The following is a 54,369-nucleotide window of genomic DNA, read 5'->3' as shown; positions in this document are numbered from 1 at the left end:
GTTGCGAAACGATTCTCTCGATGCCTTGCTGGGTCATGCGTTCCACCGCCTGCTGCGACTCCTTTTGCGCCCAACCGACCAGCTCCGCGGTCGCCGCCACGGAATCCCGGATGGCGTCAAACAACCGAGCCGTATTTTTTTGATACTGTTCCAGATAAAATTCTGTCAGTTTTTCCAAATTGCCGTTCATAAAAATTCCCTCCCTATAAAACTTTCCCGTTTTGACATTCCTGGCGGCAACACCGTTAAACAGCATTGTAAAAATTAAATGCATATTCGTACCATAAATACACACCAGGAGTTGCTATCTGTCAAGTCAATATTTTTTAAATTTTAATGAAATATTCAACTCACTTTCTTTCGCTTCGTGGAAAACTCCAGATTCGCGCGGTGCTGAAGGAGTTGTCAAAGCAGATATCCCAAGCGTTTCGCTGCAAACCGCAGCTCCTCCCGAAACGCCGGATGGGCGATGGCAATCAGCGCTTCCGTCCGCTGCTTGATACTTTTGCCCCGCAATTCCGCCACCCCGTATTCCGTCACCACATGATCCACATCATTTTTGGAAGTGGTCACCGCCGATCCCGGGCTCAATTGCGGACGAATCCGGGAAATGGTTCCCTGTTTGGTGGTGGAGTGCAAACAGATAAACCCTTTTCCGTATTTGGCAAAACGGGCGCCCCGGGCAAAATCGGCCTGGCCGCCGCTGGAACTGTAATACCGGCCGGCAACCGTTTCCGAAGCGCACTGTCCCAAAAAATCCACTTCCGTCGTCGCATTGATGGAAATCATCCACTCCTCTTTTGCGATTTCCCGCGGGTCGTTGACCAGCTCCACCGGCAACATCTCCACCCCGGCATTTTCGTGGATAAAATCGTACAAGCGCTTCGTACCCAGCGCAAACGTCGCAATCATTTTTCCGCGGTGCGTCGTTTTCGCCACGCCGGTAATGACGCCGGCTTCCACCAGGTCCACCATTCCATCCGTCAACAACTCGGAATGAATGCCCAAATCGCGTTTTTCGGTCAATCGGGCAAGAATGGCATTGGGGATCGATCCGATCCCGACTTGCAATGTGCTGCCGTCGGTAATCCGTTCGGCGACGAATTCGGCAATTTTAACGTCCGCCTCGGTAACCGTCGACGGTTTGACCTCATGCAACGGGTAATCCACCTCAATATATCCCGCGACCTGGCTGATGTGAACCTGATTTTCGCCATACGTTCTGGGCATTTGGGCGTTCACTTCCAAAAATATCGGAACTTCCCCGATAAAAGACGCCGTGTAATCCGCGTTGGTACCCAGCGAAAAATATCCGTGCCGGTCAATCGGCGAAGCTGCCGCCAGCACCAGGGACGGTTTCACCGTTTCCCGCAACAGCCGGGGCATCTCGTGAAAGTGGTTGGGCACCAGATCGCATTTCCCTTCCCAAAACGCCTGCCGGGTCGCCCCGCTTAAGAAATAAGCGACATAGCGCAAATGACCGGGATAAGCGCCCTGGATGTACGCCCTTGGCTTCAGCGCATGCATCTGGTGAATCCGGACACCCGAAAAACGCGTCGCATTTGCTTCCAGCGCGTCAAGCAAAGTCTGTGGCTCCCCGTTGGCAAGCGGTACGATCAAGTCGTCGCCATCGGAAATCATCTCCAAAAACTGGCTGATCGTTTTCTTTTTGGATTCAATCCCAGACAGCAAGGAGGATCACCCTTTCTTCATGACCAGCGCTTCCCCGTCCACAACCGTTTTCCCGTGTTGGTTGGTAACGGTGGTGCGGAGGCGGATCTGTTTTTTCGCGTCGATTTTTTCAATGACCTCCGCCCTGGCGCGAATCGTGTCGCCGATTTTTACGGGTGCGAGAAAACGAACCGTTTGTTCCAGATAAATTGTATTCGGGCCCGGCAATTTCATTCCCAAAACCGTGGAGATGAAACTGGCCGTTAACATTCCGTGCGCAATCCGCTCCTTGAAAAAGGTGGTGCCGGCGTACTCCTTATCCATATGCATCGGGTTAAAATCGCCCGTGATTCCGGCAAACTGGTAGATGTCAATCTCCCCTATCGTCTTGGAAAAAACGGCGGCATCCCCAATCTCAATCTCCTCGTAAGTCAATTCTCGAATCATAATCTCTCCGTCTCCTTTCTCCAACACCAACGCTTCGTGGCATTGGTGCCAACAAGATCACTCACAGGTTTCGCACTGATTTGAGAACGAAACCCCTTGCATCATCTGGCAACCCTTAAATTTAAAAAGCAAAACACCCCCAATTTCAGTTTAGTATTTCCGGAGGCAGGGTGGATTCGAAGAGATCCAGTTGAGCATGATGGGTACGAATGTACGAATCATAAAAAATAGCCTCCTTGGAAGGAAGGCACGGGTTTATGTCGGATCTTTTAAGAAGCAAGAATTCCGTTGCCCTCGAGTTTGATTTGGTTTGTTCGTCATTTACCAATTCTCGATTGGAAAACGGAATTCCTTTTTTTGGCCAAGGAACCCTTTATACAGGATTTTTTCAAGGGAAACTAGTTCTTCCTTGTTCACGCTCAATACAACAACCACCTTATGCAGCATTGCAGCATGTTTTTAATTATTTATACCATGTTTGATCCTGTTCGGATGGAAGAACCTTAATTCCTTCTCAGTAGTCCCTGTCGCAGCCAACGCTGCCCCGCAAACTTAAGTTAAGGTCCGTACATTTCTTCCACGCGGGGGCTGCCGTATTTGGAGAAGCGCAATCTTTGCTTTCGGATCCTTTCCCCACGACTGTAGACCGTAACAGAGGGTTTCAACTCCATGGACTCGGCAAACTCCCTTAGCGCAAGCAAGATGGTATTGTATTCATTTTGGCCAATCCGGCTCATGCTATCCCTCAGTGGAAAAATCCAAAATAAACCGGTCAATATCGAAGTTTTTCAGCTTCTTCGCGCAGCAAAACTTATACTTCGCACCGCTGCCGCACGGACATGGACAAGGTCGGCTTTTCCTTGATGGATGCCGAATCTTCACCGGTAAAAATACTGATCAATCTTGGATTGATGGCAGCGTGCGGATTCGGCACGCACTTTTCTCCTTCCTAATCAGACTTGGATTGTCACCGCTTGTTCACTGTAGCCCATCGCATGGTATCCTCTCAACCTTTTGTTGTACATGCGCATAAAGACGGGAACCTGAATATCCACGTAATCGTAGATTTGCACCTCGCGTTTTCCTTCGTAAAGCCGATGAAGTCTGCCTGCATATTGCTGCAGCGTTCCCTTCCAGGAAATCGGCATGACCAAAAACAGCGTATCCAGACGGGGGTCATCAAACCCTTCTCCCACAAATCGGCCGGTGGCAAGAAGAACTCGCTCCTGATCGCCAGGAATGGAATGGATCTGTTCCTGTATCTCCTTCCGCTTCTTTTTCCCTATCCCGCCACGCAGCACGATCACATTTTTGGCAAAACCCCGCAGTCTGTTCGCGAAATATTCCAGATGAGACGTGCGGTCCGTCAGCAAAATCGGCGATCTTCCTTGATCCAGCGCTTTCAGAAGGTCATCGAAAATAAGTTCGTTTCGCGATTCATCAGCGATCAATTTATCGTAAAGCTCGTGGATCGGGACATTGGATCCCGCTTCCGGCAGTTTAAAGTCCGTATACCTTGGAATGACCACATGCTGAAAAGGCCTGGTTTTTGCTTGGCTTTTTGCATCGGCCTTATAACGAACGGGGCCGCACTGCATGAGCACAATCGGATGGTGACCGTCTTTACGGGTGAGAGTTGCCGTCAACCCCAGGATATATTTGGCCTTGGCCCTCTTAAGTACCTGCTCAAAGCTGAAAGCGGAAATGTGATGACATTCATCGACGAGGATATGTCCGTAATCGGCGATGAAGTCTTTGATTTCCCCTTTTGCGTAAATCGTCTGCAGCATGGCCACATCGATTCGCCCCGTTCTTTTGTTTTTGCCTCCGCCAATCAGTCCGATTTCTTTCACCGGAATCTTGAGAAACAGGGACAGTTGTTCCTTCCACTGCTCCATTAGCTGCGTGCGATGCACCAAAATTAACGTATTTACTGCCCTAGCCGCAATCATCCGTGCGGCGACCACCGTTTTCCCAAACGCGGTAGTTGCAGACAAAATCCCGATATCATGCTTAAGTAGCTCATGAACGGCTTGTTTTTGTCCATCCCTTAGTTCTCCTTGAAAGGCCACATCAATTGGCGTTCCCGGATTCCGTTCATCCACAATGTCCACCGTAACCTCTTGGCTCCGAAGCAGTTGAACAACTGCATCATAGCATCCGCGCGGCAAAGCCAGATATCGTGCCAAGTCTTCCGAACAATTGATAATGCGCGGCTTGCCGAATGTAGGCAACCGCATGGATTGAGCTTTATAAAACTCGGGGTTTTGGAAAGCAGCCATGCGAATAAAATGATTGATTTGTGAAGATGACAACCCCTGTTTGTCCATATACAGCATGTTGCTCAGCACCAGCTTTATATGAGTTGGAAGAGGTTTTTTCAGAACAGATGGTTTCTCCTTACCCAACGGCAAATTCCAGGGCTCGATCTCCTCCTCTTCCGTTTCCGATTTTGCAATACGGATGACATCGCCTCTCCGTTCGGCTTCGCGGACAATGGCTTCCACCTCGGACAACGCCATTTTTCTGAGTGAGGACAAGAATATCCACTGATCTTTATGAGGTTCAAAATGATCGTTGATAAACAAGCTGTTTCCTTCCTTGCCGGGCAGCCTTTGCAGCGGCAAAGCAATCAAATTGCCGAGTTTCTTCTCTTTCGGCAGCGTATCCTGATTGGGAAACATTCGGTCGTACGAGTCCAACCCTATTTGATGCCGTTTCTCCAAAGTGAGGGTCAATAGAGTACTGCCCAACATTCGTGCTGTTCGTGCAGGAACAGGCTCGTTAAAAAAGATCCAAACATGACCTCCGTTCCCCGAGCGCGAACGTTCCAATGCTGCAGGAACATTCAATTTGCGACAAGTTTCCAGAAAAGCGGCCGTATCTTCCTTCCAGCTTGCTTTATCAAAATCAATCGCCAGAAACCAGCAAGTTTCATCAAGCAAAACCGGATAGATCCCGATTGTGACCGGTCTATTCTCTTCCTGCAAATGGGCTTTGAGGACTTCGTCCGTCAAAGGCAGGTAATCACCCCACACGATTTTTCCGTTTTCTTTTCCGAGCCGCTTCTTCTGCGGAAAATACGCCGGTTTTCCTGTTTTATCGATTCCGCGTACGGCGTACACATCTTCCCTGCCTTTAAAGTAATTGCGAAACAATGCGAGTTTTTCTTCAATGGGAGATTGTTTTGTCACCATAACCGAACTTGCTGCATTTTCCGAACACGGCGATTCCCCGGTCATCGTCTCTGGTGATATCTTGTTATCAGAACGACGCTTTAAATCTGTTTCAGAATGGACCAATTGTTTCAAGCGTTTAATTTCGGCCAATAACTTCACATTCTGTTCATGTAACCGATTGTTTTCTGCCCGCAAACGTTCCATCTCATTGGGGTCGCACATATCCAATTTCAATTGTGCCGGTACATCACGTCTTTTTGCCATAGTACCTCCATATGTATTCGGACAATATCTCTATGGCTTTTATTATAACACTAGCAACTTGTTTCTGATTGAACGAAATGACCCATTGCAACTCGGAACAGAGTTTTCTGGACGCCCTTCGAGTCGCGGACCGATTTCATGTAACGCGTTACGTGATCGATGCCCTTCAAGCCGTTCGAAAAGACGTCCAGACCTCGCTAGCAGCCAGAGCCCGGGCCAACCTCAAAGCCAAACACCGGCTCCTGAACCCCCAGGCGGCATCGCTGCCTTCCGAAAAGCAGCCGGAGTTACAAGAAATCTTGAGCTATTCGCCACTTTTACAGCAGGTCCACGCCTGGAAAGAAGCGCTTGCGGAATGGTACGACTGTGCACCCGATGCCAAAGTAGCTGCTATCTGGTTCGATCGCTGGCTGGAACAGGGCGAACGTTTGCAGCATCCGGCGATCGCCGCCTGCATCAAAACGATGCGAAACTGGCGAACGGAGATCCTCAATTACCATTCTTGTCGTTGGACCAATGCGGCGGTTGAAGGGAGAAACAACCGAATCAAAGCTTATCAACGCCGACATTACTTCACTCGGAACCGGGAGCGTTACGTCCAAGGGCTTCTGGTCGAATGTAACCGCAGGCGGTTTGGTACATAGAGTCAAGCACTAACTTTGGTGTTGAGCCAAAAATACGAAAAGCTATTGTATTGCGACGCGGTTTGGCATATACTAACGGCCAAAAGATATCCGCTCCAAGCTTCGCCTTTCCACCGGAGACCGTGTCACCCTCATTTGCGAGGAAGACCGAGTTATCCTTATGAATTCCGCTGTCTACGCCATGAAAATGCTGCAGAAGGAAATGGAGGGCAAAGCGGAAAAAGCCGAGATCCGCAGCGATGACGACGTGATGGATCTGGTAAAGGATGTACGCGCGGAGATTGAAGGGCTATGAGAGTATTGATCGACACCAACATCCTGATCTCCGCCTCCTTGAGCAGTGAAGGAACGCCTTATCAGGCGTACGTCAAAGCCGTTACACACCCCAACCACGGCATGGTTTGCGATTAAAACATCGATGAGCTTCGCCGGGTATACAACCGGAAATTTCCTCACAAAATACAGGCGCTCGAACGCTTTTTGGCGCTTGCGCTTACCGTTCTTGAAGTTGTTCCGACTCCTGCCGTTGATGTATCCGATGAGTCGCTTGTAAGGGACGCTTCCGACAGGCCGATACTCAGGGCGGCCATTGCGGCAAAAATCGTGAACAACGGATCCGGGAATGGGTTTCCCGCATTGAAGAGTACCGAACCAGCGGACTGACGATGGCCGCGTGGTGCGAGGCGCAAGGCATTTCCATCCATCAATTGAAGTATTGGCTGAAACGTTTGAAACGGCTATCCGATTCGAACCGGACAACGACTTCCCTCACGGGTTGGACGCCGGTGACCGTGACATCCTCACCTGAAAACCGTAAACCGGAACCAGGGGTTGTCATTCGGATCGGCCACAAGGAATCCGGCGATCGGTGTGAAAATGTCACCCCTACCCTTACAATGGAAGAATATGAGGCTCAGGTTGCCAGGCTGGAACAGCAGGTTGCCGAACTGTCGGCCAAACTCAAATGGTACGAAGAACAGTTCCGCCTGGCGCAAAAAAAGCGTTTCGGCGCCTCAAGCGAAAAGACGGATCCGAACCAGCTGGAGTTGGATCTGTTCAACGAAGCGGAAGTACTTGCCACGCCAAAAGGCGAAGAGCCGCCCATGAAGAAAATCACGTACGAGCGCCGGAAATCAGCCGATCCACGCACAACCCAACTGGACCATCTGCCGGTGGAGACGGTGACGTATGATCGGACCGGGCGAACGGGCCCGCCGATCGTCCTGTACAACTACCGGCCGACGCGAAACGGGGAGCATCCGCGAAACTTTCTTTCGGGATTTCGCGGCTACCTGCACGTTGACGGGTATTCCGGCTACCATAAGGTGCAGGGCGTGACCCTCGTTGGATGCTGGGCGCATGCACGCCGCAAGTTCGACGAGGCGCTGGAGACGATGCCTGCCGGACAACCGAAAACCGAAACGGCGGCCCAACAGGGACTGGAGTTTTGCAACCAGCTCTTTGCGATTGAGCGGGAGCTGAAGGAAGCAACGCCAGAAGAACGCTATGCCGTCCGAATGGAGCGAAGCAAGCCCATTTTGGAGGCTTATTTGGCATGGCTTCAAAAGCAGCGGCCCCGAACATTGCCAAAAAGTCTGCTCGGACAAGCGATTGCGTACAGCTTGAACCAATGGGACAAACTGACGGCTTTCCTGCAGGATGGCCGTCTGGAGATCGACAACAACCGCAGCGAAAGGTCGATCAAGCCATTTGTGATTGGACGAAAGAACTGGCTGTTTGCCAACACGCCTCGCGGGGCAAAGGCCAGCGCGACGATCTACAGCGTGATGGAAACCGCGAAAGAGAACGGACTGAATCCGTTCCAATACTTGAAGTATCTGTTTGAGCAGCTTCCGCAGCTTGCGGATCCGAAAGATCCGGAGGCACTGGACCCATTACTGCCTTGGTCGTCCTCGTTGCCTTTGACTTGCCGGGCGCCACAATCTTACAACCAGTTTACCTAAGCCCACATCGGATAGACAGGTGTGGGCTATTTGACGCTTACGATTCTACAACCTTGATCGGTTCAGGCAAAACAGGCCGACCTTTATATTCATTTTTTTCTTTGCTTCCTATCTTCATGTACCTGGTCACTTCCAGCCAGCCCCTTTTTTTCGTATTTTCCCAGTCCATCATGATCTTCAAGTTTTTTAACCGATCAGTATCCCACAATTTTTTTGCCTCGGCTTCCCGGCTTCCCAATTCCTTGAGTTTTGCCAAGACATACTGTTCAAATTTATCTATATACGTCTCAAGCGGCTCATCGGTATTCGCTACTGCCCAGGTTGTTCCGTCAAAAAGAGTGGTGTAACGCTTTTCCCTGTTGGAAAGCACTAGTCTAGGCGTTATTTTAACCGACCCCAGGCCCAGCGGTTTGCCCATGCCCAGTTTATGATAATGGTTTTTCGGTAGATTCAATACGAACAGCAATGCCCCCAGTTCTACAGGAGACAAATTGGTGAATCTGATCTTCCCTTCAAATTTTACTCCTGATCTGACAGGCTGAATTTTGGTATGCTGTGTTGCGCTAATTTTCCCCTTTTCAACCCAGTAATGTTCCTGGTCCTTATCATCCCGGGTATCCCGGTGCCAATAGTATTTATAGCCTCGCAAGATGGTTTTGCTACTGTCGGAACTCCAGTGGGAAAGGGCTTTAATCGGAGTCTCTAGCCCTTTGGGCTGGGTTAAATAGTGTTGAAAAGTAGTCGGTTTTGGAGAAGCCAGAATTTTAGGATGTTCCGGGTGCTGCAGCAAATTATTCTGGCCTTCCCGCGGCAGGGCATCTTGAAAGCTAACTCTTGAGGCAAATTTGGTCTCCACACCAAAAATAGCTTCAGCCAAATCGATAACCCCTATTTTATCCTTTAAACTGCTGGGCCTAAAATAGCCAATACTGTGCTTATGAGGCAATCTAAATAGTCCTGTATGACCAAAAGCAATAACTTTTTCCTGATCATTTATCTGTTCGCTCAGGTAAAAACAGGGGACTCCTGCCGGGTCTTTTTTCAGCATTTCCATCAAATTAACTTGCTCCGTCCTGTTTTTATCATTGGTATAACTTTGCACCACCTCATCCGGTATTGTTAGGCTATCTTTAGCGTCAGGCAAAGTGATTATCCAGTGCATATGTTTTTTTGTTCCCAGATTGCCTGAAGAAATCAGGTACCCTTCACAAAAACCATTTTTCTGAACAAGACTTATATCTTGCACTTTTGCATATTTTAATTTAAAAGGAACCTTTCTACCGTCCCTTATTCTCCGGTTGTGCGTATGTAATTCTTCTCTAACCGGTTTAAAAAATATTTTCTTATATTCAAACTCCCTCAATTCGATATCTGTTCCCGCTACCTTTCTGGTCTTCGGATCGTAGTGAATTCTGTAAATTGTAGGAAATCCGTGATAGGAAACCGGTGGGCTTGACGGCAGGATAACATAATTGTTTGGACCAACTTTTTTAAGCAATCCTGCTTTCACCTTGACAGAATAATAATCATTTTGATTCAGCATGATATCTCTGTATCTTTCTCCCAATTCTGAACGGTCCTCAACCATTCGATAATATAATTTCTTGTCCTCAAAATTCTCAAATTTTCCCCAACTTACTATTTCCACCAAGTTTCTAACCATGCCCCGGATACTGCTGCCGGGAATTTTCACTTTTCCTCCCGGGGCAAAAAAATCCGGCTTATTGTTCTTCCCATCGTTTTTTTGCGGGGCCACTCCCCTGATGTACAGAGGTGTAATTGTTTCCAGTTCATAAACTATTTCTCCAGTCAAATATCCCTCGTTTTGCTCCCGGTCGTAGTTGTAATATTTGTCAAAGCCCGGTAATTGGTCCGGTTGCCGAAATTGAGCCTCCACCACGACATCATTTAACTGGATAAAGTTATAAGGCGCCGAGGCGGGGAATCTTTTACCGGCAGCTTTATTAACTTTTTCACGGTTTAAAGATTTCTTTATATTCTTTTCCTTTCTCAAAGCATTTCTCCTCCCCAGTTAAATTTTACAAACCTACAGTCAACATAGCCTGCCTGCCCTAAATCGTTGTATCCAATGTAATTCCGCGTGACCAGTTTTACCCTGTTATGTATGTCCACTTTTAGATTTTCCCCGGGCAAGATAATCTCCGTACCCCTATCCTCGTAGATCCTGATCCAACCTTCACCATTACTTTTAGCCATGGTACCCCACAAAATCTGTTCCGCTTCCACCACATCTATTTCTTCACCCTCTTGAGGATCTCCAACGTCACCGTCAATCCGCAACCGCCATTGAAAGCCATCATACCCTCGCCAAATGAATAATTCCCTCTCTTGGTTAAAAATCCGGATCCTTTGCAGAAAGCGGGGTTCTATCTGCTGATTGCAGTAAAATAACATTTTGCCGCCTGTTTCCTTTTTTTCATCCTGTTTTACATACCTGCCGACAAGCACCTGGTAGTCTAGGTAAGCCACACAGAAACCGGATCCGGTAAAATTACTGCTGATAAGCTTTACCAGTTCATCAGCCGTCCGCAGGGAATACACTTGGTCAGGCCCGTCTACTTTCGATTTAACTTTTATTAACCGGTACTGCTTACCCGTTTCCATGAGCCGCCTCCTCTCCCCTGATTTTAGCGACAAAAGCAGCCACAAGCTTTTCTAGTTTTTCCTTGTCCCCGGCTATCTGCAGTTGATTGTCAATCAAACTGTTGATAATAACCCGCTCTCCGCCAAAAGAGATCATAGCCCTTCTTCCTTCCAACCTACCCCTGCCGATATTTTTTTCACCACCGACAGGTAAATCTCCGGTCCACAGGTCTTTTAAGAGCAATAACAGGAGTCCTGCTTCCCAATCCTGATAATTTTTTATCGAAACCTTAAGTTCCACCATCTCCTGTTTACCGTCTAAAGCCCACAAAGGCATGGTGTTAAACAGGGCGCCGTTAATTACTCCTCCGGTAAAACGGTCAACTTTTATCCGGGACTGGATGGCCGCGGTAACATTTTCAATTATGGTCTCCTCCACCACCACCCGGCTTTTATACTTCTCCCCCGATTTTGCTTCCTCGTCGGCCCAGCCGAAAAGCTGCTTGGTCATTTCCTCTCCCTGTCCGCCCAGGGTATTGATAATGCTTTCAGCTCTGCTCCTAAGCGCTCCTTTAACCGAAGTTCCCGGCAAAACGTCCTTGCCGTTACTGGTCAGGTGAACCGCATCGGGAGCTTGCGGGTCGCCTGAATAAGAACGGACAATCAGCGAACTTTGCAGGGCAAAGACCGCGTCAAGATTAAAGTCTTTAGATTCCTGTTCCGCCAGTACGTTATTCAAATCAATTTCTTTTTGCAGAAAGTCCTGTTTGAAATCTCCCTTCAACCAGGCAATTACCGCTTCTTTTTGAGTAAAATCATAATCATATAGGTAGGGGTCCCGGAGCCGGCACCGGCCAAACCCTTTTGTAGTCATTGCCCCTAGGACGACTTTTCTTTCTTCAAGGGCTTTAACCAAAAAACCGACAACCTGCAAAAAAAATTCTTTATCATAAGCTTTCCGCAAAGTTATTTCAGCCTCAAAACCAAATACCGCTCCCGGCTCCACTATCTCGTAGTCAAACTTTTTCCCGGGCGCAGCTATTCCAAACCCGTTGTCAATCTTCAGTCCATCCCGTATTTTTACCCGAACTTCACTCTCCGGTTGCAAGTCCTTGAGAACAAATGCGCTCTGATAAATGTGTTCTTTTTCCTTTTTTAAGTCAGCTCCCCAAAAATATTGCAGTTGTTCTAGCGGAACTCTATCAAACTTGGCCCGGCAGAAAAAATGATGGCGCAACGCTCCTGTTAGCGAGGTTGCCGGAATATAAGGACTGCCGTTTTCATCCTTAAGAACGACTACGTCCACGTCATCACTTTTTTCTCCAGTACCGATAATTAATGGGGTTTCAAGAACCAGCTTTCCGGTTAATATCAGTTTGCCGGTAACACTACTTGGCACAAGAGTACTTTTCAATCCTGATCCCCCTTCTGCTTGTTTAACTTCCTGGTATTTCTGAAAAATACCAGCCAATATTTTCTGAACAGCCTGTTTTTAAGTTCCTGATCGTCTTTTAATTTCAAGCCGGCCAGTTGTGCCAGACTATTAATGTCATCGCCGACATTGAGGTAAAATTTTTCCCAATCCGGTAAACTGCAGTCTTTCAACACATTATATAAACTGTCATTTTTTGTCCGATATCCCTCCAGTTTGTCCCTGGCCGTGTCCCGCAAGTCATTAATTTTTTGGGAAAACTCTTCCCAGTTCTTGCTTTCCTTCAGCATCAACTCCAATCTGCCCAACAGACTGTTTGGCAATGGTTTTTTCTTTCCAGTAAAGAATTCTTCCGACTTTTCAATGGCCATTTTTTCTATTTTATTTTCCAGATTATTGAAGGTGATTTTTTTAAAGATTTCCTTCGCTTCTTCCGGTAATGAACCCTCTGGTTTTTCCGGCTTTTCCAGTTTCAATTTATCTTTTTTATAGCTTTCTCTGGCAGCCGGGTTGACAATCAGCCTGCCGAATCCTTCATTTCTCCTTTCTCCCAACCCTTCCCGGCAAACAGCTTTAATTTTTTCCTTCAGTTCGGAGTCCGGTTCCCGGTTAAAGGTCAGTTTGAAGGTGCTACCGGCCGCCAAGGCTTTCTCTGCCGGTCTCTTTAATTTCCAGACAGAGACAAAGTTTTCCACCAGTTCCGCCCTGGCGTAACATTCCTCAATGGTAAAACCGTCCGTTCCCAGTGCTCTGGCCAGGTGCTCCTGCAAGACCCTGAACGACACTTCTGGAAAGCCATACCGGTTTCTCAAGATAACCGGCGACAGAAAAGTCAAAACCAGAGTATTGTCGTCATTGATTAATTCAGTTACATTCTCTTCAATCTCTTCAATTTCCGCCAGTTCAATTTCCACCTGACCGTACTGGGCATTTTTCGAACGTCCCACCCAGGCCAAAAAACCACAACCAAACCAAGTTTTAAACTCCTTCAGATCTTCCTCTTCACCCAATATCCGGCCCACAAAAAGCTGTTCTTCATTCAATGCTTCGTAGTGAAAAATCTCTCCCGCTTCGCTCCGCCCTTTCAACCGGTCTTTCCTGGCATGGTGAAAATAAAGGTGTTTCGCCGGCACTTCAATGATCAGACGGTCGCTTTCCAGCCTGGAAAATCCGCCAAGCGCCTTGGTTTCCTCATCAGGTTTTTCGGTCATTGCCGTTAAATTATAAACAGTTGTCTCCTCCTTATCCTGTTGCAGGGACAGGGGAGTAGGATAGAAGAGATATGTATTTTCTTCCTCTTGGACAGCCAGATAGGCATTGCCGAAAGACAGATCCCCTCGTAAAAACCAGCGGTAAAACCTATCATCTTGGTGCAAGCCGACAGGGCTACAGGTAGCCTTACCTTTCCCGGCAGTCAAGTACTGGGAGGCAAAAACACCTAAGATGCTGCTGCCGGCCAGGTAATCCAAGGTCCCGGTCAAATTGGCCTCGCCGCTGGTAGCGCTGATTACCACCGGGGCCAAGGTCTTAACCTTGTACTGCAAGGCTTTCATTTGCTGTCCCCTCCTCTAATACAGCTATGGCCTCCGGCAGCAAATTGCAGTCGTTTTCCAAAAGCCGGCATTCCACTTCACCCAACCCGCGGGTTCTTCCGGAACCTACTCTGCGCAGGTTAGCACAGGCCAGGGCCAACAAAAATTTGACTCTTTTCTCCGTAGATTTACAGATAATCTTTCCGGCAAATACCCGGCCCGGTTTCAAAACCCTAAGCGTCCGCAGGCTGTCCTCTTCGGCTGTCCCGTCTTCAGCTATTGATGTCTGGCGGCGGATTTCCGTAAAAGTATCAATAATACTTTCAGCGCTAATGGTTCCCGCATATTTTTTCAGCGCCCAGGCAAGCCACTTACTCAATTCCTGGTAATTTTCCAGCTTTAAATTGGTAAAAACGGTTGCAGCCCCGGTTTTGGAACCTCCTTTGCCGAAAATATGATCAACATCTTCTTGGCTAAAGATTTGGCTACCGCAACACTCCAACATTTCCACCACTTCAATAGCACTCTCCCTTAGCAGCCCCTTTAACCTCCTGGCCGGGAAATAAGGCACTCCCAAGTGGTCAAAGACGACATCGCTATCTATCCATGAGCCCTGTCCTTCGCCGGTGCCGGGCAAAACCGGGGACTTAAGCTTAAGTTTGATTTGCAATTCAGCCATCTCTTCCCACCTCCTATTCATCAAGTAATAGCTTGGGATAAAATTCCATCAGCTCCACCATGTCAAAATAGGGAGTAGTGGCGTTTTCCCAGCCGTTCACCGCGTATCCACCCAGGCCAGACGGCAATTTCAAATGCCTAGCCTCCATTTCATCGATAAATTTTCTGGTTGCCTCTTTACCCAGGGGCAAAGTTGTCCGCAGTTGCTTCAACTTGGAGCGAGGCCACTTATCCAGCATTTCTTTAATCCCGTTTTTAAAATAGCTAATACCTTTTTCATCATAATCATCGCCATCGTCTAACAGGTAAGGGCCAAAATAAAGCTTGCCATCCTTTACCTGGTAATGTCTTTCCCTTATTTCTGCCAAACTGCCGGACTTGCCTCCGTAAGCAACATAAAAATCAATCCATGAAGAATCATTATCCCGCTGTCTTTTTCTTGTTCTGGCCGCCTTTTTAGCAGAGGCGCAGAGTTCTTCCGCCAGTTGGTAACCCCGGAAAAAAGGAAATTTTGTCTTAATTATGGCTACCCCGGCGCAAAAACAAAGAGGTTTCTCGTCGATCAATTTACCCTTTGTCCCGTGCCGGATAAACCGTTCCGCCAGGTAAATCCCCAACCGTCCGTCGGTCACAAAGGTAATATCATCGCCATTTAAAACTATGGGCCGGATGGGCATGATTGTTTTCTTTTTTTCTTCCTGGATATTTATTCCTGCGGCTTTAATATTGTTCATATTCCCGATGATGTCTTTCAGTAATTCTCTGAAAGCATTCCGGGTTAATTCATCAACTTGCAGAGAAAGCTCCCTGGACATGGCAAGGTCCGTGCAGGCTTTAAACCTTTTTCCCATGTTGTTTCCGTCAATATGGACAATGGCCAAATGATTTTTCCCTTCGCTCTGACCCAGTTTGTCTATCTCAGCGGTAAAAATATATTTATCTCCCAATATGTCTTTGTACTCTTCGTTTATTTCCCGTTGGGATTCATCGCAGGCTTCAATTTTGGCCCAGGAAGCGGCAGAAATATAGCGCACCGTATCTTCCGCCTCATTCTTCCAGGCAATTTCCCCCGCCAGGCCGGACAGGGGACAGTCAGTCGTTATACCATGTTTTGCCGGGACCGTATTGGGGAAATACTTGTTCTTGTTGCGGGCAAGCTGTTGGTACAGTTTTTCCCTTTCCTCCGCATAATTGTCAAGATCAAAATCGTCTATTGCTACGGCCGTAGTCAAGCCAGGGGCATTTAATAGAAGCTGCCTGGTCCAGTTTTTAACAAGTTCTTTGGCTTCATCTCTCGACCGGAAAAACAATAACGCGTTTCCACCGCCAATATAGCCCGTTTCAAACCTGACGTTTTCGTCTTTTATAAGCACCTGATCCGGATTTTTCTTCCATGAATCAAGATCAGGTTCGAATCCCAAAGTTATTTTGAGAGCTTCTGCCAGCTCTTTTTGGTAAATATTGGATACTAGGTAAGATGCCCCCAAGTTTTCCTTGAGTTTATTGCCTGTGAAAATATACTTTTGAATAGAAGTGGTGTCCAACAGAACTGCTTGCACTTGTCCCATTATCTCACCTCCTCCCAGATGTGCCGGCTGACTTTCTTCCACAATTTTTCTACCGGCAAATCCTCCATGCCCACTACTTCCAGTTTATCTTCGGCTGAACCGGAGATAAGTCGCAATTCTTCGGCCACCCTATCTCTTTTTGATTTATCCAGGCAAGTAACCAGGATTGCTTTCCCCTCTTCCCCACCTATCTGATTCACCCGGTGCAGCACCTCGAAACCTTTTTCTTTACAAGATTTCTCATTTTCAGAAGTAGTAACTGAGATACCCGTGACCTGGTAACCGTTGAGCACAATTACGTCCAATTCAAAAGTTTTTTCCTGACGATTCTTTTTGATGTGCCAGTTGCTCGCCACCGGTATATCTCTTTTTTCTTCCTGTTTTATCCTCTCCACATTGTCTGCAACTATTTTGTGAACATAAACTTCCAGACACTTGCCATATAGGGAGTTTTGGTCAAGCTTTATGTTATAATTCTTGGCATTTTTTACAAAAGCATCTACATAATCTTTAAATTTTTTTCCCAGATCCAGGCAATTTCCCGATTTATTTTGAGCAATAAATTCCATGAATTCATTTAACAATTCCGGCGGCCAGTTGGAGTTGTCTTTTTCCTTATCCTTATCCTTCTCATAACCGTGCAATTCCATCAAGGTGTCCAAACCAATATTTATTTCTTTCCTCAAATCACCGGTGACATCACCAACTTGGTCATCCTTCAACTTGAAATCCCGCCCGCTTAAATAAGAAAATGTACAGTTAAATGTACAGTTAGAAAACTCTCGTTCCAGTTTCCGATATGCATGAACGGCCATGGACTTGGTACCGCCGGTATAATTGAGGTGACAACCGCTGAAGCCGTCTTCCCCTTGAATCCTGCCGATTAGCTTCTTCTTGATGTCTTCCTCTATTTGCTTGGCTGAACTAATGTCACTGAGAGGTATCAGCTTAATCCTGTCATTCCAGGATAAATCTTTTTGCTCTCTTTCTATGATGAATTTCAGGTTTTCCGCAAGTTCTTTCGTTTCTGCCTGGTTGATATTTGCTTTTTTTTCAGAATGGATAATCCATATTCGCTGCAAAGATTTATTTGCAGAGATGAAATATTTGGCTACAACATAATTAGGTAGCGGGTTTGTCCCCATTAACAATATTAAATCGCTAAATGACCAAGTCATAGCTTAGAACCTCCTTTTCTTTGGAAATTGCCCACGCCCAGCCTAACCGAACCGCTCCCGTCACTCGTCTCCTGCTCACATGGAAACCGGATCCTGCACTGGGATATTCCCCAGTTTTCTTGCTTTTGCCGTAATATATTCCATTCCTTATACCTCGCAGAAATATTTTCCATATAATATTGTATACAAAGAAACGAATGAAAACAATAAATTCCGCAAATTATTTCTATAGAGGAACTATTCGGGCAAATAATATACACGAATAAAACAACCGCCATTCTGCTTTTCACAGTTTGACGGTTGATTTTAGTAACTATTTCTTCTTTTTTGTGCTATATGCATCCATTTAGCCCGATATCTTTATTTATGCACTCAAGGGTTACCCAAAATCAACAAATTTTCAAATGGCCCCTAACCCTCTATCCATCAACCTTCCACCCTCTCAATCCTCGCGACGACCTCACAATGCTTCGTCTGCGGGAACATATCCACCGGCTGCACCTCTTGCGTCCTGTAGCCGCGATCCTCCAAAAAACGCAAATCCCGCGCCAGCATGCTCGGGTTGCAACTCACATAGACGACCCGGGCCGGCCGCATATCCACAATTGTCTGCAACAAAACCTCGTCACACCCTTTGCGCGGCGGGTCGACGACGACCACATCGGCCCTTAGTCCCCGCTTTGCATACAGTTCGGGGATCACTTTCTCCGCTTCCCCGACCCGGAACTCCACATTCGCAATCCCGTTCAACGCCGCGTTGCGCTTCGCGTCTTCAATCGCTTCCCCAACCGCTTCCACGCCGATCACCCGCTTCGCCTTCCGCGCCAAGAACAGGGAGATCGTCCCGATCCCGCAATAGGCGTCGATCACCGTTTCCTCTCCGGTCAACTGCGCATACTCCAGCACCTTGTCGTACAGCACCTTCGTTTGAACCGGATTCACCTGAAAAAACGACCTCGCGGAGATCGAAAACCGGACATCGCCGATCCGGTCCTCAATCGCATGTTTCCCCCACAGCGTGATCGTTTCCGGTCCGAAAATCACGTTCGTGACCGCCGTGTTCACGTTTTGAACGATCGAAACCAAGTGCGGGATCTCTTCCCGCAGGCGGCGGATCAACCTGTCTACTCCCGGTATTTTGCGGCCGTTTGTGACAAGCGCGACCATCGTTTCTCCCGTATGGTAACCGACCCGGGCGACGATGTGCCGCACAAGCCCTTTATGTCCCACCTCGTCATACGGCGGAAGCGCAAAATCGGCCAAAGCCCGCTTGACTTTGTTTACAATCTCGTCGCTGTACGGGTGCTGGATCGGACAGCCCTCCATATCAATGATGTCATGGGTGTGGGGCGCGTAAAAACCAGCCACGATTTTCCCGTTGACCCACCCGACCGGAACCTGCGATTTGTTGCGGTATCTCCAAGGTTCGCCCATCCCCAGGGTTGGGTGCACCGGAACATCGCCGAGCTTCCCGATCCGGGTTAGCGCATCGATCACAACCTGCCGTTTGTGTTCCAACTGCCCTTCGTAGGTCATGTGCTGCAGATGGCAGCCCCCGCAGCGGCGATAGATCGGACAAGGGGGTTTTGTGCGATACTTCGACGGTTCGATCACTTCCATCAACCGCGCATAGGCGTAACTCTTCTGCACCTTGACCATTTTCGCCCTGACCCGTTCCCCGGCGAGGGCGCCCGGCACGAAAACCGTAAAGCCCTCATGCCGTCCGACGCCTTCCCCTTCGTGCCCTTGGCCGGTGATATTAAGCTCGACGGTTTGGTTTTTTTGGACCGGTATTTGGATCGCTTGTTTTGCCATAAATCATCTCTTACCTTCCCGAAAAATTCGCTTTGAATCTTCATGTTAACCCGCCCGCGCCGCCAATTCCGCAAGGCTGGCCAGCATGGCGCCCACCGCTCCGATACCGCACCTCCCGCCGGACTGGGGATCCGAGGCCGACTGACTTCCTTGCAGAAATCGGTCAAGGCCAAATCGACGTAACGTATCGGTTGGTCGACCCGCTCCTTGCGTCCACCTTCTTCCATTTCCTTAGTATACACCAAATTCCCTGGGGGTTCGCATGGAATCCGCCAAATCGAATCCGCCAAAATCCTTCGCTTCTTTTGTCCAATTCCTGAACAAGTTAATTTGGATTTGAATCTTAACGCCCCATATAGTATTGTAAAATAAGAATTTACATATTTTGTACGGAGGGTATCTATGAAACCGAATAAACTTGCCTCTCTTCTTTCCGCCGCCGTAATGACGGGGACTTTTGCCTATACGCCGACCATGGTTCAAGCGGCAGATCACTATGCCATTATCGTGGAAGACAAAAACATCGCTTTCATGCCGCAACCCTTTGAGTCAAACGGACGTCTGATGGTGCCGCTTCGCCCCTTGTCGGAAGCGCTTGGCGCGGACGTTTCCTATGACGGCGCAACCGATACCGCCACCGTCAAGAAAGACGACATCACCCTTGTCTTGAACTTTCAAACGGGAACCGTCACAAAAAACGGAACAACCGTCACCGTCAATCCGGCTCCGCAAATCGTCGACGGGCGCACGGTGGTTCCCCTGCGCTTTATCTCGGAAGCGTTCGGCAACAAAGTGGACTGGAGTCCCTCAGCCAACGCGGTGACCGTATTTCCGACGGAATCGACCCTCAAAAAACGGCAGCAGATCAAAGACATCCTGTTGAAATCAAATGAGGCGACCAGCGCCAAAGATTCTTACCAAATGGAGATGACATTGACGGAAGAATTGGCATCGGCGTCCTTAAACGTCAAACTGCAGGGCAATCTCGCAATGGACTACAACAAGAATCCGCTGGCTCTGCACGGCAAGGGAAACTTTCACATTCCGCTTATGCCTGAAGCCATACCGTTTGAAATGTACCTGACGGAAGGCAAAGCGTATTTCTACGATGGAACCGCAAACCAATGGACGAAACAAACGATTATGCCGAAAGAGCAGTGGGACCAGTTTGTCAAGCTGATGATAACTCCGAAGGTCGAACAGCAGGCGGCGCAAATCTCGGCTGTTTTGCCTTACTATTCCCTGAAGGAAACGGCTGATTCTTACCTAGTTATCGCATCGTTTGACGCGGCTGGCATCAAAACGCTGCTGGAAAACGCCGGAGCCGTGCTCCCGCCTGAACTTCTCGCAGCCGATCAACAGGCACTGAGCGCATTCCGCAAAATGAAATACACAATCGCGATTGACAAAACCACCTATTTGCAAACCCGTGCGGACATGGAGTTCGAAATGGGAATTCCGAATGGGGGCGTAATCAAGATGACTGTCTACGGAAACGTCCAAAACTACAACAACGTACCTGCCATCACGGTACCGCAGGAAGTGCTGGACAAAGCTGTAGAAATCCCGGCTCCCCAACCGGTTCCGGCACGGTAAAACCGATATTCCGCCTTACATGCGGCAAGGATGGGCAACGCCCATCCTTGGTCTTTTTTTTTGAGACACGAACAAAATTCACACCAGCACGTGCAAATGGTGCTTTAGAACGCGGAACTCTTTCGGCAAGGCCCCGCCATATTCCCCGTCGACGTTCAAATCCACGTGTTCGTTGGACGTCACCTTCAGCCAATCGGTCTGGAAGTACATCACCCGTTTGTTGTGGACATGCTCGCCCCTGAGCGCCTGGGTGGCAAGTTTGACCATATCCGGAATGCCCGACTGTTTGACGATGATCACATCAAACAACCCGTCGTCCAACTTGGCTTCCGGCGCTAGTTTCTCAAATCCGCCGACACGGCGGGAATTGCAGATCAGGCAAAGCATCGCCTTGCCGGAAAATCCGAAATTGGCGGCTTCCACCTCCAGGTGGATCGCCCGCAGTTGCGGGATTTTCTCAAGACCTTTCATGTAGTAGGCAAGCTGCCCCAACGCCGTCTTCATTTTGCTGGGCACTTCGTACGTGATCTCCGTGAGCCGTCCGCAGGCGGCAATATTGATGAAAAAATCGCCGTTCACCTGTCCGACATCCAGCGGCCTGACTTGGAAATTTGCAATCCGTTTGGCCGCTTCCACCAAATCGCGCGGCAGCCCCAGCGCCCTCGCCAGGTCGTTGCTCGTACCGGCGGGAAGTATCCCGAGGATCGGGCGTACGGGAGCCGCCGACAAACCGTTCACCACTTCGTTGACCGTACCGTCCCCGCCCGCGGCGATCACGTAATCAAATTCGTTTGCCGCCGCTTTGACCGCCGCTTGAACGGTGTCCGCAGCGCTTTTGGTCATGTGGCAGGACGTTTCCAAGCCCGCCGACTCCAGAATATCGAGGATTTCCGGCAGATGCTGCCGCACGATTTCTTTTCCGGACGACGGATTGTAGATCAACCGGGCCCTTCGCCTGACCATCGTGATACCTCCCTCCGCCGACGCTTCTGCAAATGGAGTCAATCGTAGTTAAACCCCAAGTCAAACTTGGGGTTGCGGTTTTACTTGATTCGTTCCAAAATCAATTTGTTGATCAACTGCGGGTTGCCTTTGCCTTTGGTCGCCTTCATCGCCTGCCCGACAAGAGCGCCCAGCGCCTTCTCTTTTCCGGCTTTGTAATCCGCGACCGATTGCGGGTTGTTCGCGATCACTTCCTCGACAATCTTGGCGAGTTCCCCTTCATCCGAGATCTGGACCAGGCCTTTCTCCTGAATAATCGTCTCCGGATCGCCGCCTGTCGCAAACATTTCTTCAAATACCGTCTTGGCGATCTTGGTGGAGATGGTGCCCTTGTCGATCAAGCCGATCAATTTTCCGAGGTCGACCGGCTTGATTTTCGAATCGGTGATTTCCAGACCGGCTTCGTTCAGATGGCCCATCAACTCGCCCATGATCCAGTTGGAAGCCGCCTTGGCGTTAGCGGTGTGTTTCAATGTCTCTTCGAAGAAATCGGACACCGCTCTCGTCGAAGTCAAAATTTCCGCGTCGTAAGAAGGCAGTCCCAATTGCTCGACATAACGGGCTTTGCGCTGGTCCGGCAGTTCCGGGATGGCGGCCCGGATGCTTTCGACCCACTCGCGGCTGATGTTCATCCTGACCAGATCCGGCTCCGGGAAGTAGCGGTAGTCGTGTGCTTCTTCTTTCGAGCGCATGACGATCGTCTCGTTTTTCGCGTCGTCCCAGCGAAGCGTCTGCTGCACGATCGTGCCGCCTTCGCTCAACACCTTCGCCTGCCGCGCCTGTTCGTATTCCAGCGCCCGCTGCACGTTGCGGAAGGAGTTCATGTTTTTCAGTTCCGTTTTGGTGCCGAATTCCTTCTGCCCGACGGGGCGCAGCGAGATGTTGGCGTCGCAGCGCAAGGAGCCCTCTTCCATTTTTACGTCGGAGATGTCGCAATATTGCATGATCGCCTTCAGCTTTTCCAAATAAGCGCGTGCTTCCTCCGGCGTCCGGATGTCCGGCTCGGATACGATCTCGATCAAAGGCACGCCGACGCGGTTGTAATCGACGAGCGTATGCGTTCCGTACGGGTCGTGCGTCGATTTTCCGGCGTCTTCTTCCAGGTGCACCCGGGTGATGCCGATTCGTTTTGTCCGGCCGTTGACTTCGATTTCAATCCACCCGTGCTCGCCAACAGGTTTGTCGTATTGCGAGATCTGGTACGCTTTCGGCAGGTCGGGATAAAAGTAGTTCTTACGGTCGAACTTGCTGATCTCCGCAATCCTGCAGTTCAAAGCCAACGCCGCTTTGATCGCCAATTCCAGCGCACCTCGGTTCAGCACCGGCAGTACGCCCGGGTGGCCCAGGCAAACGGGGCAAACGTTGGTGTTCGGAGGAGCGCCAAACTGTGTCGAACACCCGCAGAAAATTTTCGATTGTGTCCTCATTTCAACGTGAACTTCAAGACCGATCACTGTTTCAAATCGTGTTGCAGCCGCTTGTGTCAAGCCCGTACACCCCCCGCCAGCTTCGGACGCAAGTTCAGTTTCGCTTGCTGCTCGTATGCATGAGCCACTTTTAGGATTGTGGACTCATCAAACGCTTTTCCGACAATCTGCAGGCCGACAGGCATTCCATCCGCCAGTCCGCAGGGCACCGAAATGGCCGGCAGCCCCGCCAGGTTGACCGGAATCGTGAAAATGTCGTTCAGGTACATCGTCATCGGGTCGTCAGTTTTTTCCCCCGACTTGAAGGCCACTGTCGGAGCGGTCGGGGACACGACCACGTCAAACTTCTCAAACACCTTGTCAAAATCTTGTTTGATCAGAGTGCGCACTTTCTGCGCGCGAAGATAATACGCGTCGTAATAGCCGGATGACAGGGCGTAGGTGCCCAGCATGATGCGGCGCTTGACTTCCGGGCCGAATCCCTGCGCACGGGTTTTCTTGTACATGTCGATCAGGTTGTCCGCGTCTTCCGCCCGCACCCCGTAACGGACCCCGTCATAACGGGCCAGGTTGGAAGAAGCTTCCGCCGGTGCGATCAAATAATAACAAGCGATGGCGTACTTCGTGTGAGGCAGAGTCACTTCCTCAACGATTGCGCCCTGCGATTCCAGCACCTTGATCGCTTCCCTCACCCGATCCGCCACTTCCGGGTCAAGCCCTTCGGCGAAATATTCCCTGGGCATCGCGATGCGCAACCCTTTGACATCCCGGTTCAACGCGGACAGGTAGTCGGGAATCTTCACATTGGCCGAGGTGGAATCCAGTTCGTCATAACCTGCAATCGCCTGCAGAACGATTGCGGCATCTTCCACACTCCGGGCAAGCGGTCCGATCTGGTCAAGGGATGACGCAAACGCCACCAGCCCGAAACGGGACACCAACCCGTAAGTCGGTTTCAAACCCACGACGCCGCAATACGATGCCGGTTGCCGAATCGATCCCCCCGTGTCCGATCCGAGGGAAAAGGGGACATGCCCGGCCGCGACGGTCGCCGCGGAGCCGCCGGAAGAGCCGCCCGGAACCCGGTCAATGTCCCATGGATTCTTGGTCGGGAAAAAAGCGGAATTCTCGTTGGAGGACCCCATCGCAAATTCGTCCATGTTGGTCTTGCCGACACAGACGAAATTTTGCTCCTCCAGTTTTTTCACGACCGTTGCGGTATACGGCGGTATGTAATTGGCGAGTATCCGGCTGGCGCAGGTGGTCTTTACGCCTTCCGTGCACATGTTGTCCTTGATCGCGCCTGGAATTCCGTACAGAAGCGGGAGTTCCCCGTCGGGCAGGTTGTCCAGTTTTTTCGCGTGCGCCAGCGCCTGCTCGGCAGTGACCGTCAGATACGCCTTCACCTGATTGTCCGTCGCTTCGATACGCCGGATCGCGGCTTCCGCCAGTTCCGACGGTTTGATTTCCCTATCCCGGATTTTCGTATGCAAATCGCGAATCGATTCGTCCAAAATGCCCATGTTATCCCTCCATGACAGCCGGCACGCGGAACTGCCCGGCCTCCTTGTCAGGCGCGTTCGCCAACGCCTGTTCGTTCGTCAGCCAGGTGCGGGGCCGGTCTTCCCGCATCACGTTTTCGATCGGCAGGACATGGCTTGTCGGTTCGACATTCTCCAAATCGAGTTTCTGCAGCTCTGCCGCATGCTGCAGGATTTTGTTGAGCTGTCCGGTAAACGTCTCCATTTCTTCCTCGCTTAAAGCAAGACGGGCCAGGTTCGCCACATGGGCCACGTCTTGAATCGTGATGGACATAGGCAGACACCCCCAAGAAACACTTCCGAAACCGTTTTTTGATTATACCACATCTACATCCATTTTTCAGACCAATCCTGGATCGCTTTCACAACCGATTCCAGTTCCCGTCCTTTTTCGGTCAATTGATATTCGATCCGCACGGGTGTCTCAGGATACACGTGGCGGGTGAGAATCCCTGCCGCCTCCAATTCCTTGAGGCGCTCGGTCAGCATTTTGTCGCTCATCTCGGGCATAATTTGCTTCATGTCGCGGAAGCGTTTCGGGCCGCCCAGCAACACGCGGATGATCAGGCCCGTCCAGCGTTTTCCGAGAATTTCGATCCCCGCCTCGTACTTGGGGCACATTTTCGTGTAATCCACCCCGGACACCTCCTCCCATCATCATATCACAAGCCGCTTGACAGGGAGCAGCCGATATGTTTATTATACTATAATTAAGTAAGGTGCTTTAAAAACTATAAAAAGGGGCGACGTTATGATCCGCATCATCCGTTCCGATGAACGTTATCTCGCCGAACACGGCTGGTTGACGAGCCGTTTTAGTTTCTCCTTTGCCGAATACTATGATCCGGACAACCGCCTGTTTTGGCCGATGCGGGTGCTGAACGACGATATTATACAACCCGGCGCCGGATTCGGGATGCATCCCCACGCCGAGATGGAGATCGTGACTTATGTGATCAGCGGCGAACTGCTGCATGAAGACAGCGCCGGCCACCGGGAAATCTTACGCGCCGGCGAGTTGCAGCGCATGTCCGCAGGCACGGGAATTTACCATTCGGAGGTGAACCCGTCAACCGCCCGTCCGACCCGTCTTTTGCAAATGTGGTTTTTGCCGGATACCCGCGGCCTGACCCCTTCCTATGAGCAAAAAGGGTTCCCCCGCGAAGCGAAAATCGGAATCCTGCTGCCGGTTGTGTCCAACCGGACATACGACAGAAATCTGCACATCCATCAGGACATGACCCTCTACCTGTCCGTGTTGGAAGCCGGCGCGGACATTTCCTACCGGACGCAAGCCGGCCGCCGCACGCATCTGTTTGTCATCGACGACAGCCTGCTTCTCAACGGCGGCGAAAAAATGGCCCCGGGCGACGCCGCACGGATTGAAGGCGTGACAGACCTCTCCTTCGCCACGGAATCGGGCGCGGAATTTATGTTAATCGACCTGCCGTGAACCGTATTCGTAGGGTTTTATCAATCCGTACAACGTTCTTACGGTTGGCACCTGAACCCCCGCCTGCAGGGCAATCCGCACCGCCGCTCCCTGCAGGCTTTCCACTTCCAGCGGCAGCCCCTTGCGGAAATCCTGATGCATCGAAGACGTGGAGCCGGGCGGAAGTTTGTCCATGTTGTTGACCGTCTTCTCGACAAACTGCCCGGAAAGCCGTACCCCTTTCGCCGCCGCCAACTCCCGCATCTCGGTGAGTGCAAGACGAAACACGTCTTTTGTCGCCTCATACATCAATACCTTATCGATCGGCAGCCGGCTTGCGGTCGTGACGCCGGAGAACGCCGTGATAAAGGCATATTTGTTCCAAATGTCCACTCGGACATCATCTTTGCTCAACAGCATCCGCATGTTTGCGTCTTTTGCAGCGTCCGCCAGGCGCCGGCAGAATTCCGCCTGCTCCGGTTGCAGCGGCCCGAACACAATGTCGTGCGTTTGATTTGTATGCACGATTCGCCCTTCCCCGTCCAGCGTCGAGATGATCTGGCAAATGCCGCCCAGCACCGCTTCCCTGCCAAGTTCTTGCGCCAGGATGTCAAAATGCTCAACTCCGTTTAGCAGCGGAAGCACTTTGGCTCCTTTCGCGGCCAGGGGACGAATCGAATCCAGCACCGATTTCAGATGATAATTTTTAACCGCCAGGATGACGAGGTCGCAGGTTTCGATCTCATCCGCGTGCAGCGCGAGCTTTGTCTCAAGCCGTACATTTCCCTGCGGACTCTGGATCACCAGTCCTGTGCGCTTCAGTTGCTCCGCCCTTTTTTCGCGGACGAGGTACGTGACATCCAGACCCGCCTCCTGCAGTCTTCCGCCGAAGTATCCTCCGACCGCACCCGCTCCGACAACCGTAATCTTCATCTGGCTCACCCTTTCCATACGTCCTGTCCCACTGTAACTTCGCATCAAGTCGATCTGTTTTGACCGGGTTGTTACTTTCATTATCCCTGAATAATCGGAATTTGTAAAAAGCAAATCGGTCTGACTTAATCAATCCCGTTCACCGCCAAATAAAAAACAGACCGTTTGCGACAGTCCGCTTTTTAAGCATCGTATTCAAATTTCACTTGATCTTCGCAACCGAATTCTCGTAAAAACTCTTTGATGTTGCGGATTTTTTGTCGGTCTTTCTCCACGATGATAAACCATGAGGCTGGATATTCATAAGCAAATCGTTCTCTAAATTGTTCCCCGTCGTCATCTACAACCGCTAAGCCAACACTGTTGTCATCGTTTATAAAAAAACTCTGAATCTCATAAATTTTCCCATGTGTGCAATAACCTGGTGTTGTCTCACCAATGAACTTTCCGTAGGTGACACCACTTATCCCTCTACTTTCATCTCTTCCTTCTGCCATATCAAAACCGCCTTTTATAGGGATTTGCGAAACTTACGTCCAAAAATTGATAAAATTGCAAGTCGCCGTTATTGATCCGGCCGCTTTCGAAGCAACCGCAGGCCGTTTAGCGTGACTGCGATCGTGGCTCCCATATCGGCCAAAATCGCCAACCACAACGTCAACCATCCGGGTACGACGAGCAAAACGGCAGCCAGTTTGACGGTCAGGGAAAAAGCGATGTTTTGTTTGATGATCCGCAGGGCGGCACGGCTCAATCGCACCACATACGGCAATTTCGCAAGGTCGTCTCCCATCAGCACAATATCCGCCGTCTCCAGCGCCGCATCCGTGCCCGCCCCGCCCATCGCGATTCCAAGCGAGGCGGCGGCAAGCGCCGGCGCGTCATTGATGCCGTCGCCGACCATCGCGACTTGCCCGTATCGGGACCGGAGTCTTTCGATCCGGTCAAGCTTCTCTTCCGGCAGCAATTCTCCAAAGGATTCGTCGATTCCGACACATTTGGCGATCGCCGCCGCCGTCCGATTGTTGTCGCCCGTCAGCATCACCGTTTTTTCAATCCCGGTCCGCTTCAGTTGACGGACGGTCTCCCGGCTTGTGTCGCGCACGCGGTCTGCCACGGCGATCACTCCCAGCACCTTGCAGTCCGTGCCGACAAGCATCACCGTTTTCCCTTCCGCCTGAAGCCGTAGAACTTCCCTTTGAATCTCCGGGAAACCGGCGTCCATCGCCCGGTCGGGCCCGGTATTCTGCTGCGGCAAGCGGTTTTGATCGGCCCACAATTCCTCAAAAAAACGCAAGTTGCCAATATGATACACCGTGCCGCCGATCTTGCCGGAAGCCCCTTTTCCGGCAACGGCCGTCAATTGCTCCGCCGCTTCCGCACGGAGGCCCAACTCCTCCGCCCGCTTCACAATCGCCCGGGCAAGAGGATGCTCCGACAATTTTTCCAAACCGGCCGCAATTTGCAGGAGCTCGCGGTCAGTCAGCGATATGCCGGTCACATCCGTCACTTCCGGCTCGCCCTTGGTCAGCGTGCCCGTTTTGTCAAACGCGACCGCCCGCAGCGTTCCCGCTTGCTCCAGGAACACTCCCCCTTTAATCAAAACTCCGTGTCTGGCCGCCGTTCCGATCGCTGTCACAACGGCAACGGGAGTGGATACCACCAGTGCGCAGGGACAAGCGACAACCAACAATGCCAACGCCTCATAAATCCAGCGTTCCCACGCCCCGTCCAGCCAAAGCGGCGGCACCAGGGCTACCAGAACCGCCAGGATCATCACCGCTGGCGTGTAGACTTTCGCAAACTTGTCGACAAACGCTTGCGCGGGAGCTCTTTTGTTCTGCGCTTCTTCCACCAAATGGATAATCTTTGCGATGGTGGTGTCGGCAACAAGTTTTGTGACGCGAATCCGAATCGCGCCCTGTTGATTCAACGTACCGCCGTATACGGCGTCGCCCGCCGATTTTTCCACCGGCATCGATTCACCGGTGATGGCCGCCTCGTTCATGGAAGACGCGCCGTCGACGATCACCCCATCGGTCGGGACCTTCTCACCGGGCCGCACAAGCAGCACGTCGCCCACCGCCAGTTCTTCCACCGGCATTCGCAATTCCTGCCCGTTCCGAAGGACGGTCGCTTCCTTCGGAGCCGTTTCCATCAGCGATCGGATCGACTGCCGGGCTTTTTCCATCGAATACGTTTCCAGCATTTCACTGACCGCAAACAAGAACGCGACCACGGTCGCTTCTTCCCATTCCCCGATCAGAATCGCCCCGGTGACCGCCACGGTCATTAACACATTCATGTCGAATTCGAATCGCAGCAGACTGCGCATCCCCTTCCGGGCAACTCCCGATCCGCTGACCAGAACCGAGACCAGCAAAATGCCCTGGGCAAACGGAAACAGATCCCGTTCATAGAGAATCCATCCCGCAATCATGAGCAATCCGGCGATCCCGACGCGCAGCGCTTTGCCATTCGCTTGCCAAAAAGGCTGTCGAACCGCGGAAACCGGGGCCCCGACCGGGTGAAGCGTCACCGCTTCCACTTTGCGGGCTTCCTTTTCCAGTTCTTCGTCGCCGATCGAACCAATGACCGTAAGTTTCCCCGCGGCAAAATTCAAGTTCGCTTCCTGAACTCCAGGCAACGCCCGAAGATGCGCCTCCAATTTCGAGGCGCAGCCCGCTCAGGTCAAACCGGTGACCCGGTAGGCTCTTTGATTTCCAGCCGCCATTCCTCCCACCTCCGCAAAACAGCCCGCCAAAACCCGGTTCCCAACAACAACACGACGTGAATCGTTGCAGCCGTTTCCGCATGCTCTGTTGTACCTGGAATCCACAGGAATCAGCAATGCGTGCAGTCTTCCGTATCCGGATGCAAATTTTCGGTTTCAATCTGAATCGTCGTGTGGCTGAGACCGAATTTTTCCTGCAACACGATTTCCAACTGGCGAAGAATCCGCTGACCGTCCTGTTCGTTCTCAATCACCACATGGCCGCTCATGCAGACAAATCCGGAAGAAACGGACCAGACGTGGAGGTCGTGCACCTGCTGCACGCCGCCGACCGCATGCATCGCTTTCCGCAACTTTCCGAGATCGATATGCGCGGGTGTCCCTTCCAGCAAAACATGTACCGTATCCCGCAGCAAACGGTAGGAACCGAGCAGCACCAACACTCCGATCACAACGCTGATAACCGGGTCCGCGTAATACCAGCCCGTATACATCATGATCAGCGCGGCCGCAATCGCCCCAGCCGATCCCAGCGCGTCCCCCAGCACATGCAGAAAGGCGCCGCGGACATTCAGATTGTGATGATGGCCGCCCCCGCGCGACAAGACCCATGCGCTTGCCAAATTGGCGGCCAAACCGACGATCGCCACCGCCAGCATCAGCCCGCTTTGCACTTCCGGCGGATTTTGAAACCGTTGATAGGCTTCCCAGAAGATGTACAGCGATACAACCACCAGTGTAACAGCGTTGCCCAATGCAGCAATCACTTCCGCCCGGTAAAATCCGTACGTCCGCTGCAGCGTCGCCGGTTTTGCCGCAAACCAGATCGCCAGCAGGCTCAGCCCGAGCGCCGCCACATCGCTGAACATATGGGCCGCATCCGACAACAACGCCAGACTGTTGGTCACTAGCCCGCCAAGCAATTCCGCAATCAAAATACCGCCGGTCATCAGCAAAGCGATCGTCAGCGACCGCTTGCTGCCGCCCGCGTGATGATGCCCGAAACCGTGGTGATGGTGATGCCGGTGATTGTGGTCGTGATCATGATGATGGTCGGGATGATCATGCCCGTGTTCACGGTTATATCTGCCTGTCACGCCGAGTCCTCCTCAAGCCTTTGTCTCTTGATAATGCTGAAACGCCATCTCCAAAATCGTGCTGACATGATCGTCCGCCAGCGAATAAAACACCAGCTTGCCCTCTTTCCGGTGGCGCGTCAGACCCATGTTGCGCAACAGACGCAAGTGATGCGAAGCATTGGCGACCGTTGTGCCGATTATGTTTGCGACATCGCACACGCATAATTCATTTTCCTTGGACAGCGCGTAAGCGATCCGAAACCGGGTATCATCAGCCAGCGCCTTAAAAATCGCCGAGATGCCTTGCGGAACTTCCGCCTCCTTGCGGAGCCGATTGACCTTTTCCTCGTCATAGCAAAAAATTTCGCATGTATCGTCCCGATAATCGGTACTCATCACAGCACCTCATTCAAACATTCATTTTAATATTATAGTATGCGAGGTTCAAATAATTGTCAACCTGGAACTCATGCATTTCCGCTAAAAATATGCGATAATGAAGCGTAGCTTTGTATCGCGATCAGGTTAAGAAAGGAGTTTTTCCCCGATGAAAAAACTTCTTCTGTTTATATCCCTCGCTTTGGCGCTGGCCGGATGCTCGCAAACGGCTTCGCCGAAAGAAACAGCCAACGGGGGGTTCCTCGACGAGAGCAAAGGGGATATCCGGCAAATGACCGCCTCAGCGGATGAATTGCCCTTTTTTGTGAAGAACAAACCGGAGCATACCCAATTGGTCTATACGCTGGCGGCCAAGAACGACAAACTTTTGCGCTACATCCCTTGTTACTGCGGCTGCGGCGAGTCGGTCGGGCATCAGAGCAACGCGGATTGTTTCGTAAAATCGGTCAAACCCGACGGAGTCGTCTGGGATTCCCACGGAACCAAATGCGGAGTGTGCATGGATATCGCCGCAGAATCGGTGAAACTGCAGGCGGAAGGCAAGTCCGTCAAGGAAATCCGCGCTTTCATCGATCAAGAATACGCCAACACGGGACAAAAGCCCACCCCGACCCCGATGCCGAACTAAAAAGAACATCCCGTTTCACTATCAAAAGTGGGACGGGATGTTTATATTCGTGACTTTTTGGGCAGCCGTCACTCTTTGGCAAGCCGCACGATGTCCTGCAAAATTTCCTCATTGTTCATCTTAGGCCCCATCGAGTAGATCTTGCGGATATTGTTGTTCCTGTCAATCAAAAACAACGAGCGCACGGGATGGATGTAGGAACCGTCCGGTTGCTTTTCCGCGAAGATTTTGTAGTCTTTCAACACCTTTTGGATTTCTTCCTCGCTTCCCGTGTAGAAAGACCAACCCGACCAGTCGACTTTCATGCCCTCGGCGTATTTTTTCATCACTTCCGGAGTGTCCCGTTCCGGATCGAACGAGATGGCCACCAATTGAACATCCTTGCCGAACAATTTCTTTTTCTTCAGTTCCTCCTGCAGGGAGACCATGTTCACCGTGGTCGTGGGGCAAATGTCGGGACAGTTCAAAAAGATGAATTCGACAAGCTTCACCTTCCGCCCCAAAGATTGCAGAGATTCCCGCTGCCCGTTGACATTTTGCAGCGTCCAATTGGGAGCCCTCTCCACAACCGGCAGCCGGGTGCTCCCCCACCAAAACCAGTACGCCAGCCCGCCGATCACCGCGAGAGACAGGATGACAATGAACAGATTGACCGTTTTTTTCCCGAATGTTGTCTGCATGTTTCAATCCCCTTATTTGTTGACCAGCACCAAAATGATGGACGCCAGCGAGAAGCAGATCCCGAGAAGATACAGGAAGGCAACCGTTTGAATCTGGCTGAGTCCCGACCGCATCAGTTGATGGTGCGTGTGTTCCTTATCCGGTTTGTAGATCGGCCGTTTCTCCTTGATGCGGCGGATCGTGACATAGAAGAAATCAAAAATCGGAACCCCCAGCGCCAGAACCGGAACCACCACCGACACGAGGGTGTACGCCTTGAACGCGCCTTCCACGGCAATGGCAGCCAGCGTAAATCCGAGAAAGTTTGAACCCGAATCGCCCATAAAAATGCGGGCCGGATGAAAATTGTGCCGAAGAAACGCCAACGTGACGGCAATCATGGTCACGGCAAACAGGGCGCTTGCCGGCTGATCCTTCAAAAGCGAAATGAACAGCAAGCTCGTTGCCGAAATCGCGGCGATCCCTCCTGCCAATCCGTCAACTCCGTCAAGGAAATTAAACATGTTAGTGATACCGACAACCCACAACAGGGTGGCGATTACCGACAGCCAAAAAGGAAACACGTAATACCCTATATCCCCAAACGGAATCGTGATCGTTTCAATTCGGATATCGAAATAGACAAGGATCGACGCCGCCAGGATCTGTCCCAGAAACTTCGGCAGAGCGGGGAAATCCTTGCCCCTTGTTTTCGCGTAATCATCGATCAACCCGATCAAAAAAATCACCAGAGCCCCCAGTGCCAACCCGATATATTCGCGGCTGATGTCGCCCCTGAGCAGAGTGGTGACGAAAAACCCGACAAACATGGCCGCTCCGCCAAGCAGGGGAATTGGGTCACTGTGGATTTTCCTCTGGTTCGGCATGTCTACAAACCCCGTGCGCAAGGCGAGCTTCCGCATGACAGGAACCAGCGCGTAGACGATGAAAAAGGCAAGAGCAAAGGTGAACACATGCTGCATGAGCTTGGCCTCCCACCCCGGGTCTGTTAATCTTCCTCATTATATCAGACAACCGTGACCGAATGAAGCGGTCATATTTCAAAAATGCGCGTCATATCCTGTAGCATCCGATTTTCCGGCCGCATAATGGAGGTGAGACAATGAATCTGGGCTGGCTTCTCGCTGCGATTTCCCTGCCCGTCGTCTTTTTCCTGGGCAGGTACTCCGCCAGATACAAATTTGTTCGCGTTCGCCCCCGGTACCGGCAAAACGTTCGCGAGTTCATCCGGGGAAAGTGAAAACCATTTGTCGCTTTCATCTTGCCGGTTCCCCAACTTGACACCCTTTCCCTTGTTTCCTACAATGAGTGGGAACAAAAAGGGGAGTGGGCGATGAATACCGAAGGGTTCCTCCAGCAGCTCAAGCGGCAAGGATTCAAACTTACCGGCAAGCGGCGTGCCATCGTCGATATCTTGCTGGAAGAAAATCGCTATATCACAGCCAAAGAGCTTATCGAAAAGCTGAAAAGCATCTATCCGCAAGTCTCGGTGGATACGGTGTATCGCAACCTGAACCTGCTGAAAGAAGAGAAAATCATCGAGGAGTCCGAATTCGGAGAAGGAGGATCCCGTTTTCGAATCCGCTGTTCGACCCGGCATCATCACCATCTGGTCTGCCTGGGGTGCGGCCGTACCCGGCCCCTGCATGAATGCCCGATGGATCTGATGGCGCAAGTGCCTGAAGATTTTAAGGTGGTCGGTCACCGGTTTGAAATCCACGGATATTGTTCCGCTTGCCAGTAGTCGCCATCCCCAGGCACGGCTGCTGGCTTTCTTAAAGGTACGATTCCATTTTCTGCCTTTTCAATTCCTTGATCAACTCTTTGATATGCTGCGACCGGTACTTGGAGCATACAAGGGTGATGTCTTCCGTATCGACAATGATAATGTCCTGAATCCCGAGAGTGGCGATCAGCTTGCCACCGGCACTGTGGATAATGCAGTCATGCGTGTCCAGCCTTACGACATTGCCTTGGATGACATTGTCGTACATGTCCCGCTCGGAAATCTTTGCAAGCGCTCCCCAGCTGCCGACATCGTTCCATCCGAACTCGCACGGAACCATATGGATATTGTCCGCTTTTTCCATGACGCCGTAATCGATGGAGATGGCGGGAAGCCTCGGATAGACCTGCTCCATGACGGCGTGTTCGTCCGGCGTTCCCAAGGAACGGCGAATCGTTTCCAGCCCTTTGTGCAGATCGGGCAAAAACAGCCGGATCATTTGCTCGATCGTATCGGCGTGCCACAGAAACATCCCGCTGTTCCAAAAATAGTTCGGCTGTTGTATGAAATATTCGGCCGTTTCGCGGTTCGGCTTCTCGAGAAACCTTTCCACCTTGTATCCGGAGAAAATCCGGTCTTCCTCCCGCGTTGACACCCGCATATAGCCGTAGCCGGTCTCCGGATACGCGGGCCTGATCCCCAAAGTGACGATTCCACGGGTTCTCTGCAACACCTCTCTTCCCTTGCGGATGCTTCTGGCAAACGAATCCTCGTCCTCAATGTAATGATCCGCCGGGACAACCAACAATTCGCTGGCCGGATTTTGCAGTGCGATTGTATAGGACGCCAGCCCGATGCAAGCGGCCGTGTCGCGCCCGACCGGTTCCAGCAAAAGATTGCCTTCCGGCAGTTCCGGCAACTGCAGTTTGACAAGGTGCCGGTAGTTACGATGGCTCACGATGTAAATCCGTTCGAGCGGGACCAGCTTCTGCAAGCGGTCGACCGTCATTTGCAGCATTGAGCGATGCCCGGCGATCGTCAAAAATTGCTTCGGCCACTGGGAGCGGCTGAGCGGCCAAAACCGTTCGCCTTTGCCCCCCGCCATTACGATTACGTTCAAGTCAGACATGCGTTACGGCCTCCCGTAGTCATTCATTGAATGAGCCGCGATTTTTGCGTTTTGACGCCATGTCCAGATGCTGTTCATGCCGAAATTCCACCCGGTAGCAACCAGTATCCCAATTGCGTCCGCCAATAATGCATGCACCCCGAACCTTGTGTGCAACGCATACAGCGTCAATAAATTGATCCCGATCCCGACCGTCGAGATCACGACATATTTGAAATACCGCGCCAGCAGCAGGCCCTGTTTTTCACCGGGCCAGGTGAACGTATCGTGAAGCACGAAATTGGATGTCATCGCGGCCAATGCGGAAAGAAACCCCGAGAATAAGGCGGTAAACCGCGCCACCGCGTAAAAGATCTCAAACGCGAACAAATTGACCAGCACACCCGACATTCCGACCAGCAAAAAGATGAACAACCTGCGGTCCTCCGGACTGCTCGCGACAAGACGGCACACATGCCGCAAATAATTCAACTGTTCTTGAAGATTCATTTTCGATTCGTCACCATGCCGTTTTTGAAACTCGTAAGGGACCTCGACCACATGTTTATAATGTCCTTTCACGAGGATTTCCAATAAAATCTTCCATCCGATCGGATTCCAATCGATTTCCTGCAGCACATGCCTGCGCAGCATGAAAAAACCGCTCATCGGATCCGACACTTTGCGCACCCGGCGGAGGGCGGCTTGTCCGATGAGTCTGGCGCCTCTGGCAATCAGCTTGCGGTGCGGCCGAAGTCCTCGATCCCCGCCGCCGGTGAGGAACCGGCTGGGAATGACCAGATCCGCTCCCCGCTGGATTTGCTTTAACATCTCCGGCAGCAATTCGGGCGGATGCTGCAGATCCGCATCCATCACAGCCAATATCTCGCCCCGCGCCGTTTCAAACCCCCGGATCACCGCCGTCGCGAGCCCCTTTTCATGGTCACGGCGAATATAGCGGAATTCGGTGTATTTTTCCGTAACCGTTTGCAATACTGCCGGTGTATCGTCCGTACTGTCATCGACAAAAATCACTTCGTAGCTCTCCCCGTTCAACGCGCCGCGAATCCGTTCCGTCAGGGCGAGTATATTTCCTTGCTCGTTGTATGTTGGAATGATGACACTGATCATGGGTGCCTCCTCAACCAACCGTTTGGTGATTTTTGACAGTGATTTCCCGATCGTTTAGTATGACTGTTAATGAGGTGAGCATATGTTCCGACGACAAGCCTGGCTTTATACACTTGCGCTTTTCTTCGTTCACAAATGCATCGTGGTCGGAGGAAGTCTGTTTTTTGTCGACAGACGCGTATCCCCGCCCTCATTCGGGGAGTATCTCGAATACGCTTTGCTGCACAACTTTGTGCGCTGGGATTCCCTTTGGTATATCCGAATCGCTTCGGAGGGATACGGCGGGCAGCAACCGGCCGCATTTTTCCCTTTGTATCCGCTGTTGATGCGTTTGCTGCATGACGCGTTCGGAATGTCATACCGGATCGGCGGGCTGCTGATCGCCAACGCCGCTTTCCTGCTGGGGCTTTATTTCCTTGTGCGCCTGCTTTCGATCGACTACAGCCGGGATGTTGTCGTGAGAACCTTAATCCTGCTTGTATTGTTTCCAACATCGTTTTATTTTTCCGCCGTTTACACAGAATCTTTGTTTCTGTTCTGGACGGCGGGCTGTTTTTATTTTGTCCGGCAGGGGAAATGGGAGGCAGCGGGAATTTTTGGGTTTTTTGCTTCCCTGACGAGAAACACCGGGGTTTTGTTGGTGTTGCCTTTTCTGTACGAGTATTTGGCTTTGAGAGATTTTGAATGGCGGCGCATACGGAGGGATATTTTGCCAGTGGCGCTGATACCCGCGGGTATCTTCGCATATATGGCGCATTTGCATTACAAAATCGGGGACGGGCTGGGGTTTGTGCACGCGCAGAAATATTGGAACCGTTCCTTTCGTTGGCCATGGGCCACTGTGTGGTACGGAACCTGGGACGTGCTTTTGAAACCCCGCCGGGGCTGGCCAAAATACAACCATACCTATGAGGCGGTCGCTGCGTACTGGGAACTGGCGCTGGCGGCATTGTCGCTATGGCGAAAACGCTTTCGCCTGCGCGGCAGCTACATGGTGTATCTGCTGGCTGCAATCACTGTCCCGCTTTTCTCGCCAAGCGAAACGAATTCCTATTTTTACAGCATCCCGCGCTTTGTGATTGTCATCTTCCCGTTGTTTGTGATCTGGGCGCTGCTGCTCCGCCGCAAACGCTGGCTGATCCCGGCGATTCTCTTCAGCATCGCGGGCCAGTGGTATTTGTTGGACAAATTCACACAGGGGATGTTTGTGTTTTAAACCGGGACAGAAAACTTTTTCAATCCAACCCGAGCTGCTTACGGTTAGATTCCGCTTTTTGGATAAGGTCGTCAAGGACATGGTCAAGCCGGTCTTTTTTCACTTGTTCCCGCAAATAATCAAGATCGATTTCATGAAAGTGTATAGTGAACAAACTCTCCGCCTGTTCGCAATCGCGGGACGATTTCCAAAAGTGGCACGCCCGCAAGCGATCCACCAAGAGGTCTTCGTAGCCGATAACATAAACTTTTTTACCGTTCACTTCCGCCTCGTTTACCTTTTCCATGCTTCCCGCCAAAACGCTGTCGGGGATTTCGATCACAAAATCCAATTCTTTGTTATACCAATGCCGTTCGCCGAATCGGTTTTCGAAACCAAGTGCGCCAAGTATTTGCCCTGCTTGTTCCCTGCCGTTTATCACCAGATCGGTGTCATATGTAAAATAACTCCCGCATGTATAAAATTCGACCGCCTTGCCTCCCACAAGAACCGGCTTGATTCCCACCGATTCCATGGCCTCTGTCAACACGGACAAAATGGCGAGACTCCTTTTTAACGGATCGTCGATTTTACGGTATTCACGCAGTTGTGCCAGCCATTTTTCTTTATTTGCCGACATACTTCCACTTCCTCTCCCCGACTTTTCGCATATTACGCTTCCATTTTTGGCTGGCGATTTGCATAAGGAGCAGCTTTTCCCCTTCCGACCGGGGTTTATTGCCTGCCGGGCGCTGTTCCCGCTGTGCGCGAATCAGTGTTTCGATGCCCCGGGCTTTTTCAATTCTTTCATTTAAATCCGACAGAGTGATTTTCCTCATACGGATGGCACCATTCCCTCTTTTTTCCTTTCATTATACAACATGTCACGCAATTTGGTCATATCAAGACAACCCATGTATATAGAACTAATCAAATACAACTAAACCAAACAAAAACCAATTGACCAACAATTCAAACTCACATAAACTAGTTATAACTTAACCTGGACAAGGAGGCAGCCATGAGCGGCAGACCGCCTTTGACGCCTGAAGAAGCGGCTCAGATCCTGAAGATTTCAAAATATACAGTCTACGAACTGATCAAAAGGGGAGAATTGCCGGCCCGGCGAATCGGGCGCCAGCTTCGCATCGACCCTGAAGCGCTGGACCTTCGCTTGGACGGCGGAACCCGAACCGGTGAAACGGACGGCGATCCCGCAAAGGAAACGGCAGTAACGGACGACACGGGATTTCGTTTTGCCGGCAGCCACGAGCCGGTCATTGAACTCCTGATCGAGTTTTTGAAGCATTCTCCACACCCACTGTCGCTATCCGCCTTGTATACGGGCAGCATGGAAGGTCTGATCGCGCTTTACAGGCGGAAAGCCCATATCGCCGGCATACACCTTTGGGATGTCAAAACGGAGGAATACAACCTGCCCTTTATCGAATACGTCCTGCCGGGCGAGCCGGTAACAGTCGTCAATTTGGTGCAGCGCGTGCAGGGCTGGATCGTCCCCCCCGGCAATCCCCTGCGGCTTCAATCCTGGGAAGACATTGCCAAACCGGGCCTTCGCTTCGTCAACCGGCAAAAAGGTGCTGGGACCCGGCTGCGGCTCGATTCCTTTTTACGCACCTCCGGGATTTCTCCGGCTTCCATCCAGGGTTACGAAACGGAAGAGACCACCCATTTCGGCATCGCTTGCCGTGTCGCAAACGGCTTGGCGGATGCGGGAATCGGCGTGCAGTCCGCCGCTGTCCGGTTGGGTCTCGATTTTGTTCCTTTATTCCGGGAACGCTATGACCTCGTTTGCCGGGAAGACACTGCCCGCTCCCCGGAATGGCGGCAGATCGAGGCTCTTTTGCAGTCGCAAGCTTTTCGCAACGCGGTGCAAAGTCAGCCCGGTTATGACACGACCCTGACGGGCACTTGCATATTGGGAGGAGATACATGATGAAGAAAAAAAGTTTTTCCCGAATCCGGCGCCTGCTAGCCGCATCCGCCGCACTTTTGGCGCTTGCCGGCTGCCAAACCGCAACGCCGCCGGCGGCCAATCCCGGGGCGCAACCGCCCGCAAAGCCTGCTAACCCGGATGTCATCCTTGCGACAACCACCAGCACGCAGGACAGCGGATTGCTGGATGTGCTGATTCCCGAATTTGAGAAGAAAACGGGCTACAAGATCAAACCGATTGCCGTCGGCACCGGCCAGGCGCTGGCAATGGGAGAAAAGGGCGAAGCTGACGTTTTGCTGACCCACGCGCCTTCATCCGAAAAGAAGCTGGTTGACGAAAAAACGGTTGTCAACTACCAACTGGTCATGCACAACGACTTCATCCTCGTCGGCCCGCCCGAAGATCCGGCCAAGATCAAAGGCAAAAAAACCGCCGCGGAAGCTCTGAAAGCGATTGCGGACAGCAAGGCGGTCTTTGTGTCCCGTGGCGATGATTCCGGTACGCACAAGATGGAAATCTCCCTGTGGAAAAAGGCAAATGTCGATCCCAAAGGCACCTGGTACCAGGAAAGCGGTTCCGGCATGGGCCAGACGCTGAACATCGCGTCCGACAAAGGCGGATACACGCTGACCGACCGCGCCACCTATCTGTCGTTGAAGAAGAACCTGAAACTCGACATTCTGCTGGAAGGCGAAAAATCTCTGCTGAACATTTACCACGTCATGCAGGTCAATCCGGATAAATTCCCGAAAGTCAACAAAGACGGCGCAAAAGCGTTCGCGGACTTCATGGTCAGCCCCGATACGCAGAAAATGATCGGCGAGTTCGGCAAGGACAAATTCGGGCAATTGCTGTTCTTTCCGGATGCCGGCAAGAAAGAAGAGGAGATCGGCAAATAAGGATGTGACCGCATGGAATTGATCTGGGAAGGAATCGGAAAAGCCTTCCGTATGCTGATAACGGGCGATCCCGAAGTGGTTCGCATCACTTTCCTGACGCTTCAGGTCTCGGGAACCGCAACCTTCATCAGTCTCGTCGTCGGGGTTCCCTTGGGAACCCTGTTGGCGTTAACCCGGTTTCCCGGCCGCCGTTTCCTGATCAGCCTGGTCAACACCGGTATGGGATTGCCGCCCGTCGTGGTCGGACTGTGGGTGACGATTTTTCTTTGGCGCTCCGGACCTCTCGGCTCCTTCAACCTGCTTTACACGCCAACCGCCATTATAATTGCCCAGGCGGTCATCGCATCCCCGGTGGTGATCGGTTTGACAAGCGCCGCCATCCAACAGATCGATCCGAAACTCCGGCTGCAAATCCGCGCACTGGGAGCCAACCGGTTCCAATACCTGTGGTTCCTCGTAAAGGAAGCCCGTTACTCGCTGCTGGCTGCCGTGATTGCCGGTTTTGGCGCTGTCGTGTCGGAAGTCGGGGCGTCCATGATGGTCGGCGGCAACGTGAAAGGATCTACCCGGGTGCTTACGACAGCCATCGTGATGGAAGTGTCGAAAGGCAATTTTGACGTCGCCATCGCATTAAGCGTGATTCTCACCCTGCTCGCCTACCTCGTGACATTGTGGTTAACCCTTTTGCAGCAGAAACGTTTGGGAGTGTGACATATGCTGACCGCACGCGACATTTATTGGCGGCAAGGCGGCAAAACCATCCTGCGGGGCGTCAATTTTCATCTGGAACCGGGCGAATCGGTCGGGCTGGTCGGTCCGAACGGTTCCGGAAAAAGCAGCCTGTTAAAGATCCTCGCAGGTCTCGAGCGTCCCTCGTCCGGTGAGCTGACATTCCGGGGCCAGCCCCTGACAGGCGGCGTTCCCCTGCAGATCCGGCGGCGGATCACGATCGTGTTCCAGGAACCGCGATTGCTTGCCGGCACCGTGTTCGACAACGTGGCCGCCGGATTGAAAATCCGCAGAATTCCCAAACACGAAGCAAACCCCCGGGTGGAAAAATGGCTCGAGCGCTTCGGAATCGGCCATCTCGCAAAACAGCCTGCAAGGTCCCTGTCCGGCGGGGAAGCGCAGCGGGCCAGCCTGGCCCGGGCGTTCGTCCTGGAACCGGATGTGTTGTTTCTCGACGAGCCCTTTTCCGCCTTGGACGCCCCGACCAAGGAAGCCCTTCTAGAAGATCTGGCCGGGATTTTGCAAACGACTGGCACCACCGCCGTACTGGTGAGCCACGATTTTCGTGACATTCAGCGCCTGACGCGGCGGGCGGCCGTTTTGATCGACGGACAGATTGCGGCGGAGGGAAACCCCGCCTGTCTGCTGGAAGCGCCGCAGACCGGTCCGGTGGAAACGTTTTTGTCGCATTGGCGGCGCTCTTTGACTTATGATAAAATGGACAGTCAAAAAACCGGCCAAGAAACCTTTTCGCCGAGATAGACGCGTGAATTGGATCGACGTTGTAATCAAGACAGCACGCGGAGAAAAGGAGGTCTTTCCTTTGAATACGCTATTTCTTTGGGACATCGACGGGACGTTGATTCGCGCCAAAGGCGCCGGCAAGCGGGCGATGGACAAAGCCTTTTTCGAGATGTTTCGCATCCCGGACGCATTCGGGGACATGCAAATGGCAGGCGGACTCGATCTGCATTTCATTGAACCGGTTTTTCGCAAGTTTCAAATCGACCGCGCCCGGCTGCCCGATTTTCTGGCTGCTTATTACCGGGCGTTGGAACAGGAAATCCATACCGGCAGCGCCGAGCTGCTGCCGGGCGTGAAGGAGATTTTGCAGAGGATCGATCAAAGCGCCTCCATGTTTAACGCAATCGGTACCGGAAATCTGGAGACCGGGGCCCGGATCAAATTGGACGCGTTTCGTCTCAATCCGTTTTTTCCGGTTGGCGGCTTTTGCGAATCGCCGGTCGAACGCTACAAAGTCTTGCAAGTCGGGGTTGAACGGGCACGCGCCTATTACGGAATCGACTTCGCCCCACAGCAGGTCGTCGTGGTTGGCGATACCGTCAAAGACATTGAAGCCGCCCGCCAAATCGGCGCCAAAGTGATTGCGGTCGCCACCGGAGGCAATTGTTACGAGGAACTTGCTGCCGCGAACCCCGATTTGCTGCTCTATGACCTGTCCGAGCAGGACCTGTTTTTTACTTCTCTTTAAGCCATGCCAGCAGCGTTTCCTCATCCAAAACCGCAATGCCAAGCTCTCTCGCTTTCTCGAGTTTCGAACCGGCTTTTTCGCCGGCAACCACATAATCGGTGTGCTTCGATACGGAGCCGGTCACTTTTCCGCCGCGCTGTTCGATCAACCGGCTGGCTTCCTTGCGGTCCATCGTCGCGAGCGTTCCCGTCAACACGAAGGTCTTCCCGCGAAACGGGGAATCCTCCGACTCCAGTACGGCCGGCCTTTGGTACGTAAAGTTCACGCCCGCCCGCCGCAATTTTTCGATGACCCGCTGCGCGGTGTCCTGGGCAAAATACTGCCGGACGGATTCCGCGATTTTCGGCCCGATTTCCGGAATTGCCAGCAGTTCCTCCGCGGAAGCCCGCATCAGGTTATCAAGGGTGTCGAAACGGTCGGCCAGCAGCTTGGCCGCTTTTTCCCCCACAAAACGGATGCCCAAACCGAAGATCAGCCGTTCCAGCGAGTTCTCTTTCGATTTTTCGATGGACCTGAGCAGGTTCTGGGCCGATTTTTTCCCCATTCTTTCCAGCGGCAGAAGATCGTCCATCGTCAAATAGTACAGGTCGGCCGGATCGCGCACCAGCTGGTTGTCAAACAGTTGCGTGACGATCTGCTCGCCCAATCCATCAATGTTCATGGCGTCGCGGGATACGAAGTGGATGATCCCTTCCCGGTTATGGGCCGGGCACTGCGGATTGAGGCAGCGAAGCGCCACTTCCCCCTGCAGACGCACCAATTCAGCTTGGCACTCGGGACAATGCGTCGGCATAAAAAACGGCCGTTCCGCACCCGTCCTCTTTTCCGTGACGACGCGCACGATCTCGGGGATAATATCGCCCGCTTTTTGCACGACCACCGTATCCCCGATCATAACCCCCAGTTCACGAATGATGTCCTCGTTGTGCAGCGTAGCCCGGGACACCGTCGTACCGGCAAGCCTGACCGGATCAAGTACGGCGGTTGGCGTGACGGCACCCGTCCGCCCCACGTTGACAATGATGTCGCGAAGAATTGTCTCCCGCTGTTCGGCGGCAAACTTGTATGCGATTGCCCAGCGCGGACTTTTCGCAGTCGTCCCGAGACGGGGATACAAACGGGTTTGGTTGACCTTGACGACAATCCCGTCTATCTCGTACGGAAGCGCGGCTCGCCGCTCGCCCGTCCACGATTCGACAAACTCGATCACCGCTTCGATATCCGGCAGCACCTGCCGTTCCGGATTGACCATAAAGCCGAGTTCCTCCAGCAGATCCAACGCTGCCGCGTGCGTGTCGACAATCTCTTCTTCCATCGCTCCGATCGCATACGGAAAAATCGAGAGGTTCCGTTTCGCCACAATCCGCGGGTCCAACTGTCGCAGCGAACCGGCCGCCGCGTTCCGCGGATTCGCAAACAGCGTCTCTCCCGCCTGTTTTCGTTCCTGATTGATCCGTTCAAACTCCCGCTTCGGCAGATACGCCTCGCCTCTCACTTCGATCGTAAGAGGTTTTGAAAGCACAAGCGGCAACGTCTTGATCGTTTTCAGGTTGGCGGTGATGTCTTCCCCCATCTCACCGTCACCCCGGGTGGCGCCGCGCACAAATACCCCGTTTTCATAAACCAGGGACACAGCCAGTCCGTCAATCTTCAATTCCGCAACGTAATTGAACGTTTCGCCCGGAACCAAAGATTTGACGCGGCGGTCGAAATCCCGCAATTCACCGGCCCCAAAGGCGTTGGCAAGAGACAACATCGGACTTTGGTGCGCGACCTTTGCAAACCCCTCCAGCACTTGCCCGCCGACCCGCTGCGTCGGAGAATCGGGGGTGATCAAATCCGGGTGTTCCGTTTCCAACGCGATCAATTCCCGCATCAGCCGGTCATATTCATAATCGCTGATCGTCGGCTGATCGAGCACGTAGTAGTTGTAATCGTGCTGCCGGATGATGGAACGCAGTTCTTCAATTCTTGCAACCGCTTGTTCTCGCGTCATGATGTCACCTCAACGTACTTTTGACCCGCTGTCTGTTAATTATGCCTTTGTGATCGGCGCGAATTTGGCAAGCAGCTTCCGCACGCCGGTCGGAGGAGCGAACCGGACGGTCAATTCAAGCTCTTCCCCTTCGCCCGAACGCTCGATAATCGTGCCTTCCCCCCAAGCTTTGTGCCGCACTTTGTCGCCCATCTCCCAAGAGATCGACAAATCCGCGCCAAATCCTTTCGGGATCTGATTCCCGATCCCGCCAGGACGCACGGGAGTCCGGGGCACGGCGTTTCCCGTCCCGACACCGCCGGCGCCATTCATATCGGCACCGCGGATTCCCGTACCGCTTGTCCCCATACCGCGGCCTGCGACGCCAAACCCGCCTGCGGTTCTTGCCGCAGTCCCCGTCTCTTCCACCAGTTCGGGCGGAATTTCATGCAAAAACCGCGATTCCATATTGCTGCGCGTCTGGCCAAACAACGTCCGGCTCAGACACGCCGTAAGAAAGAGTTTCTCTTCCGCGCGCGTGATGCCCACGTAGCACAGACGCCGCTCCTCTTCCATTTCATTCGGATCGTCCAACGCCCGCATATGGGGAAAAATCCCCTCCTCCATCCCCGCCAAAAAAACGATTGGAAATTCAAGTCCCTTTGCCGAATGAAGCGTCATCAGGGTCACCGCATCCGACTGTTCCGAAAGCGCGTCCACATCCGCCACCAGCGCCACTTCCGACAGGAAAGCGAGCAACCCTTCGCCCGGGTAGCGCTTTTCAAACTCCTGCGTGACGGACAAAAATTCGTCCAGGTTTTCAAGCCGCGTCTCCGCCTCAATTGTTTTTTCCGCTTTCAATTCCGCCCTGTATCCCGTGACCTTCAACATCTCTTCCGTCAGTTCCGTCACCGACAAATACTGTTGCTGCACAGCCAGATTCCGGATCATCAGGACGAAATCCTTGATCGTTTTGGTAAACCTTGGCGACAGCCCGATTTGCTCCACTTCCGCCATCGCCGCAAACATCGATATTCCGTGGGCATTGGCATAGGCCCGAATCTTGTCGAGCGTCCCGTCGCCGATCCCGCGCTTTGGGACGTTGATGATCCGTGTCAGCGAAATGTCGTCGTTCATGTTCGCGATCAGCCGGAGATAGGCGAGAACGTCTTTGATCTCTTTCCGCTCGTAAAACCGGATGCCGCCGACAATCGTATAGGGGACCGAAGATTTGACCATCACGTCTTCCAGCACCCGCGACTGGGCGTTCGTCCGGTACAACACGGCGCAATCCCGGTAAGAAAACCCTTCCTCTAAAGCGTTTTGGATCTGTTCGACGACAAAATAAGCCTCATCATGCTCGTTCATCGCACGGTACAACACGATCCTCTCGCCTTCCGGCTTGTCCGACCAGAGGTTTTTCGCTTTGCGCTGCGTGTTGTTCTCGATGACCGCGTTGGCCGCGCCAAGAATCTTCTTCGTCGAACGGTAATTTTGTTCCAGCTTGATCACCTTGGCGTCCGGATAATCCTTTTCAAAGTTGAGGATGTTCCAGATGTCGGCGCCGCGCCAGCCGTAAATCGACTGATCGGAATCGCCGACCACGCACAGGTTGCGGTGTTTCGCCGCAAGCAGCTGAATCAACTTATATTGCGCATGGTTGGTGTCCTGGTATTCATCGACATGGAGGTACCGGAATTTATCCTGGTAGCGTTCCAGTGTCAGGGGATCGGCCGCAAACAGTTCGACCGTCTTCATGATCAAATCGTCAAAATCCAGCGAGTTGTTCGCAAAGAGCAGCTTTTGGTAGCGTTCGTACACCTGGGCCGCCGTCTGCTGAAAATAATCCCGTGCCTGTCTCGCGAAGGCAAGGGGTCCTTGCAGCTGATTTTTCGCCCCGGAAATCTGATGCAAAACGGAGCGCGGCTCAAACTTCTTGGAATCCAGGTTCAAATCGGCCAAACACTGTTTGACCGCAGTCAACTGATCGGCCGTGTCGAGAATCGTGAAGGAAGTCGAATAGCCGATTTTCCCGATTTCGCGCCGCAAAATCCGCACGCACATCGAGTGGAACGTCGACACCCACATGTCTGCCGCGATGGTGCCGACCAGATTTTCCACGCGTTCCCGCATTTCGCGGGCGGCTTTATTGGTAAACGTAATCGCCAAAATCGACCACGGCGCCACCCGATGCTCATGAATCAAATAAGCGATCCGCCGCGTCAACGTGCTGGTTTTGCCGGATCCGGCTCCCGCCAGGATCAACAGCGGGCCGTCTCTGTGCAACACCGCCTCCCGCTGCTGCGGGTTCAGCCCCTCAAGAATCGTATCCGAATCGCCGATTGAAATCATATTGCCACCGCCCGATATTTTGAATCTCATCAAACATATGTTCGATTCCTTTCTATTGTAGCATATTTTTCAACAAAAACGGGTCTTTTCTGCAAGACCCCTACAATTTTCCCCGATCGTCCGCCAGCCGGACCATCATCAGCTCCGCCGCGTATTTGCCGACCTTGGCGTACCACTTTCGCAGCGCGGACGCGGATATCGTGTCCATATCCCGCGGCATCGTCATGTGAAACTGCACCAGAGTCGCCACCTCGTGTGCGAATTCAAGCGAATACCCGAGCCGCGGCAGGATTCTCAGCGCCAACTGCGCTCCGACATTTTCATGATCGTAAAAATGTCCCACCAGGTCGGTTTTGATATACTCCTGCGGAACGTCGATCCCGTTGACGCGATAGGTTTCGCCCGAATCCAGTCCGTCGCGGATGCGGGCTCCGTTCTCAATCACCACCCGCTCTTTTTTTGAATAGAATGCATACGGTTTGACAAACACCCCGAAAAATTGTTTGATTCCGGGATACCCTTTCCCTATGTCGTGCAGCAGAAGCGTCCACACCATCTTCAGGTTGGTACCCGCCACAAACGAAGTCGCCTGCAGGATATGATCAAATACGTTGTAGGTGTGATGCGGATTGTGCTGGTCAAGCCCGATCGAGCCCTCATATTCCGGAATGAAACGCAGCAGCAGCCCTTCGCGTTCCAGCCGACGAAACAGGGAGGCCGGCCGGTTTACCAATTCTGCTTCATTGTTTTGGAAAAAAGCCGCCGCTTCCGCATCGATCCGCACCTGTTGCCGAATCTCGATCCGGTCGACGTCTTCCGCATAGGTCGGGATCTGCAGAAGGCGGTGAATCTCTTTGCACTCCAGCACGATTTCCGATTTGACGCGATGTTCGCGGGCCAGTTTCAGAAAAGGAACCCGCAATTTCGGAGACCGCAAAGGCACCTGCAGCCGGACTTGTTCTCCCGCGGCAAGCCGGGAGCCGGTTTCCGCCAACAGTTCGTCAAACTTGCGCTCTTCATCCGAAACATCAAGCAGCAACGTCAGTTTGGACAAATATTCCGCCTCCTCCTTCCAATGCAGCCATTACCCACAGTTTATACAAAAACTTGAAACAAACTCACTTCGTTGCGAAGTCCCAAAACATGGTATACTATTTACCATACACACAATGGGTGGAGAATGTCCATCCCGTTTTCTGCATAGATTGAAGCAACGGAGTCAACCCTAAGACTCGATGCGGATAAGGAGTGATTGATCGTTCATGAACATTGCAATGGCACTGCTCGCTCTCGGAATCCTGATCTTCATTCACGAACTGGGGCACTTTTGGGCAGCTCGGGCGACAGGCGTCAGAGTGGAAGAATTTGCCGTCGGGTTTGGACGTCCGATTTTCAAATTCAGGCGCAACAACACCGTGTATCGCCTCAACTGGATACCGATTGGCGGATATGTCAAAATGCTTGGCGAAGACAATCCGGAAGCGATCAACGCTCCCGATAATTTCAATAACCGACCGCTGGCGGCCCGCATGCTGGTGATCGTCGCGGGGGTCATCATGAACTTCCTGGGAGCCATCGCGATTCTCACCCTGATGATCAACTTATACGGGCTTCCCACCAACAATTTTAAAGACATCTATGTCGCGAACGTCATACCGGATTCCCCGGCCCAGAAAGCGGGAATACAGCCAAACGACCGGCTCCTTGCCGTTAACGGCAAGAAAATCGTGACGCAAAACGACTTCACAAGTGAAATCCAGGCTAACGAGGGACGGGTTGTCACGATCCAAGTGCTTCGCGACTCCAAGACAATCGACCTGCGGATGACGCCGGTCCGCCAGGGTAACAATCCCCCGATGATCGGGGTCAACATCGGCGGTACCCGCGTCTATGAACAGTTCGGCGGGTTCTGGCAGAACACCCAGGCGGCGATCCGGCATGCCGGCGAGCTAACCTATTTGACGGTGGAAGGGTTGAGCAAATTTGTGACCGGCCAGTTTGCCTTTAAGGATATGGCGGGCCCCGTGGGGATCATCCAGATCACCGGAGAGGCGTCGCAAGCGGGTCTCCCCAGTTATCTGCACATTATGGCGCTTTTGTCGATCAATCTGGCGGTGCTCAACTTGGTTCCGATTCCCGGCCTGGACGGCGGCCGACTGATGTTTTTAATCCTTGAAGGGCTCCGCGGCGGAAAACGGATTCCGCTTGAAAAAGAAGCCTCCATCAACCTGATCGGCATCCTGTTCCTGCTCGGCTTGATGGTGGTTGTGACTTTCCAGGATGTGTTCAAGCTCATCTCCCGGTAAAAACACCATTGACAAACATCAACACCAAAATCGACAAAATTGTGTAGAAGCGGGTAGAAGTGTTGACGAAAATTCGGCAACAAAGTATAATTTTTCACATATTCATGGAATATTTTTTGGGTAACGACCCATGACGAACATTGAAAGTCGTTGTGGGTCGTTTTATTTACCGACCTTTGGCCGCACGTACCCCTCTTACCGTTTCCCGAACCGCTTCCATCCCTTTTTCGTACAAAGCGTTTCCCACCACAATCGTGTCGGCAACGGCAGCCATCTCCGCCGCCCGCTCCGCCGTGTCGATCCCCCCGCCGTAAACGAGATGGGCAGTCGTCATTCCGCGCACTTGGCGGACCCATTCCGGATCTCCGTAACGTCCGCTGTATTCGAGATAGATCAGTTTCATCCCCAATATCCGCTCTGCGGCCAAAGCGTAAGCGGCCGCTTCTTTCGCGCTCCGCGGCACCGCCGCCCGGGTCAACTTTGCCGCCGCCGCGTCCGGATTCAGGATCACGTATCCTTCCGCGACCATCCGCTGCCACGGAATCAAATCGCCAAACAGTTCGACAGCCGCTTTATGGCGGCCAATCAACCATTCGGTGGCGCCTGCGTTCAGCACGACCGGAATGGCGTAACCATCCGCGTCAGGCACCACCGCCGTTTGTTCGGACACCTCCTGCCATACCGCCAGCCCCGGCGCAAACACCCGCAGCCGGCGAATTAAGGCAGCCGTTTTTTCAAACGTAATCCCCTGCGTGCCTCCGACCAGTACCGCATCGGTTCCGGTTTGCGCCAATTCCCGCAAATCCGAATCGCCCAACGTCCGATCCGGATCGAGCTTCACCACATGACGCCAGGCACTCCACGGCAACTGCAACCGGCTCATTTATTCAATCGGTCCAAAATCAGGTTGTATCCATCCGTTCCGTAGTTCAGGCACCGCTTCACGCGACTGATGGTGGCCGTGCTGGCGCCCGTCTCCGCTTCGATCTGGCTGTAGGTGTGGCCTTTCCGCAACATCCGTGCAACTTCTAACCGCTGTGCCAGGGATTGGATCTCGTTGACCGTCGCCAGATCATCGAAAAACTGGTAGCACTCCTCGATGGTTCTCAGTTGCAAAACAGCTTCAAAGAGTTGATGTAACGTCTTGTCGCCACGAAGTTTGTCCAGCTGCATCCTCTTTCCTCCCCAATCCCTTTCGAACTCGAATGCTTTACCATTGTACCATGTCACAGGACGAAAGAAAAGCGGACACAATTCGGACAAATTAAAGATCAATAAACTGATTAATATTTACGTCCATTCCCCATACTTATGTATAGGGTGTGTCGCAGGAGGGATCAGAGTGAACAAAGCGGCAAAAAAATGGCTGCATGAAGTCGTAATGGTTTCGCTGCTGACTGCGTTGGTCATCGTGACCAACGCGGCAATCGGATGGATGTTAATCCTAAACTGGTACTCGTTTTACCTGGCCATCTTCTTTTTTCTGTTTGTGCCCGTGTGGCTGGTTGTGTTTGGCCTGGTCTTTGAGCCGGCTTGGAAGTGGCATTCGATGCTTTGCGGTAGCTTTCTGGCCGTCTTTTTTCTCTGCTTGGCGTTCTTTGCAACCTCGGAAAAACTCACCTTCCGGATCGGCAATTCGCTGGTGTTGGCAGGCCTTGGCAGCGGCTCCGTTGTTTGCGGCTGGCTTTTGCGAAAACTCGCCCGCAGCATCCGGAAAGAATGGGCTGCCAAAAAAAAGAAGCGGCGTTCGAACGAACAACCGACTTCCCTTGGAATATAGCTTACCGGCAGAATGCCGCTTATACCAGCACTTTATGGTCACGCAAATTTTCGACCATGGCAGCGTTCATCTTCTCCAAACTTTCCATCGCTTCCCGGTACAGGCCTTGTTTCTTGTAGATATCGCCGTAGACCGCATACACTTTGACCTTGTCGGGCGCCGAACCGGTTTTTTCCGCCAGTTCCGCCGCCTTTGCGATCCACTCGAGAGCGAGATCATATCTTTCTTTCTCCAGATGAATAGTGGCCAACATGCGATAAATCTCCGCCCTCTCCCATTCGTCACGTACCTGAAGTGCAAGCGCTTTCTCACAGTGGCAAATCGCCTTGTCGAATTCTCCGGATTGGAACCAAACGTTGGCCAGGGCGGCATGCACCGAACCGGTTCGCTCCTCAAATCCGTAATTTTCATAAAGCGACATGCAACGCTCTAGTTCGACAATCCCTTGCCGTGCTACCCCGGTTTCGCCCAATGCAACTCCGAACCGCGCTTTTGCGTCGATTGCCGTTTCCAGCAACTGCAGCGCCTGATACAACGCGGATGCCGATTCGGCATGTCGGGCAGCCTGGTCAAAATTGCCGTTGTTTCGGTGCGTTTTCGCCAATTCCAGGTGGATGTCCGCAATTTGCCGAATCAGGCACTCGTTTTGCAACAGCGAGGCAGCCTCTTCAAAAAACGGTTTGGCTTGTTCCCATTCGGACATTTGACTGTAAATCAGCCCCAGTCGGTAAGCGATTTCCCCGACCAGCAGCGGATCGGAAACCGCTTCTTTCTTGGCGAGATCATACCCCTTTTTTAAATAGTGAATCGCAATCGGATAATTCTTTTGCGCATAAGAAACCGCTCCCAATTGGTTCATGATCGCGATCATTTTTGAAGTATTCTTGCCGGCAATCGCCTCATCGAGGCAGGATTCGAAGAGTTCGGACGCTTTTTCCAGCTCTCCCAACTGCCTATAGCAATATGCCAGATTAAACTTGATGTCGGTTAACGTGATTTGCGTCGATGGCGCTTCTTCCATTTGGCTGAACAGTTGGGCCGCCTGTTGATAATCGCCTTTTTGCATAACAGCGTATGCAAGCTTGTATGCACTCATCTTTTCGAGTTGCGTTTCGACATCGGTCAGGAAATATTCGATCGGAGTCTCAAGCTTCTCCGCAATCTGGGACAGCAGTTGATGCGAAGGGTTCGCCTTATCGGATTCGATTTGGCTAATCATACTAGGAGTAACAAGACCTTCACTGAGCTCACTTTGGGTTAGTCCTTTCCGAATACGCAATTCGCGGATTTTTTGCCCCAAGGTTAATTTCATTTTTCGTACCCCCGTGAACAGATTACATATTCATTATAGAGCTCTTTTTTATCGTGTCAAATCAATTTTAAAATATCACTAATACATTATGAACAACTTTCACATCATAATCCGCCATAAATACGATTTAATTCGACGAAAGAGTAAATTAAAACCCCTCGTTTACCAGAGGGGTTGTCCAAAATGATTCAGAACATCTTTATATTTGTCCGACGAAATCTTGACCTCCACCTGCTGCCGCAACTCCGGGAGCAGTCGTTCCGGCGGGACCGCTTTTTCGGCTTTCAAGTCGGATTCCACTTGCGGACGGACTTCCTCGAAGGAAGGTTTATGGGCCTCTTTCTTTTCAAGCACCTGGATAATGTGGTATCCGTAAGTTGTCTTCACGGGATCGGACAAACCGCCGACCGGCAATGAAAAAGCGACCTTATCGAACTCCGGAACCATTCGGCCAGGTTCGAAAAACCCGAGGTCGCCGCCGTTGACGGCAGACAGAGTGTCTTTCGATTTTTCTTTCGCAAGTTTCGCGAAATCCTCACTCTTTTTTAAACGTTCCAGGACCGCTTTTGCTTCTTCTTCCGTGTCGACCAGGATATGGCGGGCCTTGACCTGTTCCTTTTGCTCGTAATCTTTGACATGTTCTTCAAAATGTTTCCGCATCTCGTCTTCCGTGATTTTCACGTCTTTTGTCGCCAATTTTACATATAGCATTTGCAGACGCAGATTATCCTTCAATTCCTGAAGCGAGGTACCCTCCTGTGCCAGCGATTGTTCAAATTGCTCTTCCGACGGAAACCGCTTTTTAAATTTTTCGATCTCCCGTTCAACTTCCTGATCTGTCACAGTAAAATTGTTCTTTTTGGCCGCCTGCAAAACCACTTTTCGATCGATCATCTGGGTGAGCGTCATGCGACCGTAGTTTTTTTCAAGGTCGGTAAGAAAATCCTTTTTTGTGATGGGTTCCGAACCGACTGTCGCCAATGTGGGATTGCCGGAGTTCAACAGCCAAACACACCCGACGACGGCCGCTCCCGCCAACGCTCCGCCTACAGCGTACCAGATCTGTTTCTTCAAGCGAAAGGTCCCCTCTCTGAGTGCAATTGCCGGTAAGCATCAGCTTGTTCCATTATACCACAAGTCATACCAGTGCTTCACAAAATTAAAGCCCCGTTCACAACAAGCTCTCTTCAGCGGATACGGAAAAGAGAAAAGCCACCACCCGCAAAATCCGGATCGATGGCAAAACATAAAGCAGGCGAAGGGAACCGAACCCTCTCTACCAGCTTTTGTTGGGGATGTATGAGAAGTTTACCCGGCGAAGACATCTTCCAAATTGATTTCCAAATCCTCAAAAATACCCACTTTCACTCTTTCACGTTCTCCATACGTTTCGGGTTCGGCAAATACATTTCTCTCAAACTTGTACACTTCCACAGTTTTGTGGAACGGATCCACAATCCAGTATTCTTTCACTCCCGCTTTTCTGTAAAGCTTGAGTTTTTCGTTACGGTCTTTCCTCGCAGTAGCCGGAGAAAGGACTTCCACCACCATATCAGGAGTTCCATTATACCCCTTGTCGTCTAGTTTGGACTGATCGCAAACAATTGTTATATCCGGCTGAACAACAGTCTTGATTTCGCTGTCCGTTTTTCCTTCCGTAAACATTCGTACGTCGAAAGGAGAAACAAACGATTTACACTTTTTACCTTTTAAATAAGCGTAAAATTCGCCCTGTAAATTACTGACGATCCTCTGATGTTCCGTGGAAGGCGCAGGGGTCATATTATACGGCACACCATCGATGATCTCCCATCGTTCCCCTTCCTGAGTTTGTAAATATTCTGCATAATGGGTTGGCGGAGTGGAACTCGTTTTCGGAACTTCCATTTTCCCAACTCCCTTTTTGTTTCATTTTGACACTCCGCACGGCTGAAGCCGTGGGATTCTTGGGAGCACCCCCGCAACCGGGAGTTCTGCCTTGT

51 protein-coding genes and 3 pseudogenes are annotated in these 54,369 nt (G+C 51.8%); 17 read left to right on the top strand and 37 right to left on the bottom strand.

Going from position 1 to position 54,369, the window contains the following annotated elements; translation table 11 throughout:
- The 5 genes from AC4ED1_RS13510 to AC4ED1_RS13490 all read right to left on the bottom strand — a co-directional run.
- On the bottom strand, positions 1-190 hold a 190-nt coding region (locus AC4ED1_RS13510; RefSeq protein ID WP_490939463.1), incomplete at its 3' end, for a hypothetical protein.
- Between the two features lie 215 nt (positions 191-405).
- Positions 406-1,692 (bottom strand): acetyl-CoA hydrolase/transferase family protein, encoded by a 1,287-nt coding sequence (locus AC4ED1_RS13505; protein WP_490939461.1) that lies wholly within the window; start codon positions 1,690-1,692, stop codon positions 406-408.
- 6 nt (positions 1,693-1,698) lie between these two features.
- On the bottom strand, positions 1,699-2,118 hold the full coding sequence (locus AC4ED1_RS13500) for a MaoC family dehydratase (protein ID WP_490939459.1): 420 nt from the start codon (positions 2,116-2,118) through the stop codon (positions 1,699-1,701).
- Positions 2,119-2,856: 738 nt separating this feature from the next.
- On the bottom strand, positions 2,857-3,000 hold the full coding sequence (locus AC4ED1_RS13495) for a hypothetical protein (protein ID WP_490939457.1): 144 nt from the start codon (positions 2,998-3,000) through the stop codon (positions 2,857-2,859).
- 71 nt (positions 3,001-3,071) lie between these two features.
- Positions 3,072-5,315: a TOTE conflict system archaeo-eukaryotic primase domain-containing protein gene (locus tag AC4ED1_RS13490; RefSeq protein WP_490939455.1), complete on the bottom strand. Its 2,244-nt coding sequence runs from the start codon at positions 5,313-5,315 to the stop codon at positions 3,072-3,074.
- A gap of 350 nt (positions 5,316-5,665) precedes the next feature.
- Between AC4ED1_RS13490 and AC4ED1_RS13485 the strand changes: the two are divergent.
- The 4 genes and pseudogenes from AC4ED1_RS13485 to tnpC form a co-directional block, all read left to right on the top strand.
- Positions 5,666-6,205, top strand: a pseudogene (locus tag AC4ED1_RS13485) (ISL3 family transposase); the annotation flags it as partial.
- 160 nt (positions 6,206-6,365) lie between these two features.
- Complete coding sequence (locus AC4ED1_RS13480; protein ID WP_490939453.1) at positions 6,366-6,500, top strand: hypothetical protein; 135 nt, start codon at positions 6,366-6,368, stop codon at positions 6,498-6,500.
- A gap of 319 nt (positions 6,501-6,819) precedes the next feature.
- Positions 6,820-7,377 (top strand): annotated as a pseudogene (gene tnpA, locus AC4ED1_RS13475) (IS66 family insertion sequence element accessory protein TnpA); the annotation flags it as partial.
- A gap of 21 nt (positions 7,378-7,398) precedes the next feature.
- A pseudogene (tnpC, locus tag AC4ED1_RS13470) lies at positions 7,399-8,169 on the top strand (IS66 family transposase); the annotation flags it as partial.
- A 37-nt stretch (positions 8,170-8,206) separates the two neighbouring features.
- On the opposite strand, the gene AC4ED1_RS13465 reads toward tnpC, so the two are convergent.
- From AC4ED1_RS13465 to rlmD, 8 genes are all read right to left on the bottom strand, one after another.
- The gene (locus AC4ED1_RS13465; protein WP_490939451.1) at positions 8,207-10,183 is read right to left on the bottom strand and encodes a TIGR03986 family type III CRISPR-associated RAMP protein; all 1,977 of its coding nucleotides are present in this window, start codon (positions 10,181-10,183) and stop codon (positions 8,207-8,209) included.
- Positions 10,180-10,794: a type III-D CRISPR-associated protein Csx19 gene (gene csx19 / locus AC4ED1_RS13460; RefSeq protein ID WP_490939450.1), complete on the bottom strand. Its 615-nt coding sequence runs from the start codon at positions 10,792-10,794 to the stop codon at positions 10,180-10,182. The genes AC4ED1_RS13465 and csx19 overlap by 4 nt, the downstream gene beginning before the upstream one ends.
- Positions 10,781-12,187: an RAMP superfamily CRISPR-associated protein gene (locus AC4ED1_RS13455; RefSeq protein ID WP_490939448.1), complete on the bottom strand. Its 1,407-nt coding sequence runs from the start codon at positions 12,185-12,187 to the stop codon at positions 10,781-10,783. Before AC4ED1_RS13455 ends, csx19 begins: the two co-directional genes overlap by 14 nt.
- Entirely contained in the window at positions 12,184-13,758 is a 1,575-nt protein-coding gene (locus AC4ED1_RS13450; protein WP_490939446.1) for an RAMP superfamily CRISPR-associated protein, read from the bottom strand. Before AC4ED1_RS13450 ends, AC4ED1_RS13455 begins: the two co-directional genes overlap by 4 nt.
- Complete coding sequence (locus tag AC4ED1_RS13445; protein ID WP_490939445.1) at positions 13,733-14,416, bottom strand: RAMP superfamily CRISPR-associated protein; 684 nt, start codon at positions 14,414-14,416, stop codon at positions 13,733-13,735. The genes AC4ED1_RS13450 and AC4ED1_RS13445 overlap by 26 nt, the downstream gene beginning before the upstream one ends.
- Positions 14,417-14,429: 13 nt before the next feature.
- Complete coding sequence (locus tag AC4ED1_RS13440) at positions 14,430-15,983, bottom strand: Cas10/Cmr2 second palm domain-containing protein (protein WP_490939443.1); 1,554 nt, start codon at positions 15,981-15,983, stop codon at positions 14,430-14,432.
- A complete protein-coding gene (locus tag AC4ED1_RS13435; protein ID WP_490939442.1) occupies positions 15,983-17,161 on the bottom strand; it encodes a hypothetical protein in 1,179 nt (392 codons plus the stop codon). The genes AC4ED1_RS13440 and AC4ED1_RS13435 overlap by 1 nt, the downstream gene beginning before the upstream one ends.
- 426 nt (positions 17,162-17,587) lie before the next feature.
- The gene (rlmD, locus tag AC4ED1_RS13430) at positions 17,588-18,976 is read right to left on the bottom strand and encodes a 23S rRNA (uracil(1939)-C(5))-methyltransferase RlmD (protein WP_490939440.1); all 1,389 of its coding nucleotides are present in this window, start codon (positions 18,974-18,976) and stop codon (positions 17,588-17,590) included.
- Between the two features lie 402 nt (positions 18,977-19,378).
- On the opposite strand from rlmD, the gene AC4ED1_RS13425 reads away from it, so the two are divergent.
- Positions 19,379-20,572, top strand: coding sequence for a DUF6612 family protein (locus AC4ED1_RS13425; RefSeq protein ID WP_490939438.1), 1,194 nt, complete (start codon positions 19,379-19,381; stop codon positions 20,570-20,572).
- Positions 20,573-20,650: 78 nt separating this feature from the next.
- Here the strand turns inward: AC4ED1_RS13425 and AC4ED1_RS13420 are convergent, their stop codons facing one another.
- From AC4ED1_RS13420 to AC4ED1_RS13400, 5 genes are all read right to left on the bottom strand, one after another.
- Positions 20,651-21,535 carry a diacylglycerol kinase gene (locus tag AC4ED1_RS13420; RefSeq protein WP_490939436.1) on the bottom strand — a complete coding sequence of 295 codons (885 nt, stop codon included), beginning with the start codon at positions 21,533-21,535 and terminating at the stop codon, positions 20,651-20,653.
- 80 nt (positions 21,536-21,615) lie between these two features.
- Positions 21,616-23,061 (bottom strand): Asp-tRNA(Asn)/Glu-tRNA(Gln) amidotransferase subunit GatB, encoded by a 1,446-nt coding sequence (gene gatB / locus AC4ED1_RS13415; RefSeq protein ID WP_490939434.1) that lies wholly within the window; start codon positions 23,059-23,061, stop codon positions 21,616-21,618.
- Positions 23,058-24,524: an Asp-tRNA(Asn)/Glu-tRNA(Gln) amidotransferase subunit GatA gene (gatA, locus tag AC4ED1_RS13410; protein ID WP_490939432.1), complete on the bottom strand. Its 1,467-nt coding sequence runs from the start codon at positions 24,522-24,524 to the stop codon at positions 23,058-23,060. The genes gatB and gatA overlap by 4 nt, the downstream gene beginning before the upstream one ends.
- A gap of 1 nt (position 24,525) precedes the next feature.
- Positions 24,526-24,816, bottom strand: a complete 291-nt coding sequence (gatC, locus tag AC4ED1_RS13405) for an Asp-tRNA(Asn)/Glu-tRNA(Gln) amidotransferase subunit GatC (protein ID WP_490939431.1) — start codon at positions 24,814-24,816, stop codon at positions 24,526-24,528.
- 53 nt (positions 24,817-24,869) lie between these two features.
- Complete coding sequence (locus AC4ED1_RS13400; protein WP_490939429.1) at positions 24,870-25,178, bottom strand: winged helix-turn-helix transcriptional regulator; 309 nt, start codon at positions 25,176-25,178, stop codon at positions 24,870-24,872.
- 115 nt (positions 25,179-25,293) lie between these two features.
- Between AC4ED1_RS13400 and AC4ED1_RS13395 the strand changes: the two genes are divergently transcribed.
- The gene (locus tag AC4ED1_RS13395) at positions 25,294-25,995 is read left to right on the top strand and encodes a pirin family protein (RefSeq protein WP_490939427.1); all 702 of its coding nucleotides are present in this window, start codon (positions 25,294-25,296) and stop codon (positions 25,993-25,995) included.
- Here AC4ED1_RS13395 and AC4ED1_RS13390 read toward each other — a convergent pair.
- From AC4ED1_RS13390 to AC4ED1_RS13370, 5 genes are all read right to left on the bottom strand, one after another.
- Complete coding sequence (locus tag AC4ED1_RS13390) at positions 25,978-26,907, bottom strand: ketopantoate reductase family protein (RefSeq protein ID WP_490939425.1); 930 nt, start codon at positions 26,905-26,907, stop codon at positions 25,978-25,980. The genes AC4ED1_RS13395 and AC4ED1_RS13390 overlap by 18 nt on opposite strands.
- Before the next feature lie 182 nt (positions 26,908-27,089).
- Complete coding sequence (locus AC4ED1_RS13385) at positions 27,090-27,404, bottom strand: hypothetical protein (protein ID WP_490939423.1); 315 nt, start codon at positions 27,402-27,404, stop codon at positions 27,090-27,092.
- A 68-nt stretch (positions 27,405-27,472) separates the two neighbouring features.
- A complete protein-coding gene (locus AC4ED1_RS13380; RefSeq protein WP_490939465.1) occupies positions 27,473-29,554 on the bottom strand; it encodes a heavy metal translocating P-type ATPase in 2,082 nt (693 codons plus the stop codon).
- 197 nt (positions 29,555-29,751) lie between these two features.
- Positions 29,752-30,738: a cation diffusion facilitator family transporter gene (locus AC4ED1_RS13375; protein ID WP_490939421.1), complete on the bottom strand. Its 987-nt coding sequence runs from the start codon at positions 30,736-30,738 to the stop codon at positions 29,752-29,754.
- Positions 30,739-30,750: 12 nt separating this feature from the next.
- Positions 30,751-31,116, bottom strand: coding sequence for an ArsR/SmtB family transcription factor (locus AC4ED1_RS13370; protein WP_490939419.1), 366 nt, complete (start codon positions 31,114-31,116; stop codon positions 30,751-30,753).
- A gap of 151 nt (positions 31,117-31,267) precedes the next feature.
- Here AC4ED1_RS13370 and AC4ED1_RS13365 point away from each other — a divergent pair, with 151 nt between their 5' ends.
- Positions 31,268-31,747: a PCYCGC motif-containing (lipo)protein gene (locus AC4ED1_RS13365; protein WP_490939417.1), complete on the top strand. Its 480-nt coding sequence runs from the start codon at positions 31,268-31,270 to the stop codon at positions 31,745-31,747.
- Positions 31,748-31,815: 68 nt separating this feature from the next.
- Here AC4ED1_RS13365 and AC4ED1_RS13360 read toward each other — a convergent pair whose 3' ends face one another.
- Positions 31,816-32,427, bottom strand: a complete 612-nt coding sequence (locus tag AC4ED1_RS13360) for an SCO family protein (RefSeq protein WP_490939415.1) — start codon at positions 32,425-32,427, stop codon at positions 31,816-31,818.
- Positions 32,428-32,439: 12 nt separating this feature from the next.
- A complete protein-coding gene (locus AC4ED1_RS13355) occupies positions 32,440-33,390 on the bottom strand; it encodes an MraY family glycosyltransferase (protein ID WP_490939413.1) in 951 nt (316 codons plus the stop codon).
- Between the two features lie 140 nt (positions 33,391-33,530).
- On the opposite strand from AC4ED1_RS13355, the gene AC4ED1_RS13350 reads away from it, so the two are divergent.
- Together AC4ED1_RS13350 and AC4ED1_RS13345 are read left to right on the top strand one after the other, a co-directional pair.
- Positions 33,531-33,668: a hypothetical protein gene (locus AC4ED1_RS13350; RefSeq protein WP_490939411.1), complete on the top strand. Its 138-nt coding sequence runs from the start codon at positions 33,531-33,533 to the stop codon at positions 33,666-33,668.
- A 93-nt stretch (positions 33,669-33,761) separates the two neighbouring features.
- Positions 33,762-34,172: a Fur family transcriptional regulator gene (locus AC4ED1_RS13345; RefSeq protein ID WP_490939409.1), complete on the top strand. Its 411-nt coding sequence runs from the start codon at positions 33,762-33,764 to the stop codon at positions 34,170-34,172.
- Positions 34,173-34,203: 31 nt separating this feature from the next.
- Here AC4ED1_RS13345 and AC4ED1_RS13340 read toward each other — a convergent pair whose 3' ends face one another.
- Together AC4ED1_RS13340 and AC4ED1_RS13335 are read right to left on the bottom strand one after the other, a co-directional pair.
- Positions 34,204-35,283 (bottom strand): mannose-1-phosphate guanylyltransferase, encoded by a 1,080-nt coding sequence (locus AC4ED1_RS13340; protein WP_490939407.1) that lies wholly within the window; start codon positions 35,281-35,283, stop codon positions 34,204-34,206.
- A 3-nt stretch (positions 35,284-35,286) separates the two neighbouring features.
- Positions 35,287-36,393, bottom strand: coding sequence for a glycosyltransferase (locus AC4ED1_RS13335; RefSeq protein ID WP_490939405.1), 1,107 nt, complete (start codon positions 36,391-36,393; stop codon positions 35,287-35,289).
- An 82-nt stretch (positions 36,394-36,475) separates the two neighbouring features.
- Here AC4ED1_RS13335 and AC4ED1_RS13330 point away from each other — a divergent pair, with 82 nt between their 5' ends.
- Positions 36,476-37,609 (top strand): mannosyltransferase family protein, encoded by a 1,134-nt coding sequence (locus AC4ED1_RS13330; protein WP_490939403.1) that lies wholly within the window; start codon positions 36,476-36,478, stop codon positions 37,607-37,609.
- Between the two features lie 19 nt (positions 37,610-37,628).
- Here the strand turns inward: AC4ED1_RS13330 and AC4ED1_RS13325 are convergent, their stop codons facing one another.
- Together AC4ED1_RS13325 and AC4ED1_RS13320 are read right to left on the bottom strand one after the other, a co-directional pair.
- The gene (locus tag AC4ED1_RS13325) at positions 37,629-38,228 is read right to left on the bottom strand and encodes a hypothetical protein (RefSeq protein ID WP_490939401.1); all 600 of its coding nucleotides are present in this window, start codon (positions 38,226-38,228) and stop codon (positions 37,629-37,631) included.
- Positions 38,215-38,427, bottom strand: coding sequence for a hypothetical protein (locus AC4ED1_RS13320; protein ID WP_490939399.1), 213 nt, complete (start codon positions 38,425-38,427; stop codon positions 38,215-38,217). Before AC4ED1_RS13320 ends, AC4ED1_RS13325 begins: the two co-directional genes overlap by 14 nt.
- A gap of 182 nt (positions 38,428-38,609) precedes the next feature.
- On the opposite strand from AC4ED1_RS13320, the gene AC4ED1_RS13315 reads away from it, so the two are divergent.
- The 5 genes from AC4ED1_RS13315 to AC4ED1_RS13295 all read left to right on the top strand — a co-directional run bounded on the left by AC4ED1_RS13315 (position 38,610) and on the right by AC4ED1_RS13295 (position 42,662).
- Entirely contained in the window at positions 38,610-39,542 is a 933-nt protein-coding gene (locus AC4ED1_RS13315; protein WP_490939397.1) for a substrate-binding domain-containing protein, read from the top strand.
- Positions 39,539-40,441, top strand: a complete 903-nt coding sequence (locus AC4ED1_RS13310; RefSeq protein WP_490939395.1) for an ABC transporter substrate-binding protein — start codon at positions 39,539-39,541, stop codon at positions 40,439-40,441. The genes AC4ED1_RS13315 and AC4ED1_RS13310 overlap by 4 nt, the downstream gene beginning before the upstream one ends.
- A 12-nt stretch (positions 40,442-40,453) precedes the next feature.
- Positions 40,454-41,152 carry an ABC transporter permease gene (locus AC4ED1_RS13305; RefSeq protein ID WP_490939393.1) on the top strand — a complete coding sequence of 233 codons (699 nt, stop codon included), beginning with the start codon at positions 40,454-40,456 and terminating at the stop codon, positions 41,150-41,152.
- A gap of 3 nt (positions 41,153-41,155) precedes the next feature.
- Positions 41,156-41,932 (top strand): ABC transporter ATP-binding protein, encoded by a 777-nt coding sequence (locus AC4ED1_RS13300; protein WP_490939391.1) that lies wholly within the window; start codon positions 41,156-41,158, stop codon positions 41,930-41,932.
- 61 nt (positions 41,933-41,993) lie between these two features.
- Positions 41,994-42,662 carry an HAD hydrolase-like protein gene (locus AC4ED1_RS13295; protein WP_490939389.1) on the top strand — a complete coding sequence of 223 codons (669 nt, stop codon included), beginning with the start codon at positions 41,994-41,996 and terminating at the stop codon, positions 42,660-42,662.
- On the opposite strand, the gene ligA is transcribed toward AC4ED1_RS13295, so the two are convergent.
- From ligA to AC4ED1_RS13280, 3 genes are all read right to left on the bottom strand, one after another.
- The gene (gene ligA / locus AC4ED1_RS13290; protein ID WP_490939387.1) at positions 42,649-44,658 is read right to left on the bottom strand and encodes an NAD-dependent DNA ligase LigA; all 2,010 of its coding nucleotides are present in this window, start codon (positions 44,656-44,658) and stop codon (positions 42,649-42,651) included. The two genes, AC4ED1_RS13295 and ligA, sit on opposite strands and share 14 nt — an antisense overlap.
- A gap of 39 nt (positions 44,659-44,697) precedes the next feature.
- A complete protein-coding gene (pcrA, locus tag AC4ED1_RS13285; protein ID WP_490939385.1) occupies positions 44,698-46,989 on the bottom strand; it encodes a DNA helicase PcrA in 2,292 nt (763 codons plus the stop codon).
- A gap of 100 nt (positions 46,990-47,089) precedes the next feature.
- Positions 47,090-48,043, bottom strand: coding sequence for a hypothetical protein (locus AC4ED1_RS13280; protein ID WP_490939383.1), 954 nt, complete (start codon positions 48,041-48,043; stop codon positions 47,090-47,092).
- A 208-nt stretch (positions 48,044-48,251) separates the two neighbouring features.
- Between AC4ED1_RS13280 and rseP the strand changes: the two genes are divergently transcribed.
- The gene (rseP, locus tag AC4ED1_RS13275; protein ID WP_490939381.1) at positions 48,252-49,295 is read left to right on the top strand and encodes an RIP metalloprotease RseP; all 1,044 of its coding nucleotides are present in this window, start codon (positions 48,252-48,254) and stop codon (positions 49,293-49,295) included.
- A 166-nt stretch (positions 49,296-49,461) separates the two neighbouring features.
- Here the strand turns inward: rseP and AC4ED1_RS13270 are convergent, their stop codons facing one another.
- Both AC4ED1_RS13270 and AC4ED1_RS13265 read right to left on the bottom strand, forming a co-directional pair.
- On the bottom strand, positions 49,462-50,178 hold the full coding sequence (locus tag AC4ED1_RS13270) for a geranylgeranylglyceryl/heptaprenylglyceryl phosphate synthase (RefSeq protein ID WP_490939379.1): 717 nt from the start codon (positions 50,176-50,178) through the stop codon (positions 49,462-49,464).
- On the bottom strand, positions 50,175-50,468 hold the full coding sequence (locus AC4ED1_RS13265; protein WP_490939377.1) for a YerC/YecD family TrpR-related protein: 294 nt from the start codon (positions 50,466-50,468) through the stop codon (positions 50,175-50,177). Before AC4ED1_RS13265 ends, AC4ED1_RS13270 begins: the two co-directional genes overlap by 4 nt.
- A gap of 169 nt (positions 50,469-50,637) precedes the next feature.
- Here AC4ED1_RS13265 and AC4ED1_RS13260 point away from each other — a divergent pair, with 169 nt between their 5' ends.
- Positions 50,638-51,075 (top strand): hypothetical protein, encoded by a 438-nt coding sequence (locus AC4ED1_RS13260; protein WP_490939375.1) that lies wholly within the window; start codon positions 50,638-50,640, stop codon positions 51,073-51,075.
- 19 nt (positions 51,076-51,094) lie between these two features.
- Here the strand turns inward: AC4ED1_RS13260 and AC4ED1_RS13255 are convergent, their stop codons facing one another.
- The 3 genes from AC4ED1_RS13255 to AC4ED1_RS13245 all read right to left on the bottom strand — a co-directional run bounded on the left by AC4ED1_RS13255 (position 51,095) and on the right by AC4ED1_RS13245 (position 54,274).
- Positions 51,095-52,387, bottom strand: a complete 1,293-nt coding sequence (locus tag AC4ED1_RS13255; RefSeq protein ID WP_490939373.1) for a tetratricopeptide repeat protein — start codon at positions 52,385-52,387, stop codon at positions 51,095-51,097.
- A 162-nt stretch (positions 52,388-52,549) separates the two neighbouring features.
- Positions 52,550-53,461, bottom strand: coding sequence for a peptidylprolyl isomerase (locus AC4ED1_RS13250; RefSeq protein WP_490939371.1), 912 nt, complete (start codon positions 53,459-53,461; stop codon positions 52,550-52,552).
- A gap of 234 nt (positions 53,462-53,695) precedes the next feature.
- Entirely contained in the window at positions 53,696-54,274 is a 579-nt protein-coding gene (locus AC4ED1_RS13245) for a Uma2 family endonuclease (RefSeq protein WP_490939369.1), read from the bottom strand.
- Positions 54,275-54,369: the final 95 nt, after the last annotated feature.

It is taken from the genome of Effusibacillus sp. SKA8 (assembly GCF_058273125.1).
The sequence above is the reverse complement of the archived record's forward strand: the minus strand, read 5'-3'. Positions and strand labels throughout refer to the sequence as shown.

Excerpts from the sequence above, each read along its gene's own strand:
- AC4ED1_RS13435 (WP_490939442.1), bottom strand. The coding sequence starts at position 17,161 with ATGACTTGGTCATTTAGCGATTTAATATTGTTAATGGGGACAAACCCG.
- AC4ED1_RS13305 (WP_490939393.1), top strand. The coding sequence starts at position 40,454 with ATGGAATTGATCTGGGAAGGAATCGGAAAAGCCTTCCGTATGCTGATA.
- AC4ED1_RS13490 (WP_490939455.1), bottom strand. The coding sequence starts at position 5,315 with ATGGTGACAAAACAATCTCCCATTGAAGAAAAACTCGCATTGTTTCGC.
- AC4ED1_RS13365 (WP_490939417.1), top strand. The coding sequence starts at position 31,268 with ATGAAAAAACTTCTTCTGTTTATATCCCTCGCTTTGGCGCTGGCCGGA.
- AC4ED1_RS13445 (WP_490939445.1), bottom strand. The coding sequence starts at position 14,416 with ATGGCTGAATTGCAAATCAAACTTAAGCTTAAGTCCCCGGTTTTGCCC.
- pcrA (WP_490939385.1), bottom strand. The coding sequence starts at position 46,989 with ATGATTTCAATCGGCGATTCGGATACGATTCTTGAGGGGCTGAACCCG.
- AC4ED1_RS13330 (WP_490939403.1), top strand. The coding sequence starts at position 36,476 with ATGTTCCGACGACAAGCCTGGCTTTATACACTTGCGCTTTTCTTCGTT.
- rseP (WP_490939381.1), top strand. The coding sequence starts at position 48,252 with ATGAACATTGCAATGGCACTGCTCGCTCTCGGAATCCTGATCTTCATT.
- AC4ED1_RS13345 (WP_490939409.1), top strand. The coding sequence starts at position 33,762 with ATGAATACCGAAGGGTTCCTCCAGCAGCTCAAGCGGCAAGGATTCAAA.
- gatA (WP_490939432.1), bottom strand. The coding sequence starts at position 24,524 with ATGGGCATTTTGGACGAATCGATTCGCGATTTGCATACGAAAATCCGG.
- AC4ED1_RS13320 (WP_490939399.1), bottom strand. The coding sequence starts at position 38,427 with ATGAGGAAAATCACTCTGTCGGATTTAAATGAAAGAATTGAAAAAGCC.
- AC4ED1_RS13480 (WP_490939453.1), top strand. The coding sequence starts at position 6,366 with ATGAATTCCGCTGTCTACGCCATGAAAATGCTGCAGAAGGAAATGGAG.
- AC4ED1_RS13385 (WP_490939423.1), bottom strand. The coding sequence starts at position 27,404 with ATGGCAGAAGGAAGAGATGAAAGTAGAGGGATAAGTGGTGTCACCTAC.
- AC4ED1_RS13335 (WP_490939405.1), bottom strand. The coding sequence starts at position 36,393 with ATGATCAGTGTCATCATTCCAACATACAACGAGCAAGGAAATATACTC.
- AC4ED1_RS13300 (WP_490939391.1), top strand. The coding sequence starts at position 41,156 with ATGCTGACCGCACGCGACATTTATTGGCGGCAAGGCGGCAAAACCATC.
- AC4ED1_RS13265 (WP_490939377.1), bottom strand. The coding sequence starts at position 50,468 with ATGCAGCTGGACAAACTTCGTGGCGACAAGACGTTACATCAACTCTTT.
- AC4ED1_RS13390 (WP_490939425.1), bottom strand. The coding sequence starts at position 26,907 with ATGAAGATTACGGTTGTCGGAGCGGGTGCGGTCGGAGGATACTTCGGC.
- ligA (WP_490939387.1), bottom strand. The coding sequence starts at position 44,658 with ATGACGCGAGAACAAGCGGTTGCAAGAATTGAAGAACTGCGTTCCATC.
- gatC (WP_490939431.1), bottom strand. The coding sequence starts at position 24,816 with ATGTCCATCACGATTCAAGACGTGGCCCATGTGGCGAACCTGGCCCGT.
- AC4ED1_RS13370 (WP_490939419.1), bottom strand. The coding sequence starts at position 31,116 with ATGAGTACCGATTATCGGGACGATACATGCGAAATTTTTTGCTATGAC.
- AC4ED1_RS13425 (WP_490939438.1), top strand. The coding sequence starts at position 19,379 with ATGAAACCGAATAAACTTGCCTCTCTTCTTTCCGCCGCCGTAATGACG.
- AC4ED1_RS13450 (WP_490939446.1), bottom strand. The coding sequence starts at position 13,758 with ATGAAAGCCTTGCAGTACAAGGTTAAGACCTTGGCCCCGGTGGTAATC.
- AC4ED1_RS13350 (WP_490939411.1), top strand. The coding sequence starts at position 33,531 with ATGAATCTGGGCTGGCTTCTCGCTGCGATTTCCCTGCCCGTCGTCTTT.
- csx19 (WP_490939450.1), bottom strand. The coding sequence starts at position 10,794 with ATGGAAACGGGTAAGCAGTACCGGTTAATAAAAGTTAAATCGAAAGTA.
- AC4ED1_RS13500 (WP_490939459.1), bottom strand. The coding sequence starts at position 2,118 with ATGATTCGAGAATTGACTTACGAGGAGATTGAGATTGGGGATGCCGCC.
- AC4ED1_RS13420 (WP_490939436.1), bottom strand. The coding sequence starts at position 21,535 with ATGGTCAGGCGAAGGGCCCGGTTGATCTACAATCCGTCGTCCGGAAAA.
- AC4ED1_RS13245 (WP_490939369.1), bottom strand. The coding sequence starts at position 54,274 with ATGGAAGTTCCGAAAACGAGTTCCACTCCGCCAACCCATTATGCAGAA.
- AC4ED1_RS13315 (WP_490939397.1), top strand. The coding sequence starts at position 38,610 with ATGAGCGGCAGACCGCCTTTGACGCCTGAAGAAGCGGCTCAGATCCTG.
- AC4ED1_RS13355 (WP_490939413.1), bottom strand. The coding sequence starts at position 33,390 with ATGCAGCATGTGTTCACCTTTGCTCTTGCCTTTTTCATCGTCTACGCG.
- AC4ED1_RS13340 (WP_490939407.1), bottom strand. The coding sequence starts at position 35,283 with ATGTCTGACTTGAACGTAATCGTAATGGCGGGGGGCAAAGGCGAACGG.
- AC4ED1_RS13395 (WP_490939427.1), top strand. The coding sequence starts at position 25,294 with ATGATCCGCATCATCCGTTCCGATGAACGTTATCTCGCCGAACACGGC.
- AC4ED1_RS13360 (WP_490939415.1), bottom strand. The coding sequence starts at position 32,427 with ATGCAGACAACATTCGGGAAAAAAACGGTCAATCTGTTCATTGTCATC.
- AC4ED1_RS13270 (WP_490939379.1), bottom strand. The coding sequence starts at position 50,178 with ATGAGCCGGTTGCAGTTGCCGTGGAGTGCCTGGCGTCATGTGGTGAAG.
- AC4ED1_RS13325 (WP_490939401.1), bottom strand. The coding sequence starts at position 38,228 with ATGTCGGCAAATAAAGAAAAATGGCTGGCACAACTGCGTGAATACCGT.
- AC4ED1_RS13440 (WP_490939443.1), bottom strand. The coding sequence starts at position 15,983 with ATGGGACAAGTGCAAGCAGTTCTGTTGGACACCACTTCTATTCAAAAG.
- rlmD (WP_490939440.1), bottom strand. The coding sequence starts at position 18,976 with ATGGCAAAACAAGCGATCCAAATACCGGTCCAAAAAAACCAAACCGTC.
- AC4ED1_RS13310 (WP_490939395.1), top strand. The coding sequence starts at position 39,539 with ATGATGAAGAAAAAAAGTTTTTCCCGAATCCGGCGCCTGCTAGCCGCA.
- AC4ED1_RS13255 (WP_490939373.1), bottom strand. The coding sequence starts at position 52,387 with ATGAAATTAACCTTGGGGCAAAAAATCCGCGAATTGCGTATTCGGAAA.